Consider the following 55171-nt stretch of genomic DNA (forward strand, 5'->3'; position numbering starts at 1 on the left):
TCAAGGAGCGCGGTGCCTGCAACAAGCTCGCGCAGCTGAGCGCCGACGAACGGGCGAGCGGCGTGATCGCCATGAGCGCGGGCAACCACGCGCAAGGTGTGGCCTACCATGCCCACCGCTTGGGCATTCGCGCGGTGATCGTCATGCCGCGCTTCACGCCCGGGGTAAAGGTGGAGCGCACGCGCGGCTTCGGCGCCGAGGTGGTGCTGCACGGCGACACGCTGGACGAGTCGCGCACCCACGCCCGCGAACTGGCGCAGCAGCAAGGCTTGGTGTTCGTGCACCCCTACGACGACGAAGCCATCGTGGCCGGCCAGGGCACGGTGGCGCTGGAGATGCTGCGCGAGCAGCCGGATCTGGACACGCTGGTGGTGGCCATCGGCGGCGGCGGCCTGATCGCCGGCATGGCCACGGCGGCCAAGGCGATCCGCCCGGACATCGAGATCATCGGCGTGCAGACCGAGCGGTTCCCCGCCATGGTCAATGCAATCAAGGGCACCCACCTGCCGCAGGGCACAAGCACCATCGCCGAAGGCATTGCCGTGGGCACGCCGGGCGTGATCACCGAGGCCATCGTGCGCCAGAAGGTGGACGACCTGCTGTTGGTCGACGAGGGCGACATCGAACAGGCCATCGTAATGCTGCTGGAAATCGAAAAGACGCTGGTGGAAGGCGCGGGCGCCGCCGGCCTGGCCGCGCTGATCAAACACCCGGAGCGCTTCGCCGGCAAACGCGTGGGCCTGGTGCTGTGCGGCGGCAACATCGACCCGATGCTGCTGGCCTCCATCATCGAACGTGGCATGGTGCGCGCGGGCCGCTTGGCGCGCATCCAGGTCAACGCGCGCGACGTGCCGGGCAACCTGGCCCGCATCACCGCCACCGTGGCCGACGCGGGCGCCAACATCGACGAGGTGCACCACCAGCGCGCCTTCACGCTGCTGGCCGCGCAAAACGTCGCCATCGAACTGGTGCTGCAAACGCGCGGGCGCGAACACATCGCGCAGGTGATCGAACGCCTGCAGCAAGCGGGTTTCGAGACCGCGCTGCTCTGAGTTCAGGCGCGAAGCCTGGTTGACGCTGGCCGAGGCGCTCTGCATCATGGCCCGGTCCTGACACACCAATCCGAGGAGCGCCATGAACACCAACGCCCTGTGGGAATCGCTGCAAAGCAATCTCGGCACCCACATCCCTCAGTTGCTCGGTGCGCTGGCCATCTTCATTCTGGGCTGGCTGATCGCCGTGGTCGTGCGGGCGGCCACGCGCAAGAGCCTGGGCTTCATCGGCGTCAACCACCGCTTCGGCAAGCTCACCGGCACGGGTGTGGACATCGAGGGCGCCGTGGCACTCGCCCTGTTCTGGGTGGTGATCCTGCTCACGTTGATGGCGGTGTTCAATTCGCTGAACCTGGCCATCGTCTCCGGCCCGTTCTCGGCATTCGCCACGCAGCTGTTTGAATACGCACCGCGCCTGCTTGGCGGCCTGGTGCTGGCGCTGGTGGGCTGGCTGGTGGCCAGCGTGGTGCGCGCCCTCACGCAGAAGCTGCTCGACAAGACCACGCTGGACGACAAGCTCTCGGAACACGCCGACATGGCGCCCATGAGCGAAGGTCTGGCGGGCGCGTTGTTCTGGCTCGTGATCCTGCTGTTCGTGCCAGCCATCCTGGGCGCGCTGCAGCTCGAAGGTCTGCTGGATCCCCTGCGCAACATGGTCACAAAGACACTGGACATGCTGCCCAACGTGGTGGCGGCGTTTGTGATCGGTGGCGTGGGCTGGATCGTGGCCACCGTGCTGTGCAACCTCACCACACACCTCAGTCGCACGGCAGGCATCGACAAGCTGGGCGCCCGCGCAGGTCTGGCCGAGTCGGTACGCCTGTCCAGCGCGATCGGCATGCTGGTCTTCATCGCGGTATTTTTGCCCTCGCTCATCGCCGCGCTGGACGCCCTGAAGATCGAAGCCATCTCGCGCCCCGCGACCGACATGCTGGGCACCCTGATGCAGGCCGTTCCCCACATCATCGCTGCCGGCCTGATCCTGGTGATCACCTGGCTGGTGGCCAGCTTTGCCAGCCAGTTGCTGGCCAGCCTGCTCGCCACGCTGGGCTTTGACACGCTGCCTGCACGCGTGGGGCTGGCCCACGCGTTCGAGAAGACCAGCGCCTCCCGCGTGGTTGGCCGGGTGGTGCTGTTTTTCGCCATGCTGTTCGCCACGGTGGAGGCGGCCGCGCAACTCGGGTTCCACCAGGTCAGCGACATCGTGACCAGCTTCATACGCTTCGGCGGCGACATCCTGCTGGGCTCGGCGATCCTGGTGATCGGCTTCTGGCTGGCGAACGTGGCCCATGACGCCATCGACCGCGCCAGCGGCGCGCGCACCCAGGGGCTCGCACGCATCGGCCGCTACGCGATCCTGGCGCTGGTGATCGCGATGGGCCTGCGCGCCATGGGCCTCGCCGATGACATCGTCAACCTCGCCTTCGGTCTCACGCTGGGCGCGGTGGCGGTGGCCGTTGCACTGTCGTTCGGCCTGGGCGGGCGCGAGGCGGCTGGCAAACTGATGGATCACTGGCTCGCCCGTTTCCGCAAAGAGGACTGAATGACCCATCCGCTGCCCCCCATGTCCGTTGAATCACTGCAAGGCCTGCTGTCCGCTTGGTTTGCCCCCTGGGTCCAGGCGCTGGGCTTGCAGGTCGAGTCGTTTGCCGACGGCGAAGTGACGCTGCGTCTGCCGCAGAACGACCAGCTCTCGCGCGTGGGCGGCATGCTGTGCGGCCAGGCCATGATGTCGGCCGCGGACACCGCCATGGTGCTGGCCATCGTCACGCAGTTGGGGGATCAGCGCCCCATGACCACGGTGCAGCTCAACACCAGCTTCTTGAAGCCTCTCTCCGGCCAGGACGCCCGCATCACCGCACGCGTGATCCGCGCCGGCAAGAGCCTGGTGTTCGGCGAAATCGACATCGCTGGCGCCACCGACGGGCGCAGCGTGTGCCGCGCGAGCACCACCTACGCCTTGCTCTGAAGCGTCTGCCTTAAAATCGCCGGAGTTTTGAACCACCTTGCGGAGAGCCCATGTCCCAGCACAACCACAACACCCCCAGCGACCAGCCCCAAGACGTGGTGGAGTCCATCGTTCCCATGATGCCCATCGTGCTGCCCATCGCCGGCGGTGTGCTGATGTTCCTGCTGGCCTTCATCGCCGTTTTCATGGCCTGAGCCAGCGCGCTCCGGCTTCACGGCCGAACGCCCCCGCGGGCGTTCGGCCGTTTTGTTTGGCGTCGCGGGGCTCTTCTCCGATCACTGTTTAATGCATCACGTTATGCGGGTTTTGCATGTAACCAGTTCGTAACCTGCCGCCCACTTTCATAAAATCGAGGCAAGGACGACACACGGACCGAGCCGCGGGCACACCAACCCGCCCCTTGTCCCTCTTGCTGCCGGGCGCCAACCGCCCCACAGCCACCAGCGCCGACCGCCCCTTTCAAGCACAAGGGACCCTGACAGCCGCCCAGTTGCATATTTTCTGCAGCCCGCGGCTGTCGGCGTCTCTGGTGCCCACCGGTTATCAACTTCTGGAGCCTTTTCCATGAACTCTCCCGTGATGCAGGGCCTGACCCTCAACACCCCCTCCTATGTGAAGAATGCCCGGCTGATCGCCTGGGTGGCCGACATGGCCGCCCTGTGCAAGCCCGACACGGTGGTCTGGTGCGATGGCAGCGACGAGGAATACGCCCGCCTGTGCGAGCAACTGGTGAGCGCCGGCACGATGAAGCGGCTCAACCCGGTCAAACGTCCCAACAGCTTCCTGGCCTGCTCCGACCCGTCGGACGTGGCTCGCGTGGAAGACCGCACCTTCATCTGCAGCAACAAGCAGGAAGACGCTGGCCCGACCAACAACTGGAAGGCACCGGCCGAGATGCGCGCCACCCTGCAACCGCTGTTTGACGGCTGCATGCGCGGGCGCACCATGTATGTGGTGCCGTTCAGCATGGGCCCGCTGGGCAGCCCGATCGCCCACATCGGCATCGAGCTCTCCGACAGTGCCTACGTGGCGGTCAACATGAAGCTCATGACCCGCATGGGCAAGGCCGTGTTCGACGTGCTGGGCACCGATGGCGAATTCGTGCCGTGCGTGCACACCGTGGGCGCACCGCTCGCTGCTGGCGAGACGGACCAGACCGGCTGGCCGTGCAACCCCACCACCAAGTACATCGTCCACTACCCCGAAACGCGCGAGATCTGGAGCTACGGCTCGGGCTACGGCGGCAACGCGCTGCTGGGCAAGAAGTGCTTCGCGCTGCGCATCGCCTCCACCATGGGCAAGCAGCAGGGCTGGCTCGCCGAGCACATGCTCATCCTGGGCGTGACCAACCCCGAAGGCAAGAAATACCACGTGGCAGCCGCCTTCCCCAGCGCCTGTGGCAAGACCAACTTCGCCATGCTGATCCCACCCAAGGGCTTCGAGGGCTGGAGCGTCACCACCATCGGTGACGACATCGCCTGGATCAAGCCGCGCGCCGATGGCCGCCTGTACGCGATCAACCCCGAAGCGGGCTATTTCGGTGTGGCGCCAGGCACCAACACCATGACCAACCCGAACTGCATGGCCAGCCTGGACCGCGACGTGATCTTCACCAACGTGGCCCTGACCGACGACGGCGACGTGTGGTGGGAAGGCATGAGCGATGCACCTGGGCACGCCATCGACTGGCAGGGCAAGGACTGGACGCCCCAGATCGCCAAGGAAACCGGCGCCAAGGCCGCCCACCCCAACGCCCGCTTCACCGTGGCCGCCACCAACAACCCGGCGCTCGACCCGGCCTGGGACGATCCGGCCGGCGTGCCGATCGACGCCTTCATCTTCGGTGGCCGCCGCTCCACCACCGTGCCGCTGGTGACCGAAGCCCGCAACTGGACCGAAGGCGTCTACATGGCCGCCACCATGGGCTCGGAAACCACCGCCGCCGCCTTTGGCGCGCAGGGCGTGGTGCGCCGCGACCCGTTCGCCATGCTGCCCTTCACCGGCTACAACATGAGCGACTATTTCCAGCACTGGCTGGACATGGGCGATCAGCTCACGAACCAGGGCGCCAAGCTGCCCGGCATCTTCTGTGTGAACTGGTTCCGCAAGGACGAGGCCGGCAAGTTCGTCTGGCCCGGTTTTGGTGAAAACATGCGCGTCCTCAAGTGGATGATCGACCGCCTGGAAGGCCGTGGCCAGGGCACCGAGCACGCCTTCGGCGTGAGCCCGCGCTATGAAGACATCCATTGGGACGGCCTGAACTTCTCGGCCGAGCAGTACAAGACCGTCACCCACATCGACAGCGCCGCCTGGATGAAGGAACTCGAACTGCACAGCGAGCTGTTCACCCAACTGGCTCACCACCTGCCACGGGAACTCGAGGAGACAAAAGCGAAGATCGAGAAGCGCCTGGCCGCCTAGGGCCAGAGCTCCGACAGGGTTCGCTGCACGATCTGCGGCGCTCCTCAAGCCTCCCGGGTCAAGAAGCCCGGGCGAAAAAAAAGCCACCGGACCTGGTGGCTTTTTTGTGGGCGCGCGCCCGAGGCGCGTTGGCGCTCAGAGGTAGCGGTTGTGCAGGTGGCGTGCAGCGCGTGCTTTGCCCAGACGCTCCCAGTACGACTCGGCGGGCGCTGCGGCTTCAGCCCGCACGGGCAGACCCAGCGGCGCCAGTGCAGCGTCGAACGTTTCGACAGGTTCGTCCAGCTCGGCGCGGGTACGGGCCAGGGTCAGCTCGCTCATCAGGCGGGGGTCGAGGCGGGCCATCTCCCACAAGCGGGTTTCCGCGCGGGCCTCCGCCATGGATTGCGACCAGCTGTCGAGCACCACCATGCCGCGGCGAGCAAGGCGGCGGGCCGAATCGGCAAACAAGGCCATGCCGGCGAACACGACCACCCACAGGAACACCCAGGCGAGCAAGAGATGGCCATCGGCCCAGGTGCTGACCACACGATCCGCCAGGATGACCATGGCAGCGACCACGGCGGCCAGCAACAGGGCAGCCAGGCTGCGCGAGCTGTCGGTGTGGCGACGGGTCTGCTTGGCCGACGGTGTACGACCGAGGCCCAGTGAAACGGAAGAGGGGGTGGATGCGAGGCTGCTCATGGCGAACTCCTAAGGAGGGATAAATGTCTTTTGGACAACGCAATACTAGGGTTAACCCGCGGTTCTTGCCAATTTATCTTTGTGATGATTTACATTCACAGGGGTGATAAATAGCTTGAACTTCCGCACGCTCGATCTGAACCTGCTTCGGGTGTTCGACGAGGTGATGACCGAGCGCAACCTCACCCGCGCCGCCCACAATCTCGCCATGACGCAGCCCGCGGTGAGCAACGCGTTGCGACGGCTGCGCGAGGTGGTGGGCGACGATCTGGTGCGCCGCTCCGGCTATGGCGTGGAACCCACGCCGCTGGCGCTGAGCCTGTGGCCGTCGGTGCGCGACGCGCTGCACTTGCTGCGTGAATCCCTGGCGCCGGGCACCTTCGACCCCGTGAGTGCGCACAACGCCTTCGTGCTGGCCATGGCCGACGCCACCGCAGCCAAACTCGTGCCCGGCCTCATGGACATCTTCGAGACCGAAGCGCCCGGGGTGAACCTGCGGGTCGTGCCGTTGACCACCCGCGACCCGCGCGATCTGCTGGAAAACGGCTCGGCCGATCTGGCGATCGGGCATTTTCCGGGCGCGCTGGCCGAGCTCGGAGCCCTGCACCTCCAGGAGAACAACCCGCAGTTCCTGCACCAGCGCCTGTACGACGGCGAATACGTGGTGGTGATGCGCAAGGGCCACCCCCTGGCCGGACAGCCGTTGAGCCTGGACGCGTACTGCGACGCGCGCCACCTGCTGGTGAGTTTCTCGGGGCGCCCTTTTGGCTTTGTCGATGAGGCCCTGGCCGCGCTCTCCCGCCAGCGGCGCGTGGTGCTCACGGTCAACCAGTTCTTCACCGCCGGGCGTGTGGTGGCCACCACCGATTTGCTCACGGTGCTGCCGCGGCACTTTGTCGGCGCCACCGGCATGGAACACGAACTCGCCCTGGTTGACCTGCCCTTGCAGGTGCCGGCCGTGCATGTGGACGCGCTGTGGCACCGCCAGGCCACCCACAACAGCGCGCACCGTTGGCTGCGGCAAGCGGTTGAGCGGGCGTCTGCGGTCGGCTTTCGCAATGTCAAGGCGGCGCCGGAGCCCACGCGGGCGCGCAAGGCCAAAAAGGGAGACTGACGGTCCCTGGCCGACAATGACCACATGAACATCCAGCTGCTCAGCGACCTGCACCTCGAAGCCAACCCCGCCTTTGTGCCCGTGCCCGCGGGAGATGCCGATCTGCTCGTGCTGGCCGGTGACATCGGCTCGTACCAGGTGCGCCGCGATGGCAGCGTGATGGGCGAACCCGACTGGGGGCTGCAACGGTTTTCTCCCCTGCCCCAATACGCGGGCTGGCCCGCGCCGGTGGTGTACGTGCCCGGCAACCACGAATACGACGCGCTGGACCTGGACAAGGCGCACGCCGAACTGCGCAAGGTGTGCGACCGGCTCGGCATCCAGTGGCTGGAGCGCGAAACCCTGCAGATGCAGGGCGTGCGCCTGATCGGCACCACGCTCTGGAGCGATTACGACGCGCTGGGTGAACATGCCCCGACGCCGACACCCGCCCGGCACGGCCGGGCCGGCGCGGTACCACCCAAACGCGCACCCGATCCGCTGACCCACCGTCTCCAGCAGCGCGAAAAAGCCTTTCGCGCCGCCAACCACTACCTGGTGAAGATGGGGGGCCAGCGCCACGGCCGCCTGTTCGACGCGGAGGCGATGCGCGCGCTGGCGCTGGAATGCCAGGCCTGGTTGCGCGATGCGCTGGCCGAGCCGTTCGACGGCCCGACGGTGGTCATCACCCACTTTGCTCCCACGCTGCACAGCATGGACCCGCGCTACGGCAGAAGCCCGGGCACGGCGGGCTTCTGCAACGGTCTGGACGAACTGCTGCCGCTGGCCGACTTGTGGCTGCATGGCCACCTGCATTGCCCGACCGACGTGCAGGTGGGGCGTTGCCGCATCGTGGCCAACCCGCTGGGCTATCACGACAAGAACGAGCAGGCCGGCTTTGTGCCCGCCTGCTGCATCCGCGTGAACCCAATCGCTGCGCCGCACGGCAAGGTACACGCTGTTTGAGGCAGCGCAAATGTCAGCCTTGCGAAGACCCTACACTCGCTCATTCACACCTGACCCAACAAGGAGACCCTCATGAAGATCCTGCTCGCAGTCGACGGCAGCGCGTACACCAAGAAGATGCTGGCCTACCTGGCGACCCACGACGAGATGTTCGGCAGCAGCAACTCGGTGACCCTCATCACGGTGCAAGCCCCGTTGCCTCCACGGGCACGCGCTGCGGTCGGTGCCGAAGTGGCCAACGGCTACTACGCCGATGAAGCCGCCAAGATCACCGCACCGGTGGTGAAATTCCTCAAGCGCCACGGCATGGACGCCACCGTCATCCAGAAGGTTGGGTCGGCGGGTGAAGTGATCGCCAAGGCCGCGGACAGCGGCAAGTTCGACCTGTTGGTGATGGGCTCACACGGCCACAGCGCACTGGGCAATCTGGTGATGGGTTCGGTGGCCACCATTGTTCTGGCCCATTGTGGTGTGCCGGTGTTGCTGGTTCGCTGACCCCACCCGTACCCCAACAAAAAAGGCCGCATCTGCGGCCTTTTTTATTGGGGCGAGGGGGAGGAGGCATCAGCGCGCCTTCAGCCCGTCAAAACAAGTGCTGAGCACCATCTCGATGATGTCTTCGTTGCTGTGCAGTCCTGAGCCCTTGAGAAAGCCCAGCACCGGATCGCAGGCCCGTGCATACAGTGTGTAGAGCACGGCGATGGCGGGCAAATGGCTGTTCAGGCTGCCGTCGGCCTGGGCCTGCGTGATCCAGCCCCCCAGACGCTCGCTCACGTCCATGAGACCGTCCACATAGGCCTTGTTGTTCGTCAGGGAGGCGCGCAGGCTGGAGTTGGCACTGGGCAACGAAGGCATCTCGCCAGCGAGCTGCACCTCCATCGTCCAGCGGGCCACGGCCCGGAGTTGTTCGATCGGCGGGTTGCCGGGGCGGCCTTCCAGGCTGTCGAGGAATGCACGAGCCAGGTCCATCACCCGCACCATGGCCGCAGCCGCCAGGTCCTCCTTGCTGGGGAAGTGCTTGTAGAGGCTGGCCTTGGCAATGCCGACTTCGGCGGCCACCTCGTCCACCGTCATGGCATCAAAACCCTTTTCAGCCAGCAGGCGATTCACCGCAGAAATGATCGCGTCTTCGCGGGCCAGATGCATTTGCTGGCGAAAGCTGCGTTTTTGAGGGGCTTCGGGCGGTGATTTGTGAACTGCGCTGGTCATGGAGAACCTTGTGAGACCTCTGGAATTCTGCTTCACTTTGACGGATTCGTCGACAACACTACCGAAAAGTAGTGTTGAAGACCCACCGGTCACTGCTTCGGCAGTTTGGCGTCGACGCCCGGCCGCAGGTTGTCGGCAGCCGCGCTGCGCAGCGCGGCACTCAAGGCGTCCAGCACGTCGGAGCTCAGGTTCCAGCAATGCCAGTACAGCGCCACGCCCAGGCGGTGGCGGGGCGCGAGATTGACCAGCTCGCCCGATTCGATCAGATCGCGCACGCGCAGCGCGGGCAACACGCTCACCCCCCAACCCGCCTGCACGGCGCGCACCTGGCCCTCGCTGGAGGGCACGAAGAGCTGCTTGAGCATCACCCGCGGCAGGCCGAAGGCCTTCATCACGAAGCCGTGTTGCAGGTTGTCCTTGCGGTTGAAGGCCACGAACGGGACCTTGTGAAAGTTGTGCGCGTTCAGGCCTTTGGGCAGGTGCTGCGCCGCGAAATCGGCCCGCGCAACGGCCACGTAGTCCATGGTGCCGAGCGCCTCCATCTTGCAGCCCCGCAGCGCCTGCCCGAGCGAGGTGACGCAGCCCAGCACCTGGCCCTCGCGCAGCCACTCGTGGGTGAACTCCTGGTCATCGGTGATGATTTCGATCGGCAAGCCGTTTTGTGCCAGCGCGTCGAGCGCGGGCAGGGCCCAGGTGGCGATGCTGTCGGCGTTGATGGCCACCGAGATGCGCTCCTCTTCGCGGCCACTGCCGGTGGAACTGGGCGCGAGTTCCTTGAGGTCCTTTTCCAGATCGGCGCGCAACAGCCGCATCATCTTGGCGTGCTTGAGCATGAGCTGGCCGGCCGGTGTCGGCTTGAGTGGCCGGCTGCGCACGATCAGCACGGTGCCGACCTGCGCCTCCAGGGCCCGCAGCCGCTGCGACACGGCCGATTGCGTGATGGACAGGCGCTGCGCGGCGCGCTCGAAGCCGCCCTCCTCAATGATGGCGGCCAGGCATTCAAGGGCGTCGGGATCGAAGGTGCTCATGGGGTCTATAAGCTGATCTGATGCCCAAAATTTTAGTTTAATTCCGCTTCACTTCGAAGCACCTTCTTTCGATACTGCACACCAGTTTCATCGTTTGAAGGAGTGGGTCATGCAAGTCACCGTACTGGGCGCGGGCATCATTGGCGTGAGCACGGCGTGGCACCTGCTGCAGCGCGGGCACGAGGTCACCCTGGTCGACCGGCAAACCGACGCGGCGCTGGAGACCAGCTTCGCCAACGCGGCACAGATCTCGGTGAGCTACTGCGAGCCCTGGGCCAACAAGGACGCGCCGCTCAAGACCCTGAAGTGGATGTTCTCCGACGAGTCGCCGCTGCTGTTCCGCCCGCAGCTCGACTGGGCGCAATGGCGTTGGGGGCTGCAGTTTCTGGCGCAATGCAACGACGCGGCCTTCGAGCGCAACGTGGCACAACTCGTGGCGCTGGGCTCGTACAGCCACGCCGCGCTCAAGGCGGTGGTGGCCGACACCGGCATCGAGTACCACCGGTTGGAGCGTGGCATCGCCCACTACTACACCGATCAGAAATCCTTTGACGGCGCCGCCGAAGCGGCCGCCGTGATGCAGCGCTTTGGCGTCAAGCGCCGCGTGGTGTCGCGCAGCGAACTGCTCACCATCGAGCCTGCGCTGCAGGCCTTTGCCGATCGCATCGTGGGCGGCACCTACACCCAGAGCGACGAGTCGGGCGACGCGCGCACCTTCACGCAACAACTGGCGACCCTGTGCGGCCAGCGCGGCGCGAGGCTGATGTTCGGCCACGACATCGAACGCCTGGACAGCGATGGCCGCGAAATCCGCGAGGTGCGGGTGCGTGACCGCCAGAGCGGCCTGGCGCGGGTGCTCAAGTCGGACGCCTTCGTGGTCGCTTGCGGCTCGTACAGCACGCCGCTGCTGAAATCGGTCGGCGTGGATGTGCCGATCTACCCGGGCAAAGGCTACAGCGCAACGCTGCCCCTGCTCAAGCCCGACCAGGCACCCAGCGTGAGCATGATCGACGACCAGCTCAAGATCGCCGTCTCGCGCCTGGGCAACCAGCTGCGCGTGGCCGGCACCATCGAACTCGGCGGGTTTGACCTTTCGCTGGACACGCCGCTGGCGAAGAAGCGCTGCGAGATGCTGGTGCGCCGCATTGAGCAGGTGTTCCCCGGTGTGGCCGACACCCGCACGCCCGAGCAAGGCGGCGACCCGCAGTTCTGGTGCGGTCTGCGCCCGGCCACGCCAACCAACATTCCCCTGATTGGTCGCACGAAGCTGCGCAAGCTGTGGATCAACGCCGGCCACGGCACGCTGGGCTGGACCCACGGCGCAGGCTCCGGCAAGGCCTTGGCCGAGTTGATTCACGGCGAACGACCCGCGATGGATTTCGGCTTTTACGGCATGCCGTCTGATGCGCAGACTGCGCCGGTGTCGGCACGCTTGCGGGTCGCCCAGCCGCCCGGCCAGGCCTGAGCCGGCGTCAAGGGCGCAAGCGCTCCACCATCCAGCGCTGCAGATCCATCCACATCTGCCGCATTTCGCTTTCCAGCGGGGCCCGAAAGGCGTTGGGCAATTCGATCGTGACCACGGGCATGCCGCTGTGCACGCCGCCGTAGTTGCCCAGGCTGCCGGGGAAGATGCCCACCTGGTCCAGATACAGGCGCCCGAGCTTGGGCGGTGGCGCGCCCGGGCCGTCGAAATCGAGCACGCCGTAGGGCGCGTGGATGCTCACGATCAGGTGCGGCTGGAAGCGCGCCATCTCGTCGTGCAGAAAGCGCGACTCGGGCTCCGACAGCGGGCTCGGGCCGGGCCAGCGGCGCGGGTCCTTGCGCGTGCGCTGCTCCCAATACACCTTGGCATCGCGCTCCCAGTTGGGCGTGGGAAAGTTGCGGTTGAGGTCCACACCCCGCGCGTTCACGCGGGTGGCGGGCCGGGCCAGCAGGCCGTCGGGGTTGAGCACGGGAATGAAACGCCAATGGGTGTCCGCAGGCTCTTTCAGCGCGTGCTGGATCCAGTGCAGCGCCACCGAAGCGGACGACATCTCGTCGCCATGCACGGCGCCCACCACCAGCACGCGCAAGCGCACCTGCGGCGCCACCACGTCGCGCGCGTACAGCGTGCGGCCCTGCGTTGAACGGCCCTCGGTGGGAACAAGCCCGGCGGCATCGCACAGCGCGCGCCCCATGTGCGGCAGGCGGGCCGACAGGTGCACACAAGGTCCGGCGGTGGCGGGCACGGTGGTGCGGTGGTGGGGTGGTCCGCGCAGCGGCGAGGTGGCCTGCACGCCCGTGACCAACACCAGCCCGACGACCAGCGCGAGCACCCGCGACAACGGTGGACGAGGCTTCGCGCGAAACAATGGGCGGCGTGACATCACGGCATTCTAGGGACGGCACCGCACAAAGACAGCGATCGCCGAGAATCAGGCCTTCATCGCCGCACGCTCTGGATCCACGTTCACCATGTCTTCTGCCCGCCCTCCTGTCCTGCAGGCCCGCGCGCCCGATTTTTCGGCGCGCGAGTTCCGCGCCTCGCTGGGCATGTTCGCCACCGGCGTGACCATCGTCACCGCGCGCACCGACAGCGGTGAACTGGTGGGATTGACGGCCAATTCATTCAACTCGGTTTCGCTGAATCCCCCGCTGGTGCTCTGGAGCCTGGGCAAGGCGGCGGGCTCCATGGCCGCGTTCTCCAACGGCCGGCACTACGCCATCAACGTGCTGGCCGCCGACCAGCAGGCGCTGGCCGAACAGTTCGCCGCCAAGGACACCGACCGCTGGGCCGGCGTGGCGTTTCGCGAAGGCGGCAACGGCGCGCCCTTGCTTGAAGGCGCCGCCGCCTCGTTTGAATGTTTCAACCGCAGCCAGTACGCCGAAGGCGACCACGTGATCTTCGTGGGCGAGGTGGAGCGTTGCAGCCACCGGGCCGAGGCCTCTCCGCTGCTGTTTCACGGCGGGCGCTTCTACACCGAACACCCGCTGTGACATGAGCGCCACCACCGTTCGCAAAACCCACCTCGACTCGCTCGCCATCACCCTGCTCGTGGTGTGCTGCGCCTTCTGGGGTTTCCAGCAGATCCTGATCAAGGACACCGTGGCCGAAGTGCCGCCGCTGTGGCAGGCCTCGCTGCGCTTCTGGGGCGCGGCCGTTCTGATCTGGCTGTGGTGCGCGGCGCGGGGCGTTCGCCTCTTTGAACGCGACGGCACGCTCAAGGCCGGCCTGCTCGCGGGCTCGCTGTTCGCGGGTGAGTTCGCTTTCATCTACCTCGGCTTGCTGCACACCACCGCGTCGCGCCTCACGGTGTTTCTCTACACCAGCCCGTTTGTGGTGGCGCTGCTGCTGCCCCGGGTGGTGCCCGGTGAAAAGCTGCGGCGCATTCAGTGGATCGGTTTGACGATCGCGTTTGCTGCGGTCGCGGTGGCTTTCAGCGAAGGCTTCACGCAAGGCTCGCCGGTGGCTGGCCAGTGGCTGGGCGACGCCATGGCGCTGGCCGCGGGCACGCTCTGGGGCCTGACCACGCTGACCATCCGCGCCACGAAGCTGTCCACCGCCAGCGCGGAAAAAACGCTGTTCTATCAGGTGGCGGTGACGGCGGTCGTCGCGCCTTTCGTCTCGCTCGCGCTGGGCGAGGCGTGGTCCCTCGACTACTCGGCGCGTGCCTGGGGTTCGCTGGGCATCCAGACCGTGGTGGGCGCCTTTGCCAGCTACCTCACCTGGATGTGGATGCTGCGCGTGTACCCCGCCACCCACATGTCGACCTTCACCTTCCTCACGCCGGTGTTCGCGCTGGTGTTCGGCGTGGTGCTGCTGAGCGAGCCGCTCACGCTGCAGCTGGTGCTGGCACTCGTGGGTGTGGCGGTGGGGATCGTATTGGTGAGCAAACGATAGCCCCCACGCTCCTCCGCTTCGCGGGTCGCTGCCCCCCAGGGGGCTGATTCGCCTTGGGGCGGCCCGGCGGCGAATCGCGCTGAGCCAGATCAGTTCTTTTTCGACAGCCCGAGCCGCTCGATGGTGTTCTTCTCCGCTGCAAACGTGCGCGCCGCGTAGGCCGTGTAGTCGGCGGTGTTCATGTAGACCGTGGGCTGGTAGAACTTGTCGAAGGTGGCCTTGACCTCGGGGTCGTCGAGTGTGGTCTTGAACGCGTCGTGCAGCACCTTCACCACGGCCGGGTCCATGCCCTTGGGGCCACCAATGCCGAACGGCGACTCGGAGATGGTGTCCCAGCCGCTTTCCTTCACCGTGGGCACATCGGGAAACGCCTTGTTGCGCTCCCGGCCGAGCGTGGCCAGCAGCCGCAGCTTGCCGCTCTGCACATGCGGCGCGAACTCGGTGGTCCCACTCATCATGCGGATGTGCCCTCCCAGAATGGAGCTCATGATTTCGGCCGAGCCCTTGAACGGAATCGGGTTGAGCTGGATGCCGGCTTTCTCGCTGAACTCCTCGATGGCCAGATGCGGCGTGGTGCCGGTGCCGGTGTGGCCGTACTCCAGCTTGCCCGGGTTGGCCTTGGCGTAGGCCACCATCTCCTTGAGTGTCTTGAACGGCGCATCCGCGGTGCAGGCGATGCCGAAGGTGTAGCCGGTGAGGCAGACGATGTGGGTGATGTCGGTCACCGGATTGAAGGGCATGGTCTGCATGTGCGGCAGACGGTAGATGCCCAGTGGCAACTGCGTGAGGGTGTAACCGTCGGGCTTGGCCTGCACCATGGCGCTGGCGCCCAGCGTGCCTCCCACACCCGGCTTGTTTTCGATCACCACCGGCACGCCCAGGGCCTTGCTCGCGCTCTGCGCCAGTGCTCGCATCACGCCGTCGCTGCTGCCGCCGGCGGGCCAGGGTGCAATGAGGGTGATGGGGCGCGAGGGGAACTTGTCTTGCGCCCACGCCGCGCTGCTGAACAGGCCTGGCGCGGCCACCGCGGCGGCGCCGCTCGCGGCCAGGGTGAGCGCCTGGCGGCGGTTGACGGAAGGGTCGCTGGACTGCATGGCATGTCTCCGGTATTGATGGGTTCATGCAACTTAGCGCATGCACGCGCCGGCCGAAAGCGGGTTGGCCCCGGGGCTTTCCCGTAGTCGGGCCCCAAGGCACACCCGCGCCTGGCTGCGCGGCTCAGCCCGGGCGAGCGGCGAAGTGGTCCTGCAAGGCCTGCAACGCGTGCCGCACCTTGGCCGGCTGCTCGTCGCGCCGTGGCGTGACCGCGTACACGGCCACCGGTGCAAGCCCCCAGTCGGGCAGCACGGGCGCGAGCCGGCCTTCGGCCAGGGGCTGGCGCACGTCGTCGGCCATGCCCGCGTACAGACCCCAGCCTGCCACCGCCATCGCCTGCAGCGCGGTCACCTGCGACGCGAGCAAGCGAGCGTCCACCCGCACCACGGCCTGCTCGCCCTGAGGTCCTTCAAAGGCCAGCGAGTCGACCGCCGCGCCACGCGGTGGCAGGCCCAGCCAGTCGTGCCCGGCGAGTTCGTCGGGGTGGCGCGGCCAGCCGCGCTCGGTCAGGTAGCGCGGCGCGGCGCACAGCTGGCGGTGCAGCTGGCCGATGCGGCGTGCCACGAGCGCCGAGTCGGTGAAGCGGCCCACGCGCAGCGCGAGGTCGACCCGCTCGGCGATCAGGTCGATCGGTGTGTCGTCCAGCAGCAGATGCAGCCGCAACCGGGGGTGGCGGCGCAGCGGCTCCAGCGCGGTGGCCAGCAGTTCGCCGAAGCCGATGGGCGCGGCCAGGCGCAGCTCGCCTTCGGGCTCGTCGCGCAGGCGCTCGAGCGCGCTGTCGGCACTGCGGGCCTGGGCCACCATGGCCGCGCAGGCCGGGTAGTAGCGCGCGCCGGCCTCGGTGAGGGTGATGCGGCGGGTGGAGCGGTGCAGCAGCACCAAGCCGAGCGACTGCTCGAGCAGCCGCAACTGCTGGCTCAACGCCGAGGGCGTGCTGCCGACGCGGCGCGCGGCGGCGCTGATCGAGCCGCTGTCGACGATCTCGGCGAACAAGGCCATGCGCTTGAGCTTGTCGGTCCAGCTGGTGGCGTCAATCATTCATTAGATTTTCTACAAGAAAAAAGCCGAAATGGCCATCTACCGCGCATTTTATGAAGATGAAACACTAGCTGTCATCTGCAAACCCCTGAAAGGACCCTGTCATGAAGATCGCCCTCATCGGTGCCACCGGCTTTGTCGGCAGCGCCGTTCTCACCGAACTGCTCTCGCGCGGCCACGCCGTGACCGCCCTCGCCCGCCACCCTGACAAGCTCAACGCGCAGGCCGGCCTGCAGGTGGTCAAGGCCGACGTGAACGACGCCGCTCAGGTGGCGCACGCCGTCGCGGGGCAGGATGCTGTGGTCAGCGCCTACAACCCTGGCTGGGGAGAGGCCGAGATCAATCGACTGTTCGGCTTGGGCTACGACGGCATCCTGGCCGGTGCGAAGCAGGCGGGCGTGAAACGCGTGCTGGCCGTCGGTGGCGCGGGCAGCCTGGAGGTGGCGCCCGGTCTGCAGCTGGTGGATACGCCCGAGTTCCCGGCCGAATGGAAACAGGGCGCGCTGGCCGCCCGCGACCTGCTCACGCGCTTGCGCGGCGAGACCACGCTGGACTGGACCTTCGTTTCACCGCCCATCGCGCTCGCACCAGGCGAGCGCACCGGCCGCTACCGCGTGGGTGGCGACCAGCTGCTGCAGGGCACGGGCGAAGCGCCTGCCGGCATTTCGGTCGCGGATCTGGCGGTGGCGATCGTCGACGAGATCGAAAAACCGAAGCACAACCGCCAGCGCTTCACGGTGGCGCACTGAAGCCCCCACGCTCCGCCGCTGCGCGGGTCGCTGCCCCCCGAGGGGGTTGATCCGCCTTGGGGCGGCCCGGCGGCGGATCGCTCTCGCCCTCTGCTAGGTCTGAGCGCGAGCCGCCGCGAAATTCACGTACCAGTCCAGGCAGCCCGGGTTGGCCATCGCTTCGCGGTTGATGACCTTCTCCAGCGGCTGGCCAAGCAACAGCTTCTTGATCGGCAGCTCCTGCTTCTTGCCCGAGAGCGTGCGCGGGATCTCGGGCACCTGAAAGATCTCGTTGGGCACGAAGCGCGGCGACAGCGCGGTCTTGATGCTGTCATTGATGCGCTGGCGCGTCGCGTCGTCGAGCACCAGACCCTCGCGCAACACCACGAACAGCGGCATGTAGCTCTCGCGGCCCAGGTACTCGAGGTCGACCACCATCGAATCCATCACCTCGGGCAGCGCCTCGACCGCGCTGTAGAGCTCGCTGGTGCCCATGCGCAGACCGTGGCGGTTGATGGTGGCGTCCGAGCGGCCGTAGATCACGCAGGAGCCGTCGGGGTGGATGCGCAGCCAGTCGCCGTGGCGCCAGACGGCGCCGGCCTCGTTGTCGAGATCACCGCCACCGGGCTTGCGGCCATGGCCAGCGGGGTACATGTCGAAGTAGCTGCCGAGCAGACGCTTGTTGCCGACGTCGCCCACAAAGTACAGCGGCATCGACGGGATGGGCTGCGTGCACACGAGCTCACCCACCTCGTCGCTCACTGGGAGACCCTGTTCGTTCCAAGCTTCCACGGCGCAGCCCATCAGGCGGCACTGCATGCGACCCGGGGTCTGAGGCAAGTCGCGGTTGCCGCCGATGAAGGCGCCGGCGAAGTCGGTTCCGCCCGAGATATTGCACCACCAGATGTCTTGTTCCTGCTCCGGCCGAGCCACCCCCCGTTCGGGCTGAGCCTGTCGAAGCCCTCTCTCCCGATCATCCTGAGCTTGTCGAAGGGCAGGCTCAGGGCGAACGGTATTGGCTTGGCACTCCCGCAATCTCCGGAACTGCTCGGTCCCCCACCTCTGCGCGTCTTCCGACAACGGTGAACCGGTGGTGCCCAACGCGCGCACCGCCGACAGATCCCCGCACGCCGAGAGGTCCACACCGGCCTTGAGGCAGTTCGCAAAAAACGCCGCGCCCGCGCCGAAGAAAGTCACGCCTTGCTCGGCCGCGAAGCGCCACAGCGTGGTCCAGTCGGGCTTGTCCCTGGCGCCACCGGGGTTGCCGTCATAGATCACGCAGGTGGTGCCGCCGAGCAGCCCGCCCACCTGCGCGTTCCACATCACCCAACCGGTGGAGCTGTACCAGTGGTATCGCTCGCCCCAGCTGTTGGGCTCATAACTGCAGCCGATGTCGTTGTGCAGGATCTTGAGCGCCAGCGCCACGATGGTGGTGCCGCCGTGGCCATGCACGATGGGCTTGGGCAGGCCGGTGGTGCCGCTCGAATACACGATCCACAGTGGGTGGTCGAAGGGCAGCCAGAGCGGTTCGAACTGCGCCACGGCCGCGTCCATGCGCGATGTGGCCTCGGCAAACGCGGTGCAGGGTGCGGCGGCCTGCAGCGCGCGGTCTGCGGCAGCGGCGGCATCTTCAGCGTCAGCAGCCAGGTTGGTGTGCAACACCACATGGCGCACCGTGGGCAAGGCCGCGCGCAGTTCGGCCACCACGGCCAGGCGGTCGAAGTCGCGAGCGCCGTAGGTCACGCCATCGCACGCAATCAGCACCACCGGCTCGATCTGGCGGAAGCGGTCAAGCACGGCGTTGGTGCCCATGTCGGGTGCGCAGATGCTCCACACACCGCCGATGCTCACCGTGGCCAGGAAGGCCACCATGGCCTCCGGAATGTTCGGCAAATAGGCGGCCACGCGGTCACCGGGCTGCACGCCCTGGGCCTGCAGGTGCAGCGCCAGAGAGGCCACCTGGCGGCGCAGTTCGGGCCAGCTCATCTCCACATGGCGGCCCTTTTCGTTGCGGCTCACGATGGCCATGAAACCGGCCTCGTGGGCGGGCTGCACGTGGCGCAACACCTGCTGCGCGTAGTTCACCTGCGCACCCGGGAACCACTTGGCGCCGGGCATCACGTTGCGCTCCAGCACGGCGGTGTGCGGCGTGGGTGAGCGCATGTCGAAGTAGTCCCAGATGCTTTGCCAGAACGCATCGAGCTCCGTGGTGGACCAGCGCCAGAGTGCGTCGTAGCTGTCGAAATGCAGACCCCTCTGCTCCGCCAGCCACTGCTGGTAGAGCCGGATCTGCGGGGTGAAGGGAGGTGGGTTTGTCTCGTTCATGGCGTGGTCCTTTTTGCCATCAGGTTAACAGCGCAGTTCCGTTCCGTGGCGACTGCTGGCCTCGGGTTTGTACGGGTGTTCAACTTTTTTGTACAGCTGTTCAATATCGCCATGCCCAGCCGCCACAGCCCCCGCACCGCTTCGCCTCGAACGAGCAAGGGCGCGGCGGCGTCGCGCCAAGCGCAGCGCCCCGACCGTCAACAGGCCATCCTGTTCGCGGCCGAAAAACTGTTTGCGCAGAGCGGCTACCACGCGGTGACGATCCGCCAGATCGCCGAAGAGGCCGGCGTGCCGCTGGCGCTGGTGGGTTACTACTACGGCCCCAAACAAGACCTGTTCCACGCCATCTTTGCGCACTGGAACCAGACCATCGAGGAGCGCCTGGTCGCACTCGATGCCGCCTCGCACGATCCCGAGGACCCGCAGACGCTCACGCGCATCGTGGAGGCCTTCGTTGGCCCGGTCATCAAGCTGCGCTCCAGTCCCGAGGGCCACCACTACGCCCAGCTGGTGGGCCGCGAGCTGGCCTACAACAGCCAGGAGGCCGACCGCGTGCTGCGCGACTTCTTCGACCCCATGGCCCACCGCTTCATCGACGCCATGCACAGCGCACTGCCCCACGCCACGCGCGCGGACGTGGCCTGGGGCTATCAGTTCGCGCTCGGCGCGCTGCTGCACCACCTGGTGGACGACCGCGTCGCGCGCCTGTCGCTGGACGTGAACCACCCTGGCGACCCCGCCGCGTGCGAGCGCCTGATCCGCTTCATCGTCGGTGGCCTGCGCGCCGCCCTGCCCATTCCGCCTCCTTCACTTTCGCCCCGCCCTTCGACCCCTTCCACCACAAGGAGACAACGATGAAACGACGCACCGCCCTGGCCGCCCTGGCCGCTGTTCCGGCCGCCATCAGCCTGCCCGCCTTCGCGCAGAGCGCCACCAAGATCGTGTTCGGCTACACCGCCGTGACCGACTTCGCCTCGGTGTTCGTCGCGGCCGAGAACGGCTACTTCAAGAAGCGCCAGCTCGACGTGGAGCTCAAGTTCATCCCGATCAACTCCACCATCCCGGCCGCGGTGCAGGCCGACTCGCTGCAGATCGGTGGCCCGACACCCAGCGTGTTCCTGCAATCGGTGGACGGCGGGCTGGACCACGTGGTGGTGGCCGGTGGCGGCGTGACCTCCAAGACCATCACCGGCTTCGGCCTGGTGGCCAAGGCCGGCAGCGGCATCCGCACCGCCAAGGACTGCGTGGGCAAGAAGATCGGCGTGCCCGGCCTGGGCGCCTTCCTGCACGTGACCTTCCGTGGCTGGCTCAAGACGCAGGGCGTGGACTTCAAGACGGTGAACTTCGTCGAGGCCTCGTTCCCCCAACACGGCGACCTGCTGCGCGGCGGTTCGGTCGATGCGGTGGTCAGCGCCGATCCGTTCATGAGCCGCATCACCGACAGCGGCATCGGCTACGTGGCGTCCTACTACTCGACCTTCCTGCCCGAGAACCAGCCCACCATCATCCACACCGCGCGGCGCGACTGGGTGGCACAAAACGCCGGCGCGGCGCGCGCCTTCCGCGAGGCGGTGCAGGAAGCCGCCGCCTTCATGCAGCAGCCCAAAAACAACGACGCGGTGCGCGCGGCCATCGGCAAATACATCAAGCTGCCGCCCGAAGTGATCGCCAAGATCCAGATCTCGCCCCCGGGACCGGTGGTCACCGAGAAGCAACTCACCTACTGGGTCGACCTCATGAACGAGCAGGCCATGCTCAAGGGCAAGCCCGACGTGGCCCGCCTGATCGCGAAGTGAGCGCAACGCACCCATGCCACCCATGACCGATACCGTCCTGCACTTCGACCAGGTGGCGATCACCCTGGGTGGTCGGCAAATCCTCTCGCCCACGGAGTTGTCCCTTGGTCGGGGTGAATTCGTCTGCGTGATCGGTCCCTCGGGTTGTGGCAAGACCACGCTGCTGCGCGCGGCCGCCGGTTTCGTGGCGCCCAGCAGCGGACGTGTGCTGCGCCAGGGCCAGGCCATCACCAGCCCCAGCCGCGAGGTGGCTTTTGTGTTCCAGGACTACGGGCGAGCCCTGCTGCCCTGGCGCACGGTGCAGGCCAACGTGAGCCTGGCGCTGGAAGCCGCGCAGGTGCCCGTGGCGGACCGTCCGGCTCGCATCGCGCGCGTGCTGCAGACGGTGGGTCTGAGCGCACACGCCGACAAGTTCCCGGCCCAGCTCTCGGGCGGCATGCAGCAGCGCGTGCAGATCGCGCGCTGCCTGGCGCAGCAGCCCGACGTGATGCTGATGGACGAGCCTTTCGGCGCGCTGGATGCCATGACGCGCGAGACCCTGCAGGACGAGCTGGCCCGGCTGGTGCGCGAAGAAGGCCTCACGGTGATGTTCGTCACCCACGACCTGGAAGAAGCGCTCTACCTGGGCGACCGCGTGATCGCGCTGCGCAGCAACCCCACGCCCGACTTGCCCAGCCTCGCCGCGCTGATCGAGGTGCCACTGCCGCAGCCGCGCGACCAGCTCAGCACCAAGGAACACCCCGAGTTCCTGCGCTTGCGTCGCGAGCTGTACCACTACCTGGGGCACTAGATGAAGGCCCTGGTTTTTCCAGCCGTTCTGCTCGGTGCACTCGAACTCTGGGCGCGCACCACCGGCCAGGGCAGCGACGCCATCGCCCCGCCCAGCGCCGCAGTGCGCGCCTTCGGTGGTGCGCTCATGGACGGCTCGCTATTGGAGGCCACGGCTTTCACGCTGGGCAGCGCCGCGCTGGGTCTGCTCATCGGTGCGATCGGGGGTTTGTTGCTCGGCACGCTGCTGGGCCTGTCGCGCCGCGCCGGGCAACTCGGTTACCTCAGCGTGGAGGTGGCGCGCCCGATCCCGTCGGTGGCGCTGATCCCGCTGGCGATGCTGGTGTTCGGCTTCGGCCTGCGCATGGAAGTGAGCGTGGTGGCCTTCGCCTGCCTGTGGCCCATGCTGGTGCTCACGCAGGCCGCTGTGTTGCAGGTGGAGCCGCGTTTGCTGGAGGTGGCGCGTGCACTGCAGCTCTCGCCGCTGCAGCGCTTCGCCTGGATCGTCGGCCCGGCCATCGTGCCGCGCCTGTTTGTGGCGCTGCGCCTGGGCGTGGCCATTGCGCTGGTGGTCGCCGTCACGGTGGAGATCGCGGCCAACCCGCACGGCATGGGCTACGCCATGATGATCGCGCAGCAGAGCCTGGACCCGGCGCTCATGCTGGCCTGGCTCGCGTGGATCGGTGTGGTGGGCTACGCCATCAATGTCGCGGCGCTGGCGCTGCAGCGTTGGGTGGCGCGCCGCATGGGGGAGCAGGCGGCATGAACCGGCTGCACAAAACCCTGTCGATGCTGGGCAGCGCCACCGGCTCGGTGCTGGTGCTCGGCGCTTTCATTGCCCTGTGGTGGGCGGCGAGCACCAGTGGCTGGGTCAACCGCGCCTTCCTGCCCACGCCGCAGGCCACGCTGGCCAGCCTGGTGCAGGGCCTGGCCGGCGGCGACCTCGCGGCCTACACCTGGGCCACGCTCAGCCGCATGGTCAGCGGCTGGGTGCTGGCCAGTGCGCTCGGCATCTCGCTGGGCGCGCTCATCGGCAGTTCGGCGCGGGCCCGCGAGTGGATCGCGCCCACGCTCGAATTCATCCGCCCGCTGCCGGCCTCGGCCGTGATGCCGCTGGCCATCGCGCTGTTCGGCCTGTCGGGCAACATGGTGCTGGCGGTGGTGGCGTTTGGCGCCATGTGGCCGGTGCTGCTGGCCACGCTGCACGGGCTGGCCAACGTGCACCAGCAGCTGCGCGAGGTGTCGCGCTCGCTGGAACTCAGCCACCTCAATTTCGTGCTCAAGATCGGCCTGCCCAACGCCATGCCCGACATCCTGGCCGGCATGCGCCTGTCGCTCACGGTCTCGCTCATCGTCTCGGTGGTGGGCGAAATGATCGCCTCACAACCCGGCCTGGGCCAGGCGATTTTGCTGGCCGCGCGCTCGTTCCAGGCCAGCGAGCTGTTTGCCGGCATCGCGCTGCTCGGGGCCATGGGCTTCGTGAGCAACGTGCTGCTCGCCCTGGCTGAGCGATCCCTGCTGCGCTGGCAGCGACCTTGATTTCAACGCCCTCTGGAGATGACCATGTCCCGCCGTTTTGTCGACCTCTCGATCTACCTTGAAAACGACGTGCTGAGCGACCCGCCGGCCTTCGCACCCAAGATCCAGTACTTCACCCACGAGCACACCTTCGAGCAGATCGAGCCCTTTTTCCCCGGCTTGAAAAAGGAAGACCTGCCCGATGGCGAAGGCTGGGCGGTGGAGTTGGTGCAGCTCTCCACGCACAACGGCACGCACCTGGATGCGCCCTACCACTTCCACTCCACCATGGACAAGGCGCTGGGCGAGAAGAAGCCCGCGATCGCGATCCACGACGTGCCGCTGGAGTGGTGCTTTCAGCCCGGCGTGAAGCTGGACTTCCGCCACTTCGCCGACGGCTACGTGGTCACGGCTGCCGATGTGGAGGCCGAGTTGAATCGCATCGAGCACACGATCAAGCCGCTGGAAATCGTGGTGGTGAACACGCGCGCCGGCTCGCGCTACGGCCACGACGATTTTGTTTCGTCCGGCTGCGGCATGGGCTACGAAGCCACCATGTATTTGCTGGAGCGCGGCGTGCGCCTGACCGGCACCGACGCCTGGAGCTGGGACGCGCCCTTCGTGCACACCGCGCAGAAGTATGGTGAGACAAAAGACGCCTCGCTGATCTGGGAAGGCCACAAGGCCGGGCGCGACATCGGCTACTGCCACATCGAGAAGATGCACAACCTGGAGGCCCTGCCGGCCGACGGCTTCTTCATCAGTTGCTTCCCGCACAAGATCCGCGGCGCGTCCGCGGGCTGGACCCGCGCGGTCGCCATCTTCGACGACGCTCTGCAAGCCACCGCGGCATGAACACCATGGAACTGAACCACACCCACGACCCCGAAGCGCGCAGCTGGCTCGAATCGGCCAACGCACCGGGCACCGACTTTCCGATCCAGAACCTGCCCTTCGGCGTGTTCCGCCGCCAAGGCTCCAGCGAGGCCTTCCGCGGTGGCGTGGCCATTGGTGATCAGGTGATCGACCTGGCCGCCATCGCGCGCGAAGGCGCGGTGTCCGGGCCGGCGGCGCAGGCGGTGAACGCCTGCACCGGCGACGCGCTCAACGACTTCCTGGCGATGGGGCCGACGGCTTGGCGCGCGCTGCGCCATGCGCTGTTTGATCTGCTCAAGACGGGGGCCAGCGGCCCGGGCGTGAACGCACTGCGCGCCAGCCTGGTGCCGCTGGCCGAGGTGGAGATGCGTGTGCCCACACGCATCGGCGACTACACCGACTTCTACACCTCCATCCACCACGCGCGCAACGTGGGCCGCGTGATCCGGCCCGACGACCCGCTCTCGCCCAACTTCCAGTGGCTGCCGATCGCGTACCACGGTCGTGCCTCCAGCGTGGTGGTGAGCGGCACGCCGTTTCGCCGGCCGATGGGCCAGGCCATGCCGCCGGGCGCCAAAGCCCCCGTGTACGGCGCCTGCCGCCGACTCGATTTCGAACTCGAGATGGGCTTCTACATCGGCCCGGGCAACGCCATGGGCGAGCCCATCGCGCTCGCCGAGGCCGAGGACCACATCTTCGGCATGTGCCTGCTCAACGACTGGTCCGCGCGCGACCACCAGTTCTGGGAAATGAACCCGCTCGGTCCTTTCCTCGGCAAAAATTTCTGCACCACCGTCTCGCCCTGGATCGTGACGCTGGAGGCGCTCGCGCCCTACCGACTGCCGTTTGACCGACCCGCCACCGATCCGCAACCGCTGGCCTACCTGCAGGACCACACCAACCGCCGCCAGGGCGCCATCGACGTGCAGCTGGAGGTGCAGCTCGAATCGAGCCAGCACCGCGAGCGCGGCATCAGCCCCGACCGCATCAGCGGCACGAGCTTTCGTCACCAGTACTGGACCATCGCGCAGATGGTGGCGCAGCACAGCGTGGGCGGCTGCAACCTGCAACCGGGCGACCTGCTGGGCACGGGCACCATCTCCGGCCCCACGCTGGACGAGGCCGGTGCCATCGTGGAACTCAGCCTGGGTGGCACGCGCAGCCTGCCGCTGCCCGGCACGGGTGAGGCGCGCACCTTCCTCGAAGACGGCGACGCCATCATCCTGCGCGGCTGGTGCGAGAGGCCGGGCGCGGCGCGCATCGGTTTTGGCGAAAGCCGGGGCGAGGTGCTGCCGGCAAACGGGTGAGGCCACAGGCCAATCAGGCCGCTGCCTGAGGCCTCTGGCGCTTGTGACGTCTTGAGTCAGGGCTAAAGGTCGTCGTTGTCCTTCCCGGGCGCTTTGGCGCGAGATTTCCCCCACGCCTCTGCCGAGCGAGACAGCAGTTGCCACCATTCGGAACCATCGTCTCTGATGTAGCGCACCGCTCCGGCCCGAACGAGAATCCGCCGAAGCTCGTCATCGTCGAAGCCGCCCAGGCGCTTTCTCAGAAGATCAAAGGATCGGTCGGTGTAGCCCTTGTGACTCAAGTAGTACTGAACCGTCTTTTCCGCCATGTGTTCGGTCTTGATCGACTCCAACGCAATCTGCAAATCGGTGGATGCACGATCCTTCTGAAGCCACCAGGACAGCAGGCCGCCGACAAGGACGCCCAACAAGCCAAAAAGTCCAGCCGTCATCTCAGGGCTCATCAATGTCTCCAATGATCTCTAAACGTTGAAGTTGAGTCGCGCGAGCGAACGTTGGCCCCGTTCCGCCCCGAACGTGATGATTCGGCGATCGCCTTCAACTTCGACGGTCGCCATGAACTTGCGACATGCAGCCCGCATCGGGCGGAGTGTTCTCGCCAGTTCGGCGTCTTGTGGCAGCTTGCCGAGTTCGGCGGTGAGGAAATCGCGCATGCGGAGAACGGAGTCCACGCAGTGTTGCGGCGATTCCATCTCTGACGGAGCGTAGAGAACTCTCCGATCCTCCAGGAAGGACACGACACGACGGGCTGCCACGCACTCAGCTTCGAGAGGATTCCACTGAATGCCGAAGATCGGGACGCTAAGTCCCGTGAGCCTGGACGCAATCTCTTTGAAGCGCATGTTGGATGCCCGTGGCGGTGTTGAATGACGCCTATCTTTGATCTAAACGACAAAATGCAGGATACCCACAATCTCAATCGTTGAACAAAGTCGCGCGGCATCGGTGCGCACCGTCAGCGGTCAGCGGTGCCGGCAGCGCTAGGCATGCGCGCAACGGTTTTGCCGGCACAATGCCTGCCAGCCGGTGCGGCCGGCCTCGACAACAACCAAGGAGACCACCCAATGGGCCTGTTCAACTGGACAGAGAAGACTTCCACCACGCTCGACAACGGTGGCGTGATCGCCCCCGACGAGCGCCTGCCCTGGCCGCAGACCACCATGATGGGCGTGCAACACGTCATCGCCATGTTTGGTGCGACGGTGCTGGCGCCCTTGCTCATGGGCTTCAACCCCAACGTGGCCATCCTCATGAGCGGCATCGGCACGCTCATCTTCTTCTTCATCACCGGCGGCAAGGTGCCGAGTTACCTCGGCTCCAGCTTCGCCTTCATCGGCGTGGTGATTGCCGCCAGCGGCTACGCGGGGCCCGGCCCCAATGCCAACCTGGGTGTGGCGCTGGGCGGCATCATCATCTGCGGCCTGGTCTACACCGTCATCGGCGTCATCGTGCACGCCACCAACGTGAAGCACACCCGATCCACGCCCATGGCCGGCATGGAGGTGGACGAGGTGGACGAAGGCGCCGCCGTGCACTGGATCGAGCGCCTGATGCCGCCGGTGGTCACCGGCACCGTGGTGGCCGTCATCGGACTGAACCTCGCGGCCATCCCGATCAAGAACATGGCGCCCACCGGGTTTGACGCCTGGATGCAGGCCATCACCTTCATCAGCGTGGCGCTGGTGGCCGTGTACGCGCGCGGCATGACGCAGCGCCTGCTGATCCTGGTGGGCCTCATCGTCGCCAGCCTGATCTACGCCGTGCTCACCAACGGTCTGGGCCTGGGCAAACCCATCGACGTCTCGGGCATCGCCAACGCCACGTGGTTCGGCCTGCCGACGTTTGCCGCGCCGGTGTTCCAGGCGCAGGCCATGCTGCTGATCGCGCCGGTGGCGCTGATCCTCGTGGCCGAGAACCTGGGCCACATCAAGGCCGTGAGCGCCATGACCGGGCGCGACCTGAATCCCTACCTGGGCAAGGCCTTCATTGGCGACGGCGTGGCCACCATGGTCAGCGGCGCGGCGGGTGGCACGGGCGTGACCACCTACGCCGAAAACATCGGCGTGATGGCCGCCACCAAGATCTACTCCACCGCCATGTTCGTGGTGGCGGCCTGCATCGCCATCGTGTTGGGCTTCTCACCGAAGTTTGGCGCGCTGATCCAGGCGATTCCGCTGGCCGTGATGGGCGGTGTGTCCATCGTGGTGTTCGGCCTCATCGCGATTGCCGGCGCCAAGATCTGGGTCGACAACAAGGTCGACTTTTCCGACAACAAGAACCTGCTGGTGGCCGCCATCCCGATCATCCTGGGCACCGGCGAATACACGCTGAAGTTCGGCGAGTTCGGCCTGGGCGGCATCGGCACCGCCACCTTCGGCGCGATCTTTCTCTATTGGTTGCTCAGCCGCGGCGCAGCGCCGCAAACCCGCCCCGCAGCCTGACGGACACAGCGCCCGCGTTCATCGCCGGGGCGGCGAGTCCGGCGCGGGCTTGTCGGGTGTCTCCGGCGGCCCGCTGAACATCCCGCCGATCTTGGCGCCCAGCACCGTGCCGATGCCCGGCAACACCGCGGTGCCCACGGCAGCGCCCGCCAGGGTGCCCCAGGCCATTTCAAACTCGGGCTTGCGGGTCGGTCCACGCAGCGTGAACGGCACCTCGAGCACCCCGCCGCCCACCTCCAGCGTGCCCTGGGCATCGATCTGCCGGCGGTACACCGTGGCCCGGCCGGTGCCGGTGTAAGAGCCCGCCACGGCTTTCACGCGGGTGAACTCGGCCTTCAGGCCATGCTGGGTGTTCTGCGTTTCCAACACGCCGGAGAGGGTGTCCAGCGGGGTCTCACCCTCGCGCTCCTTGCCGACCGACTGGATCGCCTTCTCCAGATTGAAGCGCAGGATCTTTGCGCGTTCGACCTGGAGCACGCTGCGCGTGTGCAGCGAGCGGAACAGTTCGATCAAGGAGTCGCCTTCCGCACGCAGCTCCGTCTGTCCCGACGCCAGGCCGCTGACGGGCGAGCGGCGATGAAAAGCCTCCAGCAGCGCATTCACCTGCACGTCGCGCGGTGCGAGCTCGCCCGTGAGCACCATGCGACCATCGGCCGACGTGGCCAGGCGCGCCTGCCCGTTTGCCGAACCGCCGGCGCCCTGCAGGCGCACCTGGTACAGGTCGGCGCCGTTCTCGGTCTTGCCGTCGCGCGTGGCGTCCAGCGAGGCGGGCGGCTTCGCCTCGGGGCGGCGCAGCTGCACCCGCTGCGGCAAGCCGTCATCGTCAAACCGGATGTCGCCCGCATACACCACCGGAATGCCGCTGTAGGAGATGTAGGTCGTGTCCGTGAACGCCACCGAGCGCAGGACCACCGAGCCCAACCCGTCCTGCGCCTTGTCGCGGTAGGCCGCCAGGGCATTGCGCGGCACCACGGCGCCATCGATCTGCAGCCGGTTGATGACGAAGCGCTGGCGCAGCAAGGGCAGGAGTTCGGGGTAGATCGCCACGCGGCGAACGCGAATGGCTTCGGGCTGCTCGGTGTGCGCGTCCAGCACCTCGACCATCGGTAAACCCAGCACGCGCCAGTGCACGGCACCAACCACGAGTTTCTGGCCCAGGCGCGCCTCGAACTCCGCCTCCACGCGCCGCGCGAGCTCCGCGTCGCTGGGCACCAGCGCCCACAATGACAGCCATGCGGCGGCGAGCAGTCCCGCAACGGCGGCAAATGCAATGGTCCAGCGGCGTGTGTGTGTCATGGTTGGGTGTGCTCCACAGCGCATGGTGGGGGCAAGGCGCGTTCCCGTGTGTGAGCATTCGGCATGTCCGCATGACGGTATCTGGCCGTGTTCTTCGCCGGTCTCCTTACAGTGGCGCCTTCAACGACAGGAGTCTGACCTTGGCCATCTGGAAAAAACCCATCTCCATCGAAGCGCTCACCGCCATCCACAAGGACACCGCCGTGGAACACCTCGGCATGGAGTTCCTGGAGGTCGGCGACGACTTCATCCGCGCCCGCGTGCCGGTGGACACCCGCACCAAACAACCCTACGGCCTGCTGCACGGCGGCGTGAGCGTGGTGCTGGCCGAAACCCTGGGGTCGTGCGGCGCGGCCTACAGCTGCCCCGAAGGCCACCGCGCCGTGGGCCTGGACATCAACGCCAACCACCTGAAGGGCGCCACCAGCGGCTGGGTCACCGGCATCACCCGCCCGGTGCACATCGGCCGCACCACGCAGGTGTGGCAGATCGACATGACGAACGACGCGGGCGAGATGACCTGTGTGTCGCGGATCACGATGGCGGTGTTGGCGCCGCGGTGAAGGGATCAAGCCCGGGTCACACGCGAAGCAGCGCGCGAAAGCCCCGTGCGGCGTAATACGACTGTGCCCCGTTGTGGTACGTGAACACCCGGCCGTAGCGTCGATCGCTGAAGAGTGCACCACCGAGTGAACGGATCTCATCAGGCGTCGTGATCCAGCTGGACGTCTTGGTGTCGAACTCACCCAGCTGCTGCAGCATCCGATACTGTTCTTCCGACAGCAGTTCGACGCCCATGTCGGCGGCCATCTGGACTGCGCTGCCGGGGGGCTTGTTCTCTTTTCGCGCGTTCAACGCCTCGCCGTCGTAACAAAGACTGCGGCGCCCCAGAGGGCTCTCGGCGGCGCAATCACAGAAGAGGATCTGCCCCGTGGCCTTGTCGTGACCGATCACATCGGGTTCACCGCCCGAGGCCTCCATCCGGGCCAGCGCCTTCAACGCCGCGGAAGAGGCGTCGATCCTGGCGAGCACGTTCGCCCAGGTGACCCCCTTGTGGCGATCCGCGTTCTGCTCGAAGCGACCCTTGAGCAGTGCCATCAGGTGGTCTCGTTCCTGTGCTTTCATCTTGCGCCTTCCTTGAGTTTCACGGACCCCGCTCACACCGCCCCTGCGCCGTGGCCTGCCCCCGGAAATCGCTGCTCCAGGTCTGCGCGGCCGTGTCGATCTGGATGCGTTCGTTGTCCACCGCCGTGAGGATCACAGTGTCCTGGATCGCGAAGGTGTAGACCGGCACGCCGTCGATCTTCACCGAGCGCACGCGCTTCTTGTCGTAGCCGATGCTCACCGTGCGGGTCCAGGTGGTGCGCGCGGGCATGTAGACCGCTTCGCAGACCAGCGTCACTTCGTTGGCCGTGGGCGCGGGTTTGCTCGGCGGTCTGGTTTGTGCCGAGGCGGTGGGGGCCAGCGCGGCGGCCATGCAGGCCACCGACATCAACGCTGCTTTCATTCGGCCGCGCCCTGGGCCATGCGCTCGCTTTTCCAATACACGTCGTCGCCGCCGTTCATGCGGTTGAGCACGCGCGCGAGCACGAACATGAGGTCGCTCAGGCGGTTGAGGTACTGGCGCGGTGTCTCCTTCAAGGCTTCTTCGTTGCCCAGCGCCACCACCGCGCGCTCGGCGCGGCGTGCCACGGTGCGGCACACGTGGGCCTGGCTGGCCGCGCGGGTGCCGGCGGGCAGGATGAACTCCTGCAGACGCGGCAGGGTTTCGTTGTAGGTGGCCAGGGCTTCGTCGAGTGCGAGCACGGCCTCGGGCTTGAGCAGCTCGTAGCCGGGGATGGACAGCTCGCCGCCGAGGTTGAAGAGCTGGTGCTGGATTTCAACCAGCAGGGTGCGCACGTCGGGTGCCATCTCTTCGCAGAGCAGCACGCCGATGTGGGAGTTGAGTTCGTCCACGTCGCCCATGGCGTGCACGCGCAGGTTGTCCTTGGAGACGCGGGTGTTGTCGCCCAGTCCGGTGGTGCCGGCGTCGCCGGTGCGGGTGGCGATCTGGGTGAGGCGGTTGCCCATGGCGGTCCTTGAATTGAAAGGTGGTTGCTGGATTGTGCAACTTTGACCTGGCGTAACGACGTGAAGGGAAATGTGTCTGAGGCAAGCAAGTTGTCCGTCGAGCAACAGAGCGAAAAACCGCTGGTCCTGGATGCGGGTGCGGGCGGTAATGTGCGCCTGTTCCACCTCTCAGGAGATACCGATGACGCAACGCCGACAACGACTCGCCGACTTCGAAGCCCGCAGCGTGCAATTGATCGCCGCCTGCACCTTGGGGCTGGCCGGCATGGCGAGCGTGCCGCCGGCCCACGCGGCCCGCATCACAGGACAGGCCCACAGCTTCACTGGCGCCTCCGGCAACAACACCTCCAATGGCCCCACGCGGGGCAATCGCACCGCGCCGCCCCTGCTGCAGGCCGGGAAAGCCCGCAGCTGAGCACGCCCGCGCAAGACACCACGCCCGGGGCTGCGGGCTTAAACTGACCGGCTGCACAAAACAGCCTGGAGACCGCCCATGAACGCCCCCACCGCCCACAGCCACCTGGCCCCGCAAGTCCACCAGCGTGTGGTGCCGCCCGAGTTGCTCGCGGCGCTGCAGGCCCGCTTCGGCGCGCAGTGTTCCACCGCCCTGGTGGTGCGCGAGCAGCATGGCCGCGACGAGTCGGTGTACGAGGTGCCACCGCCGGCGGCAGTGGTGTTTGCCCAGAGCACGCAAGACGTGGCCGACGCGGTGAAGCTGGCCGCGACGCACCGCGTGCCCGTGATTCCGTTCGGCGTGGGTTCGTCGCTCGAAGGCCACCTGCTCGCGGTGCAGGGCGGCATCAGCATCGACGTGAGCCGCATGAACGAGGTGCTCGCGATCAACGCCGAAGACCTCACGGTGACGGTGCAACCCGGCGTGACGCGCAAGGCGGTGAACGAAGCGGTGAAGAGTGAAGGCCTGTTCTTCCCGATCGATCCGGGTGCTGATGCGTCCATTGGCGGCATGGCCGCCACGCGTGCCAGCGGCACGAACGCGGTGCGCTACGGCACCATGCGCGAGAACGTGCTGGCGCTTGAGGTGGTCACGGCCAGCGGCGAGGTCATCCGCACCGGCACGCGCGCCAAAAAATCATCGGCCGGCTACGACCTCACGCGCCTGATGGTGGGCAGCGAAGGCACGCTGGGTGTGATCACGGAAGTGACGCTCAAGCTCTACCCGCTGCCCGAAGCCATCTCGGCCGCGACCTGCTCGTTCCCGAGCATCGAGGCCGCGGTGCGCACGGTGATCCAGGTGATTCAGCTCGGCGTGCCGATCGCGCGCTGCGAGCTGATCGACCACAACACGGTGCGCATGGTCAATGCGCACAGCAAGCTCGGCCTGCGTGAAGAAAACATGCTGCTCATGGAGTTCCACGGCTCGCCCGCGAGCGTGAAGGAGCAAGCCGAAACGGTGCAGGAGATCGCGGGCGATTTCGGCGGCCAGGCCTTCGAATGGGCCGACACACCCGAGGAGCGCACCCGCCTGTGGACCGCGCGGCACAACGCCTACTTCGCCGCGATCCAGAGCAAGCCGGGTTGCCGCGCGATCTCCACCGACACCTGCGTGCCGATCAGCCGCCTGGCTGATTGCCTGCTGGACTCCGTCACCGAGGCTGACGCGGCCGGTCTGCCCTACTTCCTGGTCGGCCACGTGGGCGACGGCAACTTCCACTTCGGCTATTTGATCGACCCGACCAAGCCTGAAGAACACACGCTGGCCGAAGTGCTCAACCACAAGCTGGTGGCGCGCGCGCTGAGCCTGGAAGGCACCTGCACCGGCGAACACGGCGTGGGCCTGCACAAGATGGCGTTCCTGCTCACCGAAGCCGGCAGCGGCGCGGTGGACATGATGCGCACCATCAAGCGCGCCCTCGACCCGGACAACATCATGAATCCGGGGAAGATTTTCTCGATGTGAACGGGCACCGCCTGCGGTGCCGCGCCTGCGGCATCAAAGGCCGCACAACCGCCCCGGCCTGCGTACGATGGACCTCTCTTTTCACCACCGTACGGAGGTCACATGGCGGGTTGGTACGAACTCAAAAAGAACGACAAGGGTCAGTTGTCGTTTGTTCTGAAGGCGGCGAATGGCGAGGTCATCCTGCGCAGCGAGGTCTACGAGTCGCGCGCCGCCGCGGACAACGGGATCGCTTCGGTTCAGAAGAACAGCCCCGTTGATTCCGCCTACACACACAGCGACGCGTCGGATGGCCGCTTCTATTTCAACCTCAAGGCCGCCAACCACCAGATCATCGGCACCAGCCAGATGTACAAGACGGCGGCCGCGCGGCGCGCCGGCATGGAGTCGGTCCGCACGAACGGGCCCACCACCGTGGTCAAGAACGGGGCTTGAGAAGGACCGATCGGGCGGAGGCCCGCCCGATCAATGCCCGCCGCGCAGTTTGTCGATCAGCCCGTTGAGGGCGTCGAGCGAGCCGAACTGGATGGCGATCTCGCCCATCTCTTCGATGCGGCCGTGGCGCTTGACGCGCTTCTTCACACGCACCTCGACCTCGGCCATCAGCAGGTCGGCCAGTTCTTCTTCCACGCGGCGGATGTCGCGCGACTTGTCTTTCTTGAGCTTCTGCGGCGACAGCGCGAACTCGGCGCCCAGCTTCTTCACCAGGCTCTCGGCCTCGCGCACCGACATCTTCCTGGCCGCAATCTGGTTGCCGGCGGTGATCTGGCTGGCCTTGTCCAGCGCCAGCAAGGCGCGCGCGTGGCCCATGTCCAGGTCGCCGGCCATCAGCATGGTCTGCACCGGTTCGGCGAGTTGCAGCAGGCGCAGCAGGTTGCTGGCGGCGCTGCGCGAGCGGCCCACGGCCTGGGCGGCTTGTTCGTGAGTGAGCCCAAACTCCTTCACCAGGCGTTGCAGGCCGTGGGCTTCCTCCAGCGGGTTCAGGTCTTCTCGCTGGATGTTCTCGATCAGCGCCATGGCGGCGGCCGACTCGTCGGGCACATCGCGCACCAGCACCGGCACGCTGTCCAGCCCGGCCAGCCTGGACGCGCGGAAGCGCCGCTCGCCCGCGATGATTTCGTATTTGCCGGCGTTCGGGCCGTCGGCCAGCTGGCGCACCAGGATCGGCTGCATCACACCCTGGACCTTGATGCTCTCGGCCAGTTCGTACAGCGCGCCCTCGTCCATGCGGGTGCGGGGCTGGTATTGGCCCGCCACCAGCTCGGTGAGGAGCAGGCTTGACGGCAGGCTGGCATCGGCGGGCACCGTGTCCAGCACTTTGGGACCCAGCAGGGCTTCGAGTCCGCGGCCGAGGCCCTTGGGTTTTTTGGTGACCATGGGTCGTCTTTCGGAAGTCAGAGATTCATGAGTTCGGCGAGCACTGCGTGGCCTGCCGGCCAGTCGCCCAGGCCGGACTCGGCGTTGATGTGGCCGGCCTCGCCCAGGTCGACAAAGCGTGAACCCCAGGCCAAGGCCAAGGCCTGCACGCGCTCGAAGCTGCAATATGGGTCGTTGCGGCTGCCCACCAGCACGCTGGGGAATGGCAGACGCTGCATGGGAATGGGCGACCAGCTGGGCAGCACCGGGCGCATCTCTTCTCGCTCGGCGTCTCCGGGCGCGACCAGCAGCGCGGCTTTCACACGCGCGGTGTTCTGCGAGTGCGCCGCCCACGCCGCGGCATGCAGGCAACCCAGGCTGTGCGCCACGAGCACGGCGGGTTCGTCGCAGGTGAACAGCACGTCTTCGAGCCGGGCGATCCAGTCACCTCGGCGCGGTTGCATCCAGTCGTGCTGGTCCACCCGGCGGTAGCCGTGGGCCGCTTCCCAGAGGCTTTGCCAATGGTCGGGGCCGCTGTTCTGCCAACCCGGAAGGGTGAGGACGTTCTGAGGTTTCACGTGAAACAACCTGAAGGAATGAGACGTTCAGAGCTTGCCGATGCGCGCCACCATCTCGGACGCGAAGGCCACAAAGGCCTGGCTGCCCCGGGCGGACGGGTCAAAAATGACGCCGGGCAGGCCATAGCTCGGCGCTTCGGCCAGGCGCACATTACGCGGGATCACGGTGTCGAACACCTTGTCGCCGAAGTGGGCCTTGAGCTGGTCGCTCACCTGCTGCTGCAGGGTGATGCGTGGGTCGAACATGACGCGCAGCAGACCGATGATGGCCAGATCCTTGTTGAGGTTGGCGTGCACCTGCTTGATGGTGTTGACGAGATCGGTCAGGCCTTCGAGCGCAAAGTACTCGCACTGCATGGGCACGATCACCCCGTGCGCGGCGCACAGGCCGTTGAGGGTGAGCATGCTCAAGGAAGGCGGGCAGTCGATCAGCACGAAGTCGTAGTTGTCCAGCACCTCGGCCAGCGCGGTTTTCAGGCGCTTCTCACGCCGCTCCACCTCCACCAGCTCCACCTCGGCACCGGCCAGCTCGCGGTTGGCGCCGAGCACGTGGTAGCCGCACTTCTCCGAGAACACCGCCGCCTCGGCCACCGAGGCGGATTCCAGCAGCACGTCGTAGACCGAGAGGGCCATTTGCCGCTTGTCCACACCCGATCCCATGGTCGCGTTGCCCTGCGGGTCGAGGTCGACCATCAGCACACGCTGGCCCACCTTGGCCAGGCCGGCGGCCAGATTCACCGTGGTGGTGGTTTTGCCGACGCCGCCCTTCTGATTCGCCACACAGAAAATTTTCGCCATGTGTTCTTCTTATTTGGAGATGGCCAGCTTGATGCCGAAACCGATGAGGAAGACGCCGGCGACCTTCTCCAGGACACGGCCGATGACCGGGTTGGCGCGCATGCGCTCGGCCAGAAAATGGGTGAGCAGGGTCACGGCCAGGCCGTAGGCGAAGGTGAGCACCGCGATGGTGGCGGCCATGGCGCCAAAGGTGACCAGACCCTGGTGGCGGGCCGGGTCCACGAACAGGGGGAAGAAGGCCATGTAGAACACGATGGCCTTGGGGTTGAGCAGGGTGATGACGATGGCCTGCTGGAAATACTGGCGCGGGCGGATGTTGAGGATGGGTGCGCCGCCGGGCTTGGCAATGAGCATCCTGAAACCCAACCAGGCCAGGTAGGCGGCGCCCAGCCACTGCACGGCACTGAAGGCCGCCGGATAGGCCGCCAGCAAGGCCGCCACACCGGCCACCGCCAGCCACATCAACACCTGGTCACCGGCGATCAGGCCCATGGTGGCGGCCAGCCCGCCTCGCATGCCCCCCTTGCCGGTGGAGGTGACCAGCGCCAGATTGCCCGGGCCGGGGATGAGCAGGAACACGACGATGGCGGCGACAAAAGCGCCGTAGTCTGCAATGCCGAACATGGAGAACCCCCGGGAAGTGGAGGGTCGAGTTTACGTGAAGGGTTTTGCAGTCACGGCGGCGATCCGCGCACCGTGTTGCTCAGGCCACAGCCGCGGGCCCTGGGCGCATCCAGACAATGCAGCGCTCGGCATCCAGCCCGGGCACCTGGAGCTGTTCCACGTGAAACACATCCACCGCGCCGGCCTCGGATTCCAGCGTGGCCAGCTCGTCGCCGGGGTGTTTGCCCTTCATGGCCATCCAGACGCCACCGGCGTTCAAGGCACCCTGCGACCAGTTGGTGAAGTCCACCAGCGATGCGAAGGCCCGCGAGCACACGACGTCAAAGCCCTGCCCTGACAAGGCGTTGAGGCTTTCCACCCGCGCGTGCAAGCCGCGCAGGTTGGGCAGCTTGAGGGTGGCCGCCGCCTGCTGGATGAACGCCGCCTTCTTGGCCACGGTGTCCACGCAGGTCACGTCCATCTGCGGGCAGGCGATGGCGATCACCACGCCGGGCAAGCCACCGCCGGAGCCGACGTCGAGCAACTTGACCGATCGATCGCCCACCTGATGCAGCAAAGGCTTGATGGCCGCCAGGCTGTCGAGCAGGTGGTGGGTCATCATCTCTTCGGGCAAGCGCACGGCCGTGAGGTTGTAGACCTTGTTCCACTTCTGAAGCAGGCCCAGGTAGTCGAGCAACAGGTCGATCTGGCGCGCGTCGAGCGCGAGCTGGAGCGACTGCAGGCCGGCCTGCAGGGTGGTCCTCAAGGCGCTCATGCTTCCAGATCCGCCGCAACTGGCAGCGTGGCAAAACCCTTGAAGCCACCCTTCTTCAGGTGGATCAGCAGCAGCGAGATGCTCGCGGGCGTGATGCCCGATATGCGCGAGGCCTGCCCCAGCGTCTCGGGTCGGTGCTGGGACAGCTTCTGCCGCGCCTCGAACGACAAGGCAGCCACCTGCAGGTAGTCCAGATCGGTCGGCAGCTTCAGGCCCTCGTAGTGCGAAGCGCGTTCCACTTCGTTCTTCTGGCGGTCGATGTAGCCCGAGTACTTGGCCGCGATCTCCACCTGCTCCACCACGGGTTCCAGCAGATCGCCCAGTGTTTCACGTGAAACGTCGGGGCCGACATACTTGCCCGCGTCGAGCCCGACCAGCTCCGCATAGGCCACACCGGGGCGGCGCAGCAGGTCGAACAAGTTGTGTTCGTGTTCGATCGCCTTGCCCAGCACCCGCTCCGATTCGGCCGCGGGCAAAGTGCGCGGGTTCACCCAGGTGGCTTTGAGTCGCTCTGTTTCACGTGAAACAGCGTCGCGCTTGCGGCAGAAAGCATCCCACTGCGCGTCGCCCACCAGGCCCATGCGGCGGCCGGCTTCGGTCAGGCGCATGTCGGCGTTGTCCTCGCGCAGCTGCAGGCGGAACTCTGCCCGGCTGGTGAACATGCGGTAGGGCTCGGTCACGCCCTGGGTGATGAGGTCGTCGACCAGCACACCGAGGTAGGCTTCGTCGCGGCGCGGCAGCCAGGCGTCTTCACCCCGGCATTGCAGCGCGGCGTTGATGCCGGCGAACATGCCCTGGGCCGCCGCCTCTTCGTAGCCGGTGGTGCCATTGATCTGACCGGCAAAAAACAGGCCCTGGATCTGTTTCGTCTCGAAGCTGCTCTTGAGCGAGCGCGGGTCGAAGTAGTCGTATTCGATGGCGTAGCCGGGGCGCAGGATGTGCGCGTTCTCCAACCCCTTCATGCTGCGCACCAGCTGGTACTGAATGTCGAACGGCAGGCTGGTGGAGATGCCGTTGGGGTAGACCTCGTGCGTGGTCAGGCCCTCGGGCTCCAGGAAGATCTGGTGGCTGTCCTTGTCGGCAAAGCGGTTGATCTTGTCTTCCACGCTCGGGCAATAGCGCGGGCCCACGCCCTCGATCTTGCCGGTGAACATGGGGCTGCGGTCGAAGCCGCTGCGGATGATGTCGTGCGTGCGCTCGTTGGTGTGCGTGATCCAGCACGGCACCTGCTGCGGGTGCATGGCCGTGTTGCCCATGAAGCTGAACACCGGCACGGGTTTGTCGGCGTTCATGCCGCCGGGCACGCCGTCGCCGGGCTGCTCGGTGCACTGGCTGTAGTCGATGCTGCGGCCGTCCAGGCGCGGTGGCGTGCCGGTTTTCAAACGGCCTTGCGGCAGCTTCAGCTCTTTCAGACGCGCCGAGAGCGACACGGCGGGTGGGTCGCCCGCGCGGCCAGCGGCGTAGTTGTTCAGGCCCACATGGATCTTGCCGTCAAGGAAGGTGCCGGCGGTCAGCACCACGGTTCGACTGCGGAAGCGGATGCCCACTTGCGTCACAGCGCCCACCACACGGTCACCTTCGACCATCAGGTCGTCCACCGCCTGCTGGAACAACCACAGGTTGGGCTGGTTCTCCAGCATCCGGCGGATCGCGGCCTTGTAGAGCACGCGGTCGGCCTGGGCGCGGGTGGCACGCACGGCCGGGCCCTTGGAGCTGTTGAGGATGCGGAACTGGATGCCACCCTCGTCGGTGGCCAGTGCCATCGCGCCGCCCATGGCGTCCACCTCTTTGACCAGGTGGCCCTTGCCGATGCCGCCGATGCTGGGGTTGCAGCTCATCTGGCCCAGCGTCTCGATGTTGTGGGTCAGCAGCAGCGTCTTGCTGCCCATCCGAGCGGCAGCGAGCGCGGCTTCGGTGCCGGCGTGGCCGCCGCCAACGACGATGACGTCAAATTCCTGTGGGTACAACATGGTGGTGATCGCTTCCGGGGTGCTGCCAGCCCGGCGCCCCGGGCAACCCGGGATTGTCCCACCGTTGGGCCTTTTCTGCCCCGCCCCGCCATCGGGTCCACCGCCGAAGCCCGCACCACCCAGTGCGCGGACCGGATGGCGATGATTCGTGTGGATTCCTAACCTGAGCGTCAGCCCATCCCCGGGCAGACCACAGTAAGGATTCCCATGAAAACACACTGGCTGGTGGCCTCCGCTGCGCTCGCCTGCTCCCACGCCCACGCTGGCGCCGGCTTCATGTTCGGCATCAGCCACAACTTCGGCGGCGACACCGGCGTCACTTTCAAGATCCTGTCGTCCGACCGCCGCAACCAGCCGGTGCTGGCCGCGGGCGTGAGCTTCTTCCCCGGCGACGGTCGCCAGATCGGGCTGGACGTGGGTGTGGGCTACAGCTTCCGGCGCACCACCGTCACCTTCAGCCGCGACCTGGTCATGGAGCGCTTCCAGGTCGCCTGGGGACTGTCGAGCACGCGCTGCCCGCCAGCGCCAGCGCCGGCGTCCTCCCCGGCACCGGCCCCAGCAGCACCTTTGTCCCCACTTTCGCTTCCGCCGCCACCGCCACCACCTTCGCCCCCTGCACCGCCACCCGAGCCAGAGCCCGAGGATGACGACGACGACTACTACAACAGCGTCTTCTGAGCGAAGGCCGCGACAATGGCGGGATGAGCACACCCCTACCCCTCCTCGTTTTCGCCGGCAGCACGCGCGCCCAATCCTTCAACCGAAAACTGGCCACGGTCGCCGCCGAGCGTGCCCAGGCCGAAGGCGCCCAGGTCACCCACATCGAGCTGGCCGACTTCGATCTGCCGATCTACAACGCCGACCTCGAAGCGCGCGGCACGCCCGCGGCCGCGGTCAAGCTCAAGGAGTTGTTCCACGCCCATCCGGCCTGGATCATTGTTTCGCCCGAGTACAACGGCAGCTACACCGCGCTGCTGAAAAACACCATCGACTGGGTCTCCAGCCCCATCAAGGGCGACCCGCTCTGGTCCAGCGGCACCAAGCCGTTTGCCGGCAAGGTGGTGGGTTTGCTGAGTGCTTCGCCGGGAGCCTTGGGTGGCTTGCGAAGCTTGTCGCACCTCACTCCACTGCTCCTGAATTTGCAGTGCTGGGTGGCGCCGAAGCAGTTCGCGCTGTCCAGGGCGGGTGACGCTTTCGACGCCGACGGCCAACTGGTGGCCGAGCCTGCGCGCAACGCGGTGCATGGCGTGATCGACCAGGTGCTGTGGGCCGGCCAACGCCTGCTGCCCTGAGGCAGCACACTCAAGGCGCCTTGGTGCGCTGCAGGATCTGCTCGGTCAGCTTCTGGTAGACGCCGTCGAAGTGGTGGCCCCCGGCCATGGGCACCGGGGTCACGAACTCGGTGGGGACCTGCGGGCACAGGGTATCGCGGTCGTCGGTGCCGTAAATGCACCAGGTCCTGGCCGCCGACATCTTCTTCAGCTCAGGCATCAGTGGCAGGCCGGCGGTGTTCTTGCTGACCCAGTTGGTCAGACGGAATTCGAACGAGGCTTTTTCGCCCGGCCCGATGAGCACCGTGTGGGCCAGCAGCCCGCTGGAGGTCGCGGGCAGCCGGTTGACGGCGAACGGCAACACGTCGGCACCTTGTGAATAGCCGATCAAGATCACGCGGGTCTTCTTCCATTGCGCGGCAAAGGTGCGCATCACGCGGTCGAGATCCTGCGCCAGGCCTTCGGGCGTGCGGGCCGACCAGAAGTAGCGCAGCGAATCCAGCCCCACCACCGGCACACCGGCGACCGCCAGCTTGGCCGCCAGCTGTTTGTCGATCCCGGCCCAGCCGCCGTCACCCGAGAGCAGCACGGCCAGGGTGTCCGACGGCGCGGTGCTGGGCACCAGCACCAGCGGCAGATCGGCCACGCCGCTGCCGGGCGCCACCGGGGCCACCACCAGGTCTTTGGTGAGCTTCTGGTGCGCGGCCAGCAGCGGGGCCAGCGCACCTTGGCCGGTGGCCCCCGGGTGGTCCACGCCAGGCACCAGCACCAGTTCGGCACCGCCCACCTGGGCCACGAACTTCTGCGCGGCCCCGGGCGTGCACACCTTGTCATCACGGCCCTGCAGCGCCACCCAGGGCGCGCGCAGTGTCGGGGTGGGCAGCAGCGCCAGGCCCGCACCGCCGGCGCGCTGGGTGAAGTGCACGCCCTCGCCCTTGCAGAGCGGCTTGTTCAGGGCCAGCTCCGGGCAGAAGCCCATGGAAATGGCGCCGGCAAAGGTGTCTTCGGGCGCTTGCGCGAGCATGGCGTAGGCCAGGGTGCCGCCCAGGCCCGGGCCCACCAGCAGCGGCGGGAAATACGCCGGCAGGCGCGCATAGCCCTGCAGGAAATGCGAGAGATTTTCCAGGTCGCCGTCGGGCAGCAGGCAGTCGCCGCTTTCCTTGGCAATGCGCGCCAGCATGCGCGGCGTGTGGATGCCCGCCACCGCAGCGCCCTGCTCGGCCAGGGCCTGCGCCTGGGCGCCCAAGGCGGGCGTCCAGCCGGCATCGCCCGAGAGGAACAGCACGAACGACTTCGCTTCCCCCTTGGGCCGGTACAGCGAGACATCGGTGAAGCGGCCGTGCGAGATCTTCTCCTGCGCCTGGGCCGTCGCCGGGCCGCTGAGCGCCAGTGCTGCGGCCATCAGGGTGGTGGCAATGAGGTTCATTTGGTGATCACGCGGCGCAGGCCGCCAGCGATGAGCGCGGCCACGTCGGCGAGGATGAAAAAGGGAGCGAAGCCGCCCGGGCAGGCGAGGTAACGGGGCTCCCAGGTGGGGTCGAATTTCTCCTTGAAACCCCGCAGACCCTGGAAGTTGTAGAAGTTCTCGCCGTGGTTGAACAGCAGGCGGCCCAGCCGGTGCCAGTTGGGTGCCAGCGGGTGCTGGGCCATGCCGGAGAGCGGCACCATGCCCAGGTTGAAGCGTTGGTAGCCTTCGGCCTTGAAGTGCAGCAGCGTCTGCGCAAACAAAAAATCCATCGAACTGCGCGGCGCGTTCGGCAGCTGGCGCATCAGGTCCACGCTGGCCTCCTGCTTCAGGTCGGTGCACAGGAGTGTGGCAAAGGCCACCGGCCGACCGGCCTGGCGCACCACGGCAATGGGCTGGCGCAGCACGTAGTCGCGGCGAAAGGCGCCCAACGAAAACGACTTTTCAGCCGTGTTGTGGTCGCTCAGCCAGGCGTCCGAGATGGCTTGCAACTCGTCGAACACGCCCTCGGCCTGGCCCGGGGCCAACACCTCGAAGTGCAGTTCTTCGCGCTGCGCACGCGCCACGCCGTGGCGCAGGTTGGCGCGGCGTTTGCCCTCCAGGCTGAAGCCGGGCAGATCCACCATCGCACACTCGCCCAGCTTGTAGACGCGCAGGCCGGCGTCCAGGACCACCGGCAGCGCTTCGGGGCGCACCTGGTAGAAGGCCGCGCGCCCACCGGCTTCGCGCGCCTGCTCCACGAAGCGCCACACCAGCTCGGTCCACTCGGCCACCGGGCCCACCGGGTCGTACAGCGCCACCCACGAACGGCCGCGCCGCCCGAACATGATGAATGCCCGCTGCGACTCCGACACCATCAGGCTCTTGTCGCCCATCATCACCAGCCCGGCGCCGGCCGAGCCCTGGCCACGCACGATGCGCGCGGCCTGGTCGAGCGCGCCGGCGTCGGGCTTGATGAGCGCCGTGCGCGGGCGGCGCAGCAACTGGCTCAGCGCCAGCATCAGCGTGATCACGGCCACCGCCACCATGGCCCGCAGCGAGCGCGGCGCGTAGCCGTCGAACTCGAACTGCCACCACACCTGGTTCACGTATTCAACATCGCGGTACACAAAGAACAGCAGCGCCGTGAGCGCCGCCACCACCGCCGCCACCGCCGCCAGCCAGCCCCAGGTGAAGGCCTGCGAGAACAGCGCGGCCTTGCGGTTGAAATGGCGGCGCGAGAGCGCCAGCGACGTGCCCAGCACGATCAGCAGCACCGCCTCGGACACCGCAATGCCCTTGGGCAGGCACAACACCAGGCTCAGCAGCACCAGCACCAGGCCGGCCCACCACGAAGCGTCCAGCCGCAGGAACATGCCGCGCGCCACGAACAGCAGGGCCAGGCCGACGATGCTGCCCAGGAAGTGCGCCGCCTCCACCACCGGCAGTGGCATGTACTGGGCGAGCAGGTCCGTGGCGTCCTGCGTGGCCGGCGTCACGCCCGAGACCAGCAGGGCCACACCCACCACCCAGGTAAAGGCCGACAACAACAGCGGCGACAGGCTGGTGGCTGCTTTCATCACCGGCGTGGCCGCGCCCCGGCGCCACTCGGTGGCCGCCAGCCAGGCCACGGCCAAGGCCAGCGGCAGCAGGTGGTAGACCACGCGGAAGAGCACCAGCGCGCCCGCCAGCTGCTCGGCCGGCACCCGCTGGCCCAGGGCCAGCAGCATCACCGCTTCAAACACCCCCAGACCGCCCGGCACATGGCTGATCACGCCCAGCGCGATGGCCAGCGCGAAGAACCCCACAAAGGCGGGGAAGGCCACCGCGTCCGACGGCAACAGCACCCACAGCGCGGCAGCCGCCGCCACCACGTCCACCGCCGACACCAGCAGCTGCTGCGCGGCAACGGACGCGCTGGGCAGCCGCAGCACCAGACCTGGAAACACCTGTTGCTCCCCGCCCCGCCAGCAGAAACCGAGAAACACACCCGCGGCCACCATCACCGAAACACCCGCGAAATTCAGCAACGCGGAGGGCACACCCAGCATGACCTGGACCGTGGCCGAGCCCCACACCAGCGCTGCCGCGCCCACCACCGCAATGCCCAGCGTGAAGCCCACGGCATTGAAGATGATCGCGCGCGAGATCAGGCCCGCTTCCAGCCCCGCCGCCCCGTAAAGCCGCATGCGCACCGCGCCGCCCGTGAGCACACCCAGCCCGATGGTGTTGGACAAGGCATAGGCAATGAACGCGGTCTTGCCGACCACGGGATAGGGCAGGCGTGCGCCGGCGTAGCTCAGCGCGGAGTGGTCGTAAAAAGTGAGGGCGACATAGCTCAGCACCGTGGCCAGCACCGACAGCAGCAACACCTTCAGCGGCGTGTCCCGCACCGCACCCACGATCTGGTCATAGCTGAGCTCGGCCATGACCTTGTGCGCCCCCTGCACCACCAGTGCACCCAACAGCAGCGCCAGCGCGCCATAGACCCACAAGCGCCAGTGGCTGAGCCGTGAGATCAGGGTTTCGGGAGCGGGAACATTCACAAGCGACATGGCGTGTGCGGCAGTGTAGCGCTGGCCACCTGTGCAGGCCCGACAATCAATCACATGCCGCCGGTCTTCAGCCACGCCCCTTCCACCTCACCAGCCACCTGCCGCCCGGGCTGTGCGGCCTGCTGCACCGCCCCGTCGATCAGCAGCCCCCTGCCCGGGCTGCCGCTGGGCAAACCCGCCGGCATGGCCTGCCCGCAGCTGGATGCCGAACTGCGTTGCCGCCTGTTTGGTCTGCCCGAGCGCCCGGCGGTGTGCAGCTCACTCGCGCCCGGGCCCGAGATGTGCGGCAACAACCGCGAACACGCCATGGCCTGGCTGAGCAAGCTGGAATGTGACACCCAGCCTCACGCCACCTGAAGGCCGCAGCCGGAGGGAGCAGGCCGTCGGGCGCCAGTGTCCTTGCAGGGACACGACAGACGCGCCCAAGCGGCATAAAGTGCAGTGCTCGCGTCCGCTCGAGGCGCATCAGGAGACACCCCATGCACATCCCGTCCCTCAGAGAAGTCGTCAGCGCCGAAGAATGGGCGCTGCGATGTGACCTCGCCGCCTGCTACCGGCTCGTCGCGGCCTACGGCTGGAGCGATCTGGTCTTCACCCACATCAGCGCCAAGCTGCCCGACTCCGTCACCGGTGGTGAGCACCACTTCCTCATCAACCCCTACGGCCTCATGTTTGACGAGATCACGGCCAGCAGCCTGGTCAAGGTCGACATGGCCTGCAACAAGCTGCTCGACTCGCCCTTTCCGGTGAACCCCGCCGGCTTCGTGATCCACAGCGCCGTGCACGAAGCGCGGCCCGAAGCCGGCTGCGTGATGCACACCCACTCGCGCGCCGGCGTGGCCGTGAGCGCACAGAAGGCAGGCATCCTGCCCATCAGCCAGCAAAGCACCTTCGTGCTCGCCTCGCTGGCGTATCACACGTACGAAGGCGTGGCCCTGCGAGCGGAAGAAAAGGTGCGCCTGCAGGCCGACCTGGGCAAGGCCAACCACCTGGTGCTGCGCAACCACGGCCTGCTCACCGTGGGCAAGACCATCCCCGACGCCTTCCTGGCCATGTACACGCTGGAGAACACCTGCCGCATCCAGATCGACGCCCTGGCCGGCGGTACCGAACTCACCCAGGTCGACCCCGCCATCCTGGCCGGCATGGCCGATGTGATGCGCGTGGCTACCGCAGGGCTGGGTTCACAGCTGGCTTGGCCGGCGTTGTTGCGCAAGGTGGAGAAGCTGGATCCGGGTTACAGGACTTGAGGGTCTCTGAACGGCCAGAAGGAGCCATCGAGGAGGCGCACGAAGAATGAAACCAAAGCGGACCGTCGTCCAGTTTGAGAGGGAGCTAGAGGGCCATTCCGGTTGCATTTCGCTGTACCGGGAAGGCATTGACGAATTTTTTCTGTCTCATGGTTACCCGCGCATGTACGAGCGGCTGGAGCAAGTGCGAGAAGACCTCGATGCACTCGGAATGTACGAGCAGTGCCGAAACGCCTTGCATCAATCGGAAGCACTTGTCAGGCATGGGCCCGAGAACGATGAGGCTGCCTATCATGTGCTTCTCACCGCGATTCGAGCCTTGATGAAAGCGTCGGGGTCCTATGACGCTATGAGCCGACGCTGGAATGCGGCGAACGATTCAAAGTAACTTCAGTGTCTGAACGACAGCAAACTCCTGCGCCTAGCTTCCGCTTCGGGCCCAACACAGACTTCCGTTGCCACCCGTCCTATCGGCGGCCGCCGTCGTAAAGACGTTTCAAGCAGCCCGCGCCACGAACGCGGTCATGCCTTCAAGCACTGTCCGCAACCGCATGAGTTCACGCGAACCATCCAGCCGGGGTGACCAAGCCGCCAGCTTGGACACCCAGCCCAAACGAGGCAGCAGATGCGCGATGAAGTCGCGCAGTGCAGGGCCGCCCGTGCCCGCGTCGGCATACGCCTGCAGCACCGCGCGCACCGCGTCCGGCCCCAGCGGTTGCAGGTAGCGCGCCAGCGACAGCAGCAGCTGCAGCGCGTCGTACACCTGCACCGTGGCCAGCGCCATGCCGGGTTGCAGGCGCTCTTCGAAGTCGAGCCGCGCGAAGTGTTCGCCGTTCCAGGTGAGGTTGCGCGTCTGGGCGCCGCCGTGCCAGTGGCCGCGTGTGTGGAAGCCGGCCAGGTCGGCGCTGGCGGCGCACATCAGCGTCAGGCGTTCGCCCTCGGGCAGGCGGTGCAGCACATGGTCCAGCGTGTCGCCGATGTCGCTGGTGGTGAGGGAAAAACCGTCGAAGGCCAACACCGCGGGCACACGCTCGCCGGCGGCGGCCAGGGCCAGCAGGCGCTGGTGCTCGTAGGCCAGCAGCTCGGCGCCATCGGTCTGGCGCACCGCGTGCCACGGCACCGGCACACCCACGAAATGCGCGAACACCCAGATGCCGGCGGACTTGCGCCAGCTGCGCAACGGCCGGTCGGCGGTTTTGGTCCAGGTCTTGGCGGACGCGGTGGGGGCGGCAGTGGCGGCGGGGGTGTTCAAGCAGCCGGATTATCCCGAAAACCCCCCGGGGCAACCGGACACCACCGCGCGAGTCAGGAAGCGTTGGCGTAGCGCTCGAGTTCCCAATCGCTCACCTGCTGGCTGTAGGCGGCCCATTCGGCATGCTTGAGCGTCAGAAATTCGGCGCAGAACGCGTCGCCCACGGCGGCTCGCAAAGGCGCGTCTTGCTCCAGCGCCTGCAGCGCGGAGAACAGGTCGCGTGGAAGCCTGTCGGGTAAGGCCTCACCACGCGCATGCACCTCGTACAAGTCGTCGGCGCAGGGCGTGGCGGCGGGCAAGGCCTGCTCGATGCCCGAGAGGCCAGCGGCCAGCGTGCCGGCGATGGCGGCGTACACGTTGCACGACGGATCGGGCAGACGCCACTCGATGCGCCCGGCCACGGTGCGCACGAGGCAGGTGCGGTTGTTGTCGCCCATGGCCTTCCACACCGGTGACCAGGTGGTGCCCGATGCGCTGCGGCTGGCCGCCAGGCGCTTGTAGCTGTTGACGGTGGGTGCGCACAGAGCAGCCAATGCGTCGGCGTGGTGCAGCAGGCCAGCGGCGAACTGGTGGCCGGTCGTGCTCAGGCCCAGCGCGCCGGCCGGGTCGGCCATCACCGCGTTTCCCTTGCTGTCGGTCAGGCTCAGGTGGAAATGCAGCCCGCTGCCCGGCGCGTGCGCCAGCGGCTTGGGCATGGTGGAGAACACCGCGCCGTGTTGCGCCGCCACCGCCTGCGCGGCGAACTTGAAGAGCTGGTAGCGGTCGGCGGCGGCCAGCGCGTCGTCGTGCTGGTAGTTGATCTCGTACTGGCCACAGGCGTCTTCATGGTCGATCTGCTGCAGCCCGAAGCCCAGCGCGGTGAGCGTCTGTCGCATCGCGTCGAGAAACGCGTGGTTGCGGCCGATGGCTTGCAGGTCGTATGAGGGTTTGGCCAGTTGGTCCTGCGCGTCGGCCACTTGCCAGCGGCCCTGCGCGTCGCGCTTGAGCAGGAAGAACTCGGGCTCGATGCCGACCCACAGCGTCCAGCCGCGCGCCTTCAATCGTTCGACCTGGCGCTTGAGCACCTGGCGCGAGCAGGTGTCCAAGGGCTCGCCACCGGCAAAACCGTCACACACCGCGTGCGCCACGCCGGGCATGAAGGGCAGGGGCCGCAAGCTCTCGGGCACGACGCGGCCCATGTACTCGCTGCGCGCGCCCATGCGCGGCAGGCCAGTGCCGCTGATGCTCGGGCCGGAGAAGCCGGCGCCGCTGCTCACCGCACCGGGCAGACCTTCAAGGGGCACCAGCTTGCCCTTGGGACCGCCGGGCAGGTCGGTGAAGGTGGTGAGCACCGAGTGGATGCCCTGCGCGCGCAGGGCGTTGATGCGTTCGTCTAACGAATCAACAGAACCTTCGTGCTTCGCACTGCGGTGCGAGCTTGCTTGGGAGCGGCCCTGCGCTGCGCTCAAGCGAGCACCTCGGCCAGGGCAGCATCGAACGCCGCCAGGCCTTCGGCGAACACGCTGTCTTCGATGGTCAATGGAAAGAGGAAACGGATCACGTTGCCGTAGACGCCGCAGGTCAGCAGCAGCAAGCGACGTTGGAGCGCGGCGGCTTGCACCTTCTTCGTGGTGTCGGCATCGGGCGCGCCGGTGGCCGGGTCGACGAACTCGCAAGCCACCATGGCGCCCAGGCCGCGCACGTCGCCCATGCGCTTGGGGTACACGGCGCGCTGCGCGATCAGGTGGCCGATGAGCTGGTCGCCCAGCTTCTGCGCACGCTCGGGCAGCTTTTCCTCGGCCATCACGTCCAGCACGGCGTGCGACGCGGCGATGGCCAGCGGGTTGCCGGCGTAGGTGCCGCCCAGGCCGCCCGGGGCGGGGCCGTCCATGATGGCGGCCTTGCCCGAGACGGCCGAGAGCGTGGTGCCACCGGCCATGCTCTTGGCCATGGTCATGAGGTCGGGGCTCACACCGTAGTGCTCCATGGCAAACATCTTGCCGGTGCGCGCAAAGCCGGTCTGCACCTCGTCGGCCACCAGCAGGATGCCGTGCTGGTCACACAGCTCGCGCAGCCACTTCACGGCCGCCGGTTGAATGGGGTTGAAGCCGCCCTCGCCCTGCACCGGCTCGAACACGATGGCCGCCACGCGGCTGGGCTCGATGTCGCACTTGAACAGCTGCTCCATCGCGCGCTTGGTGTCGTCGAGCGACGAGCAATGGCACGGAAACGGCACGTGGTAGATCTCGGGCGGGAACGGGCCGAAGCCGGCCTTGTAGGGCTGCACCTTGCCGGTGAGCGCCACCGAGAACATGCTGCGGCCATGGAACGCGCCACCGAAGGCGATCACGCCGGTGCGCCCGGTACTGTAGCGCGCGATCTTCATCGCGTTCTCGATCGCCTCCGCGCCGGTGGAGAAAAACGCGGTCTTCACCGGCCCGTCGATCGGCACGATGGCGTTGATGCGCTCGGCCAGCGCCACGTACTCGGTGTAGGGCACGACCTGGTAGCAGCTGTGCGTGAAGCGCTCCAGCTGCGCCGCAATGGCGGCCTGCACCTTGGGGTGCACGTGGCCGGTGTTGAGCACCGCGATGCCGCCGGCGAAGTCGATGAAGCGACGACCCTCGATGTCCCAGAACTCGGCGTTCTTCGCGCGTTCGATAAAAAAGTCGCCGTACACACCCACACCGCGCGGCGTGGCAGCCTGTCGGCGCGCGTGCCAGGCGGCGTTGGTGCTGTCGGTCTTGATGTCGTTCATGGCGTTCATGGGTGTCTCCTTAAACGGGGCTGTCGATGCGAATCCACGTTGTCTTGGTTTCCGTGTACTTGTCAAAAGCATGCAGTGACTTGTCACGCCCCACGCCGCTCTGCTTGAAGCCACCAAAGGGCACGGTGATGTCGTCCTCGTCGTACGAATTCACGTGAACCGTGCCCGCGCGCAACGCGCGCGCCACACCGTGCGCCTTGTTGATGTCGCGGGTCCACACGGCGGCCTGCAGGCCGTACACGCTGTTGTTGGCCTCGCGCACCACCTCGGCCGCGTCGGTGAAGCTGAGCACCGAAAGCACCGGGCCAAATATCTCTTCGCGCGCGATCGTCATCTGCGGCGTGACGCCGTCGAAGATGGTGGGCAGCACATAGTTGCCGCCGGCCACCGGCATGGCCGCCTCGCCGCCGGCCAGCAGCGTCGCGCCTTCGGACTTGCCCGACTCGATGTAACGCAGCACCGTGTCCATCTGCACCTTGTCGACGATGGCACCCATGGTGGTGGCCTTGTCCAGCGGGTTGCCGGGCTGGTAGTCGGGCACCAGCTTCAAGGCCTTCTCCAGGAAGGCGTCCTTGATCGACGCCTCGATGAACAGGCGCGACGGTGCGTTGCAGCTCTCCCCCTGGTTGAAGAAGATGCTGCTCACCGCCGCGTCCACCGCCTTGTCCAGGTTCGGGCAATCGGCGAACACGATGTTGGGCGACTTCCCGCCCAGCTCGGTCCAAGCGCGCTTGAGGTTGCTCTGCCCCGCCATCACATGGATCTGTTTGCCCACGCGGGTGCTGCCGGTGAAGGCGATGCAGTCCACGTCCATGTGCAGCGCCAGCGGGCTGCCAGCCTCGGGGCCGTAGCCCGGCACCACGTTGAACACGCCGGGCGGGATGCCGGCGGCCAGCGCCAGTTCGGCCAGTCGCAGCGCGGTCAGCGGGCTCTTTTCGCTGGGCTTCAAGACCACCGAGTTGCCGGCGGCCAGCGCGGGCGCGATCTTCCACGCCGCCATGATCAGGGGGTAGTTCCAGGGCACGATCACGCCCACCACACCGACCGGCTCGCGCGTGATCAGCGCCAGCGCATTGCGGCCCGTGGGTGCGATCTCGTCGTACACCTTGTCCACCGCCTCGCCGTACCAGCGGATGCAGTTGGCCGCGCTGTTCACGTCCACGCTCCTGGCGTACTTGATGGGTTTGCCCATGTCCAGCGTTTCGGTCAGCGCCAGTTCGTCGGCGTGCGCGGCGAGCTGCTCGGCAAACTTGATCATCACGCGCTTGCGCTGCGCCGGCGCCAGGCCGCTCCAGCGGCGGTCCTCAAAGGCGGCGCGGCCTGCCGCCACGGCAGCGTCGATGTCGGCCTCGCCGCAGCGCGCCACGGCGGTCAGGAGACGGCCGTCCACCGGCGAGATGCAGTCAAAGGTCTGGCCGTCGCGCGCGGCGACGCGTTCGCCGTTGATGAATGCGCGGCCGTCGAAAGAAAGGGATGAAGCCTGGGACGATAGGGTGGTCATGGGGGCGGTTGAAGAATCCCGTTCGCCTTGAGCTTGTCGAAGGGTTCACCACCATGCGGGCAAGGGCTTCGACAAGCTCAGCCCGAACGGAAGGGGTGGGCAAGTGGCCTCATGCTACGCCCGAAACCCGGGCCGCAGAGCATCCACTTGCCCTCGCCCCCAACGATCCAGTGACCCCGCTCGCGCCCCTCAGCCCGGGTTGAGCGCCACCAGCTCGGCCCGCGTCGCCGCGGCAATCTCACGCTCGCGCCGGCGCGTGGCGCGCGCCACCCACACCGCGTAGCCCACGATGCCGATGGTCACCGTCGCGATCAGCAGCGTGGCCGCCGCATAGATGGTCGGGTTGATGCCGCGGCGCGCGTAACCGAAGATCACCTGCGGCAGCGTGTTCACGCCCGGGCCGGAGAGAAATTCGGAGATCACCACGTCGTCGAACGAGAGCGTGAACGACAGCAGGAAGGCCGCCAGGATGCCCTGGAAGATGTTGGGCAGCGTGATCAGGAAAAACACCTGCAGCGGCCGCGCCCCGAGGTCCATGGCGGCCTCCTCGATCGAGCGGTTCATCTCCATCAGGCGCGACTGGATCACCACCATGCCGTAGGCCATGCCCAGCAGCGTGTGGCCGAAGATGATGGTGAGCATGCCGCGCTCGGGCCAGCCGAAGGCGTTCTGCGCGCCCACCATCAGCAGCAGCAGCGACAGGCCGATCACCACCTCGGGCATCACCAGCGGCGCGTTGACCATGCCCGAGAACACGGTGCGGCCGACGAAGCGCCGGTAGCGCACCAGCACAAAGGCCGCGAAGGTGCCGAGCACGGCCGAGAGCACGCCAGTGACCGCCGCGATCTTGAGCGAGAGCCAGAAGCCCTCGACGATCTTGGTGTCGCGCGTGAGCGCTTCGTACCAGCGCAGCGAGAAGCCGGTGAAGTTGGCGTCCTGCCGTGTGCTGTTGAAGCTGAACACGATCATGAAGAACAGCGGCAGGTACAGGAACAGGTAGACCGCGGCGAGCCACAATTTGCCGAAGTGTTTTTCGAGGATCTGTTTCATGTCACTTCGCCTCGTCGCTGGTGTAGTGGTAATAGATCGCCAGCGGCACGACGATCAACGCGATCATCACCACCGCGAGCGCCGTGGCGCGCGGCCAGTTGTTGCTGGTGAACATCTCGTCCCACACGACGCGCCCGATCATGATGTTCTCCGGCCCGCCGAGCAGCGAAGGGATCACGAACTCACCGACCGAAGGAATGAACACCAGCATGAAGCCGGCCACGATGCCGGCCTTGGACAGCGGCACGGTGATCAGCCAGAAGGCCTTGAACGGCGAGGTGCCCAGGTCGTAGGCGGCTTCCAGCAGGCGGAAGTCCATCTTCACCAGCGTGGCGTACAGCGGCAGCACCATGAACGGCAGGTACACGTAGGTCATGCCCACCAGCATGGACACGTTGGTGTAGAGCATCAGGATGGGCTCGCTGGTGATGCCCAGTGCCATCAGCAGCTGGTTGAGCACGCCCTGGTCGGCCAGGATGCCCTTCCATGCATAGACGCGCAGCAGGAACGAGGTCCAGAACGGCAGCATCACCATCATCAGCAGCGCCGGGCGCACGCTGGCCGGCGAGCGCGCGATGAAATAGGCGAACGGATAGCCGATCACCAGGCACAGCACGGCGGTCCAGAGCGCATACCAGATCGAGCGCAGGTAGGCCTCGATGTAGATGGTCTTGAAGAGCTCGCCGCCTTCGTCACGGAAGATGGTCCAGTAGTTCTCGTACTTCAGACTGAGCAGGCCGGTCTGGGCGTCCCAGATCGGCTTGAATGGATGGATGCTCTCGCCCATGTCCACGAAGCTGATGTAGAGCAGGATCAGGAAGGGCAGGAAGAAGAAGACAAACAGCCAGACGTAGGGCACGCCGATGACGAAGCGTTTGCCGGGCATGAAGGGTGAGGTGCTCATGGTGACCTCCCGCTCAATCCCGCAGCACCACACCGGCGCCGTCGCCCCACCAGAAAAACACCTCGTCTTCCCAGGTGATGTCCGAAAGGTCCTGGCGCGACGTGTTGGCCTCGGTGATCTTGACCTTGGAGCCGTCGGTGGCCAGCACGATGTACGTGTTGTAGGAGCCGAAGTAAGCGATCTCCTTCACCTTGCCGCTGAACAGGTTGACGGCCACGCCCTCGGGACGCTGTTTGCCGATCTCGATCTTCTCGGGCCGCACGGCCAGCGCCACCGCCATGTTGAGGTGACCCGGCACGCCATGGCCCACCTGGATCTCGCCAATGCCGGTGCGCACGGCGCAGCGGTTGGGCTCGTCCACGCTGAGCTTGCCTTCGAACAGGTTGACGTTGCCGATGAAGTCCGCCACGAAGCGGTTGGCCGGGTGTTCGTAAATCTCTTCGGGCGTGCCCACCTGCAGCACCCGCCCCTTGCTCATGATGGCGATGCGGCTGGCCATGGTCATGGCCTCTTCCTGGTCGTGCGTGACCATCACCACCGTCACGCCCACTTTTTCGATGATGTTGACCAGTTCGAACTGGGTCTGCTCGCGCAGCTTCTTGTCGAGCGCGCCCAGGGGCTCGTCCAGCAGCAGCAGCTTGGGCCGCTTGGCCAGGCTGCGCGCCAGCGCCACACGCTGCTGCTGGCCGCCCGAGAGCTGGTGCGGCTTGCGCTGGGCATAGGGCGTGAGCTGCACCAGGCCCAGCATCTCGTCGGTGCGCTGCTGCACCTCGGCCTTGGGCAGGCCTTCGCGCTTGAGGCCAAAGGCCACGTTCTCCCAGATGTTGAGGTGGGGAAACAGGGCGTAGGACTGGAACATCATGTTGACCGGTCGCTCGTAGGGCGGCATGGCCGCGACGTCCTGACCGCCGAGCAGGATGCGCCCCGAGGTCGGCTTCTCGAAGCCGGCGAGCATGCGCAACAGCGTGGACTTGCCACAGCCCGAGCTGCCCAGCAGGGCAAAGATCTCGCCCTTGCCGATGGAAAGCGACACCTCGTCCACGGCCACCGCCTCGTCGAAGCGCTTGACCAGTTTCTCGGTGACCAGATAACCCGTCTGGGTGCCCGTCTCAGCCATGTTCAGTCCTTGTTGTTGTGATGTACAGATAAGAAAAAGGGCTGTTCATACGGTGTGTACGAACAGCCCTGGATCAGGTCTGGTGAAAACCGGAACGCTTACTTGCCCTTCTTGAAGCTGTTGTAGGCGTTGGCCATGGCTTCACGCGCTTCGTTGGTGAAGCTGCTCGGCGGGATCATCTTGGCGAAGTAGTCGGACTCCACAAAGATGGTCTTGTTGCCGGCGATCTCGGGGTTGATCTTGTCCATGGCGGCCTTGTTGCCGGTCGGGTAGCTCATCTCGTTGGCCATGGCCGCGGCGTTCTCCGGGCGCAGGTAGAAGTCGATGAAGGCCATCGCGTTGTTCGGGTGCTTGGCGTCCTTGGTCACGGCCATGGTGTCAAAGAAGATCAGCGCGCCGGTGCTCGGCAGCAGGGCTTCGATCACGTCCTTGGAGCCGTTTTCCTTGGCGCGGCCGGCGGCGATGTTCACGTCGCCCGACCAGCCGATCGCCACGCAGGCCTTGCCGCCCGCGATGTCGTCGATCA

At 66.7% G+C, this 55171-nt stretch carries 57 protein-coding genes (1 of these 57 cut by a window edge); 28 read left to right on the plus strand and 29 right to left on the minus strand.

Features of this window, described 5'->3' with window-relative positions:
- From IV113_RS08175 to IV113_RS08195, 5 genes are all read left to right on the plus strand, one after another.
- On the plus strand, positions 1-1052 hold a 1052-nt coding region (locus IV113_RS08175; RefSeq protein ID WP_291082873.1), incomplete at its 5' end, for a threonine ammonia-lyase.
- Between the two features lie 82 nt (positions 1053-1134).
- A complete protein-coding gene (locus IV113_RS08180; RefSeq protein ID WP_291082876.1) occupies positions 1135-2595 on the plus strand; it encodes a mechanosensitive ion channel in 1461 nt (486 codons plus the stop codon).
- Positions 2596-2616: 21 nt separating this feature from the next.
- Entirely contained in the window at positions 2617-3021 is a 405-nt protein-coding gene (locus tag IV113_RS08185) for a PaaI family thioesterase (RefSeq protein ID WP_291082879.1), read from the plus strand.
- 50 nt (positions 3022-3071) lie between these two features.
- Positions 3072-3215, plus strand: coding sequence for a hypothetical protein (locus IV113_RS08190; RefSeq protein WP_291082882.1), 144 nt, complete (start codon positions 3072-3074; stop codon positions 3213-3215).
- 370 nt (positions 3216-3585) lie between these two features.
- Positions 3586-5442, plus strand: coding sequence for a phosphoenolpyruvate carboxykinase (GTP) (locus IV113_RS08195; RefSeq protein ID WP_291082887.1), 1857 nt, complete (start codon positions 3586-3588; stop codon positions 5440-5442).
- 135 nt (positions 5443-5577) lie between these two features.
- On the opposite strand, the gene IV113_RS08200 is transcribed toward IV113_RS08195, so the two are convergent.
- Positions 5578-6123 (minus strand): hypothetical protein, encoded by a 546-nt coding sequence (locus IV113_RS08200; protein WP_291082892.1) that lies wholly within the window; start codon positions 6121-6123, stop codon positions 5578-5580.
- Positions 6124-6229: 106 nt separating this feature from the next.
- On the opposite strand from IV113_RS08200, the gene IV113_RS08205 reads away from it, so the two are divergent.
- The 3 genes from IV113_RS08205 (at position 6230) to IV113_RS08215 (ending at position 8677) form a co-directional block, all read left to right on the plus strand.
- The gene (locus tag IV113_RS08205) at positions 6230-7237 is read left to right on the plus strand and encodes a LysR family transcriptional regulator (RefSeq protein ID WP_291083218.1); all 1008 of its coding nucleotides are present in this window, start codon (positions 6230-6232) and stop codon (positions 7235-7237) included.
- 24 nt (positions 7238-7261) lie between these two features.
- Positions 7262-8182 carry a metallophosphoesterase gene (locus tag IV113_RS08210; protein WP_291082895.1) on the plus strand — a complete coding sequence of 307 codons (921 nt, stop codon included), beginning with the start codon at positions 7262-7264 and terminating at the stop codon, positions 8180-8182.
- A gap of 72 nt (positions 8183-8254) precedes the next feature.
- Complete coding sequence (locus IV113_RS08215; protein ID WP_291082898.1) at positions 8255-8677, plus strand: universal stress protein; 423 nt, start codon at positions 8255-8257, stop codon at positions 8675-8677.
- A gap of 69 nt (positions 8678-8746) precedes the next feature.
- Here IV113_RS08215 and IV113_RS08220 read toward each other — a convergent pair whose 3' ends face one another.
- Both IV113_RS08220 and IV113_RS08225 read right to left on the minus strand, forming a co-directional pair.
- Complete coding sequence (locus tag IV113_RS08220) at positions 8747-9391, minus strand: TetR/AcrR family transcriptional regulator (protein WP_291082901.1); 645 nt, start codon at positions 9389-9391, stop codon at positions 8747-8749.
- Positions 9392-9480: 89 nt separating this feature from the next.
- On the minus strand, positions 9481-10419 hold the full coding sequence (locus tag IV113_RS08225) for a LysR family transcriptional regulator ArgP (RefSeq protein ID WP_291082903.1): 939 nt from the start codon (positions 10417-10419) through the stop codon (positions 9481-9483).
- 109 nt (positions 10420-10528) lie between these two features.
- Between IV113_RS08225 and IV113_RS08230 the strand changes: the two genes are divergently transcribed.
- A complete protein-coding gene (locus tag IV113_RS08230; protein WP_291082906.1) occupies positions 10529-11884 on the plus strand; it encodes a D-amino acid dehydrogenase in 1356 nt (451 codons plus the stop codon).
- Between the two features lie 7 nt (positions 11885-11891).
- Here IV113_RS08230 and IV113_RS08235 read toward each other — a convergent pair whose 3' ends face one another.
- Complete coding sequence (locus IV113_RS08235; RefSeq protein ID WP_291082909.1) at positions 11892-12785, minus strand: M14 family murein peptide amidase A; 894 nt, start codon at positions 12783-12785, stop codon at positions 11892-11894.
- Between the two features lie 88 nt (positions 12786-12873).
- Here IV113_RS08235 and IV113_RS08240 point away from each other — a divergent pair, with 88 nt between their 5' ends.
- Together IV113_RS08240 and IV113_RS08245 are read left to right on the plus strand one after the other, a co-directional pair.
- Complete coding sequence (locus IV113_RS08240) at positions 12874-13395, plus strand: flavin reductase family protein (protein WP_291082912.1); 522 nt, start codon at positions 12874-12876, stop codon at positions 13393-13395.
- Between the two features lies 1 nt (position 13396).
- The gene (locus tag IV113_RS08245) at positions 13397-14299 is read left to right on the plus strand and encodes a DMT family transporter (RefSeq protein WP_291082915.1); all 903 of its coding nucleotides are present in this window, start codon (positions 13397-13399) and stop codon (positions 14297-14299) included.
- An 89-nt stretch (positions 14300-14388) separates the two neighbouring features.
- Here IV113_RS08245 and IV113_RS08250 read toward each other — a convergent pair whose 3' ends face one another.
- Together IV113_RS08250 and IV113_RS08255 are read right to left on the minus strand one after the other, a co-directional pair.
- Entirely contained in the window at positions 14389-15393 is a 1005-nt protein-coding gene (locus IV113_RS08250) for a tripartite tricarboxylate transporter substrate binding protein (protein ID WP_291082918.1), read from the minus strand.
- Between the two features lie 124 nt (positions 15394-15517).
- A complete protein-coding gene (locus tag IV113_RS08255; RefSeq protein WP_291082921.1) occupies positions 15518-16432 on the minus strand; it encodes a LysR substrate-binding domain-containing protein in 915 nt (304 codons plus the stop codon).
- A 104-nt stretch (positions 16433-16536) separates the two neighbouring features.
- On the opposite strand from IV113_RS08255, the gene IV113_RS08260 reads away from it, so the two are divergent.
- Positions 16537-17181 carry an NAD(P)-dependent oxidoreductase gene (locus tag IV113_RS08260; RefSeq protein WP_291082924.1) on the plus strand — a complete coding sequence of 215 codons (645 nt, stop codon included), beginning with the start codon at positions 16537-16539 and terminating at the stop codon, positions 17179-17181.
- A 93-nt stretch (positions 17182-17274) separates the two neighbouring features.
- Here the strand turns inward: IV113_RS08260 and IV113_RS08265 are convergent, their stop codons facing one another.
- Complete coding sequence (locus IV113_RS08265; protein WP_291082927.1) at positions 17275-19485, minus strand: acetoacetate--CoA ligase; 2211 nt, start codon at positions 19483-19485, stop codon at positions 17275-17277.
- Between the two features lie 111 nt (positions 19486-19596).
- Between IV113_RS08265 and IV113_RS08270 the strand changes: the two genes are divergently transcribed.
- The 7 genes from IV113_RS08270 to fahA are packed head-to-tail and all read left to right on the plus strand — an operon-like array spanning position 19597 to position 25750.
- Entirely contained in the window at positions 19597-20343 is a 747-nt protein-coding gene (locus IV113_RS08270) for a TetR/AcrR family transcriptional regulator (RefSeq protein WP_291082930.1), read from the plus strand.
- Complete coding sequence (locus IV113_RS08275) at positions 20340-21281, plus strand: ABC transporter substrate-binding protein (protein WP_291082933.1); 942 nt, start codon at positions 20340-20342, stop codon at positions 21279-21281. Before IV113_RS08270 ends, IV113_RS08275 begins: the two co-directional genes overlap by 4 nt.
- Before the next feature lie 22 nt (positions 21282-21303).
- Positions 21304-22071, plus strand: coding sequence for an ABC transporter ATP-binding protein (locus IV113_RS08280; RefSeq protein ID WP_291082936.1), 768 nt, complete (start codon positions 21304-21306; stop codon positions 22069-22071).
- Entirely contained in the window at positions 22072-22815 is a 744-nt protein-coding gene (locus tag IV113_RS08285; protein WP_291082939.1) for an ABC transporter permease subunit, read from the plus strand.
- Positions 22812-23588 carry an ABC transporter permease gene (locus IV113_RS08290; RefSeq protein ID WP_291082942.1) on the plus strand — a complete coding sequence of 259 codons (777 nt, stop codon included), beginning with the start codon at positions 22812-22814 and terminating at the stop codon, positions 23586-23588. The genes IV113_RS08285 and IV113_RS08290 overlap by 4 nt, the downstream gene beginning before the upstream one ends.
- A 24-nt stretch (positions 23589-23612) precedes the next feature.
- Positions 23613-24422, plus strand: coding sequence for a cyclase family protein (locus IV113_RS08295; protein WP_291082945.1), 810 nt, complete (start codon positions 23613-23615; stop codon positions 24420-24422).
- A gap of 5 nt (positions 24423-24427) precedes the next feature.
- Positions 24428-25750 carry a fumarylacetoacetase gene (gene fahA / locus IV113_RS08300; RefSeq protein ID WP_291082948.1) on the plus strand — a complete coding sequence of 441 codons (1323 nt, stop codon included), beginning with the start codon at positions 24428-24430 and terminating at the stop codon, positions 25748-25750.
- 62 nt (positions 25751-25812) lie between these two features.
- On the opposite strand, the gene IV113_RS08305 is transcribed toward fahA, so the two are convergent.
- Together IV113_RS08305 and IV113_RS26220 are read right to left on the minus strand one after the other, a co-directional pair.
- Positions 25813-26193: a hypothetical protein gene (locus IV113_RS08305; protein WP_291082951.1), complete on the minus strand. Its 381-nt coding sequence runs from the start codon at positions 26191-26193 to the stop codon at positions 25813-25815.
- Between the two features lie 18 nt (positions 26194-26211).
- Positions 26212-26592: a DUF6650 family protein gene (locus tag IV113_RS26220; protein ID WP_363318590.1), complete on the minus strand. Its 381-nt coding sequence runs from the start codon at positions 26590-26592 to the stop codon at positions 26212-26214.
- A gap of 222 nt (positions 26593-26814) precedes the next feature.
- Here IV113_RS26220 and IV113_RS08315 point away from each other — a divergent pair, with 222 nt between their 5' ends.
- Positions 26815-28191: a solute carrier family 23 protein gene (locus IV113_RS08315; RefSeq protein ID WP_291082957.1), complete on the plus strand. Its 1377-nt coding sequence runs from the start codon at positions 26815-26817 to the stop codon at positions 28189-28191.
- An 18-nt stretch (positions 28192-28209) separates the two neighbouring features.
- Here IV113_RS08315 and IV113_RS08320 read toward each other — a convergent pair whose 3' ends face one another.
- Entirely contained in the window at positions 28210-29487 is a 1278-nt protein-coding gene (locus IV113_RS08320; RefSeq protein WP_291082960.1) for an AsmA-like C-terminal region-containing protein, read from the minus strand.
- 140 nt (positions 29488-29627) lie between these two features.
- Here IV113_RS08320 and IV113_RS08325 point away from each other — a divergent pair, with 140 nt between their 5' ends.
- The gene (locus tag IV113_RS08325) at positions 29628-30050 is read left to right on the plus strand and encodes a hotdog fold thioesterase (protein ID WP_291082963.1); all 423 of its coding nucleotides are present in this window, start codon (positions 29628-29630) and stop codon (positions 30048-30050) included.
- A gap of 16 nt (positions 30051-30066) precedes the next feature.
- On the opposite strand, the gene IV113_RS08330 is transcribed toward IV113_RS08325, so the two are convergent.
- From IV113_RS08330 to IV113_RS08340, 3 genes are read right to left on the minus strand one after another with little or no spacing between them, the layout of a single operon-like run.
- The gene (locus IV113_RS08330; RefSeq protein WP_291082966.1) at positions 30067-30585 is read right to left on the minus strand and encodes a DUF4256 domain-containing protein; all 519 of its coding nucleotides are present in this window, start codon (positions 30583-30585) and stop codon (positions 30067-30069) included.
- Positions 30586-30631: 46 nt separating this feature from the next.
- The gene (locus IV113_RS08335; protein ID WP_291082969.1) at positions 30632-30994 is read right to left on the minus strand and encodes a hypothetical protein; all 363 of its coding nucleotides are present in this window, start codon (positions 30992-30994) and stop codon (positions 30632-30634) included.
- Complete coding sequence (locus IV113_RS08340) at positions 30991-31557, minus strand: cob(I)yrinic acid a,c-diamide adenosyltransferase (protein ID WP_291082972.1); 567 nt, start codon at positions 31555-31557, stop codon at positions 30991-30993. The genes IV113_RS08335 and IV113_RS08340 overlap by 4 nt, the downstream gene beginning before the upstream one ends.
- Positions 31558-31738: 181 nt before the next feature.
- Between IV113_RS08340 and IV113_RS08345 the strand changes: the two genes are divergently transcribed.
- The 3 genes from IV113_RS08345 (at position 31739) to IV113_RS08355 (ending at position 33910) form a co-directional block, all read left to right on the plus strand.
- Complete coding sequence (locus IV113_RS08345) at positions 31739-31972, plus strand: hypothetical protein (protein ID WP_291082974.1); 234 nt, start codon at positions 31739-31741, stop codon at positions 31970-31972.
- A gap of 78 nt (positions 31973-32050) precedes the next feature.
- Positions 32051-33475 (plus strand): FAD-linked oxidase C-terminal domain-containing protein, encoded by a 1425-nt coding sequence (locus IV113_RS08350; RefSeq protein ID WP_291082977.1) that lies wholly within the window; start codon positions 32051-32053, stop codon positions 33473-33475.
- A 102-nt stretch (positions 33476-33577) separates the two neighbouring features.
- A complete protein-coding gene (locus IV113_RS08355) occupies positions 33578-33910 on the plus strand; it encodes a YegP family protein (protein WP_291082980.1) in 333 nt (110 codons plus the stop codon).
- Between the two features lie 30 nt (positions 33911-33940).
- Here IV113_RS08355 and IV113_RS08360 read toward each other — a convergent pair whose 3' ends face one another.
- The 6 genes from IV113_RS08360 to mnmG all read right to left on the minus strand — a co-directional run bounded on the left by IV113_RS08360 (position 33941) and on the right by mnmG (position 39555).
- A complete protein-coding gene (locus IV113_RS08360; protein ID WP_291082983.1) occupies positions 33941-34852 on the minus strand; it encodes a ParB/RepB/Spo0J family partition protein in 912 nt (303 codons plus the stop codon).
- Positions 34853-34869: 17 nt separating this feature from the next.
- Entirely contained in the window at positions 34870-35409 is a 540-nt protein-coding gene (locus tag IV113_RS08365) for an alpha/beta hydrolase (protein WP_291082986.1), read from the minus strand.
- Positions 35410-35436: 27 nt separating this feature from the next.
- Positions 35437-36207, minus strand: coding sequence for an AAA family ATPase (locus tag IV113_RS08370; protein WP_291082989.1), 771 nt, complete (start codon positions 36205-36207; stop codon positions 35437-35439).
- A gap of 9 nt (positions 36208-36216) precedes the next feature.
- Positions 36217-36831: a LysE family transporter gene (locus tag IV113_RS08375; protein WP_291082992.1), complete on the minus strand. Its 615-nt coding sequence runs from the start codon at positions 36829-36831 to the stop codon at positions 36217-36219.
- Between the two features lie 79 nt (positions 36832-36910).
- Positions 36911-37585 carry a 16S rRNA (guanine(527)-N(7))-methyltransferase RsmG gene (gene rsmG, locus IV113_RS08380; RefSeq protein ID WP_291082995.1) on the minus strand — a complete coding sequence of 225 codons (675 nt, stop codon included), beginning with the start codon at positions 37583-37585 and terminating at the stop codon, positions 36911-36913.
- Positions 37582-39555, minus strand: a complete 1974-nt coding sequence (mnmG, locus tag IV113_RS08385; RefSeq protein WP_291082998.1) for a tRNA uridine-5-carboxymethylaminomethyl(34) synthesis enzyme MnmG — start codon at positions 39553-39555, stop codon at positions 37582-37584. The genes rsmG and mnmG overlap by 4 nt, the downstream gene beginning before the upstream one ends.
- A gap of 207 nt (positions 39556-39762) precedes the next feature.
- Between mnmG and IV113_RS08390 the strand changes: the two genes are divergently transcribed.
- Together IV113_RS08390 and IV113_RS08395 are read left to right on the plus strand one after the other, a co-directional pair.
- Positions 39763-40233, plus strand: coding sequence for a hypothetical protein (locus IV113_RS08390; protein WP_291083001.1), 471 nt, complete (start codon positions 39763-39765; stop codon positions 40231-40233).
- Positions 40234-40256: 23 nt separating this feature from the next.
- Complete coding sequence (locus IV113_RS08395; protein WP_291083004.1) at positions 40257-40847, plus strand: NAD(P)H-dependent oxidoreductase; 591 nt, start codon at positions 40257-40259, stop codon at positions 40845-40847.
- Between the two features lie 10 nt (positions 40848-40857).
- Here the strand turns inward: IV113_RS08395 and IV113_RS08400 are convergent, their stop codons facing one another.
- Both IV113_RS08400 and mprF read right to left on the minus strand, forming a co-directional pair.
- On the minus strand, positions 40858-42252 hold the full coding sequence (locus IV113_RS08400) for an AcvB/VirJ family lysyl-phosphatidylglycerol hydrolase (RefSeq protein WP_291083007.1): 1395 nt from the start codon (positions 42250-42252) through the stop codon (positions 40858-40860).
- Positions 42249-44825, minus strand: a complete 2577-nt coding sequence (gene mprF / locus IV113_RS08405; protein WP_291083010.1) for a bifunctional lysylphosphatidylglycerol flippase/synthetase MprF — start codon at positions 44823-44825, stop codon at positions 42249-42251. Before mprF ends, IV113_RS08400 begins: the two co-directional genes overlap by 4 nt.
- A gap of 54 nt (positions 44826-44879) precedes the next feature.
- On the opposite strand from mprF, the gene IV113_RS08410 reads away from it, so the two are divergent.
- A complete protein-coding gene (locus IV113_RS08410; protein ID WP_291083013.1) occupies positions 44880-45182 on the plus strand; it encodes a YkgJ family cysteine cluster protein in 303 nt (100 codons plus the stop codon).
- 122 nt (positions 45183-45304) lie between these two features.
- Positions 45305-46075, plus strand: a complete 771-nt coding sequence (locus tag IV113_RS08415) for a class II aldolase/adducin family protein (protein WP_056265039.1) — start codon at positions 45305-45307, stop codon at positions 46073-46075.
- A gap of 496 nt (positions 46076-46571) precedes the next feature.
- On the opposite strand, the gene IV113_RS08420 is transcribed toward IV113_RS08415, so the two are convergent.
- The 8 genes from IV113_RS08420 to IV113_RS08455 form a co-directional block, all read right to left on the minus strand.
- Positions 46572-47327 carry a hypothetical protein gene (locus tag IV113_RS08420; protein ID WP_291083018.1) on the minus strand — a complete coding sequence of 252 codons (756 nt, stop codon included), beginning with the start codon at positions 47325-47327 and terminating at the stop codon, positions 46572-46574.
- 53 nt (positions 47328-47380) lie between these two features.
- Positions 47381-48775, minus strand: coding sequence for a type III glutamate--ammonia ligase (locus IV113_RS08425; protein ID WP_291083021.1), 1395 nt, complete (start codon positions 48773-48775; stop codon positions 47381-47383).
- Entirely contained in the window at positions 48772-50064 is a 1293-nt protein-coding gene (gene gabT, locus IV113_RS08430) for a 4-aminobutyrate--2-oxoglutarate transaminase (protein WP_291083220.1), read from the minus strand. Before gabT ends, IV113_RS08425 begins: the two co-directional genes overlap by 4 nt.
- Positions 50065-50083: 19 nt before the next feature.
- Positions 50084-51574 (minus strand): aldehyde dehydrogenase, encoded by a 1491-nt coding sequence (locus tag IV113_RS08435; protein WP_291083024.1) that lies wholly within the window; start codon positions 51572-51574, stop codon positions 50084-50086.
- Positions 51575-51763: 189 nt separating this feature from the next.
- Positions 51764-52624, minus strand: a complete 861-nt coding sequence (locus IV113_RS08440; RefSeq protein ID WP_291083026.1) for an ABC transporter permease subunit — start codon at positions 52622-52624, stop codon at positions 51764-51766.
- 1 nt (position 52625) lies between these two features.
- A complete protein-coding gene (locus tag IV113_RS08445; RefSeq protein WP_291083029.1) occupies positions 52626-53528 on the minus strand; it encodes an ABC transporter permease subunit in 903 nt (300 codons plus the stop codon).
- 13 nt (positions 53529-53541) lie between these two features.
- The gene (locus tag IV113_RS08450) at positions 53542-54645 is read right to left on the minus strand and encodes an ABC transporter ATP-binding protein (RefSeq protein WP_291083032.1); all 1104 of its coding nucleotides are present in this window, start codon (positions 54643-54645) and stop codon (positions 53542-53544) included.
- A 98-nt stretch (positions 54646-54743) separates the two neighbouring features.
- On the minus strand, positions 54744-55171 hold the end of the coding sequence (locus IV113_RS08455; RefSeq protein ID WP_291083035.1) for an extracellular solute-binding protein. The gene runs 751 nt beyond the window's last position; the window shows 428 of its 1179 coding nt (coding positions 752-1179); the start codon falls outside the window, past its right edge; its stop codon occupies positions 54744-54746.

Origin of the sequence: Hydrogenophaga sp. (genome assembly GCF_018780385.1) — a bacterium.
GTDB lineage: Bacteria > Pseudomonadota > Gammaproteobacteria > Burkholderiales > Burkholderiaceae_C > Hydrogenophaga.

Bases quoted from the DNA above. Each gene is read 5' to 3' on its own strand.
- IV113_RS08250 (WP_291082918.1), bottom strand. From the start codon at position 15,393: ATGCAGTCCAGCGACCCTTCCGTCAACCGCCGCCAGGCGCTCACCCTG.
- IV113_RS08185 (WP_291082879.1), top strand. From the start codon at position 2,617: ATGTCCGTTGAATCACTGCAAGGCCTGCTGTCCGCTTGGTTTGCCCCC.
- IV113_RS08235 (WP_291082909.1), bottom strand. From the start codon at position 12,785: ATGTCACGCCGCCCATTGTTTCGCGCGAAGCCTCGTCCACCGTTGTCG.
- IV113_RS08280 (WP_291082936.1), top strand. From the start codon at position 21,304: ATGACCGATACCGTCCTGCACTTCGACCAGGTGGCGATCACCCTGGGT.
- IV113_RS08320 (WP_291082960.1), bottom strand. From the start codon at position 29,487: ATGACACACACACGCCGCTGGACCATTGCATTTGCCGCCGTTGCGGGA.
- IV113_RS08340 (WP_291082972.1), bottom strand. From the start codon at position 31,557: ATGGGCAACCGCCTCACCCAGATCGCCACCCGCACCGGCGACGCCGGC.
- IV113_RS08200 (WP_291082892.1), bottom strand. From the start codon at position 6,123: ATGAGCAGCCTCGCATCCACCCCCTCTTCCGTTTCACTGGGCCTCGGT.
- mnmG (WP_291082998.1), bottom strand. From the start codon at position 39,555: ATGTTGTACCCACAGGAATTTGACGTCATCGTCGTTGGCGGCGGCCAC.
- IV113_RS08315 (WP_291082957.1), top strand. From the start codon at position 26,815: ATGGGCCTGTTCAACTGGACAGAGAAGACTTCCACCACGCTCGACAAC.
- IV113_RS08265 (WP_291082927.1), bottom strand. From the start codon at position 19,485: ATGAACGAGACAAACCCACCTCCCTTCACCCCGCAGATCCGGCTCTAC.
- IV113_RS08230 (WP_291082906.1), top strand. From the start codon at position 10,529: ATGCAAGTCACCGTACTGGGCGCGGGCATCATTGGCGTGAGCACGGCG.
- IV113_RS08345 (WP_291082974.1), top strand. From the start codon at position 31,739: ATGACGCAACGCCGACAACGACTCGCCGACTTCGAAGCCCGCAGCGTG.
- IV113_RS08330 (WP_291082966.1), bottom strand. From the start codon at position 30,585: ATGGCACTGCTCAAGGGTCGCTTCGAGCAGAACGCGGATCGCCACAAG.
- IV113_RS08370 (WP_291082989.1), bottom strand. From the start codon at position 36,207: ATGGCGAAAATTTTCTGTGTGGCGAATCAGAAGGGCGGCGTCGGCAAA.
- IV113_RS08210 (WP_291082895.1), top strand. From the start codon at position 7,262: ATGAACATCCAGCTGCTCAGCGACCTGCACCTCGAAGCCAACCCCGCC.
- IV113_RS08375 (WP_291082992.1), bottom strand. From the start codon at position 36,831: ATGTTCGGCATTGCAGACTACGGCGCTTTTGTCGCCGCCATCGTCGTG.
- IV113_RS08290 (WP_291082942.1), top strand. From the start codon at position 22,812: ATGAACCGGCTGCACAAAACCCTGTCGATGCTGGGCAGCGCCACCGGC.
- IV113_RS08245 (WP_291082915.1), top strand. From the start codon at position 13,397: ATGAGCGCCACCACCGTTCGCAAAACCCACCTCGACTCGCTCGCCATC.
- IV113_RS08270 (WP_291082930.1), top strand. From the start codon at position 19,597: ATGCCCAGCCGCCACAGCCCCCGCACCGCTTCGCCTCGAACGAGCAAG.
- IV113_RS08220 (WP_291082901.1), bottom strand. From the start codon at position 9,391: ATGACCAGCGCAGTTCACAAATCACCGCCCGAAGCCCCTCAAAAACGC.
- IV113_RS08450 (WP_291083032.1), bottom strand. From the start codon at position 54,645: ATGGCTGAGACGGGCACCCAGACGGGTTATCTGGTCACCGAGAAACTG.
- fahA (WP_291082948.1), top strand. From the start codon at position 24,428: ATGGAACTGAACCACACCCACGACCCCGAAGCGCGCAGCTGGCTCGAA.
- gabT (WP_291083220.1), bottom strand. From the start codon at position 50,064: ATGAACGACATCAAGACCGACAGCACCAACGCCGCCTGGCACGCGCGC.
- IV113_RS08435 (WP_291083024.1), bottom strand. From the start codon at position 51,574: ATGACCACCCTATCGTCCCAGGCTTCATCCCTTTCTTTCGACGGCCGC.
- IV113_RS08180 (WP_291082876.1), top strand. From the start codon at position 1,135: ATGAACACCAACGCCCTGTGGGAATCGCTGCAAAGCAATCTCGGCACC.
- IV113_RS08225 (WP_291082903.1), bottom strand. From the start codon at position 10,419: ATGAGCACCTTCGATCCCGACGCCCTTGAATGCCTGGCCGCCATCATT.
- rsmG (WP_291082995.1), bottom strand. From the start codon at position 37,585: ATGAGCGCCTTGAGGACCACCCTGCAGGCCGGCCTGCAGTCGCTCCAG.
- IV113_RS08275 (WP_291082933.1), top strand. From the start codon at position 20,340: ATGAAACGACGCACCGCCCTGGCCGCCCTGGCCGCTGTTCCGGCCGCC.
- IV113_RS08240 (WP_291082912.1), top strand. From the start codon at position 12,874: ATGTCTTCTGCCCGCCCTCCTGTCCTGCAGGCCCGCGCGCCCGATTTT.
- IV113_RS08395 (WP_291083004.1), top strand. From the start codon at position 40,257: ATGAGCACACCCCTACCCCTCCTCGTTTTCGCCGGCAGCACGCGCGCC.
- mprF (WP_291083010.1), bottom strand. From the start codon at position 44,825: ATGTCGCTTGTGAATGTTCCCGCTCCCGAAACCCTGATCTCACGGCTC.
- IV113_RS08400 (WP_291083007.1), bottom strand. From the start codon at position 42,252: ATGAACCTCATTGCCACCACCCTGATGGCCGCAGCACTGGCGCTCAGC.
- IV113_RS08390 (WP_291083001.1), top strand. From the start codon at position 39,763: ATGAAAACACACTGGCTGGTGGCCTCCGCTGCGCTCGCCTGCTCCCAC.
- IV113_RS08260 (WP_291082924.1), top strand. From the start codon at position 16,537: ATGAAGATCGCCCTCATCGGTGCCACCGGCTTTGTCGGCAGCGCCGTT.
- IV113_RS08415 (WP_056265039.1), top strand. From the start codon at position 45,305: ATGCACATCCCGTCCCTCAGAGAAGTCGTCAGCGCCGAAGAATGGGCG.
- IV113_RS08255 (WP_291082921.1), bottom strand. From the start codon at position 16,432: ATGATTGACGCCACCAGCTGGACCGACAAGCTCAAGCGCATGGCCTTG.
- IV113_RS08285 (WP_291082939.1), top strand. From the start codon at position 22,072: ATGAAGGCCCTGGTTTTTCCAGCCGTTCTGCTCGGTGCACTCGAACTC.
- IV113_RS08305 (WP_291082951.1), bottom strand. From the start codon at position 26,193: ATGAGCCCTGAGATGACGGCTGGACTTTTTGGCTTGTTGGGCGTCCTT.
- IV113_RS08215 (WP_291082898.1), top strand. From the start codon at position 8,255: ATGAAGATCCTGCTCGCAGTCGACGGCAGCGCGTACACCAAGAAGATG.
- IV113_RS08410 (WP_291083013.1), top strand. From the start codon at position 44,880: ATGCCGCCGGTCTTCAGCCACGCCCCTTCCACCTCACCAGCCACCTGC.
- IV113_RS08445 (WP_291083029.1), bottom strand. From the start codon at position 53,528: ATGAGCACCTCACCCTTCATGCCCGGCAAACGCTTCGTCATCGGCGTG.
- IV113_RS08360 (WP_291082983.1), bottom strand. From the start codon at position 34,852: ATGGTCACCAAAAAACCCAAGGGCCTCGGCCGCGGACTCGAAGCCCTG.
- IV113_RS08335 (WP_291082969.1), bottom strand. From the start codon at position 30,994: ATGAAAGCAGCGTTGATGTCGGTGGCCTGCATGGCCGCCGCGCTGGCC.
- IV113_RS08295 (WP_291082945.1), top strand. From the start codon at position 23,613: ATGTCCCGCCGTTTTGTCGACCTCTCGATCTACCTTGAAAACGACGTG.
- IV113_RS08195 (WP_291082887.1), top strand. From the start codon at position 3,586: ATGAACTCTCCCGTGATGCAGGGCCTGACCCTCAACACCCCCTCCTAT.
- IV113_RS26220 (WP_363318590.1), bottom strand. From the start codon at position 26,592: ATGCGCTTCAAAGAGATTGCGTCCAGGCTCACGGGACTTAGCGTCCCG.
- IV113_RS08190 (WP_291082882.1), top strand. From the start codon at position 3,072: ATGTCCCAGCACAACCACAACACCCCCAGCGACCAGCCCCAAGACGTG.
- IV113_RS08350 (WP_291082977.1), top strand. From the start codon at position 32,051: ATGAACGCCCCCACCGCCCACAGCCACCTGGCCCCGCAAGTCCACCAG.
- IV113_RS08440 (WP_291083026.1), bottom strand. From the start codon at position 52,624: ATGAAACAGATCCTCGAAAAACACTTCGGCAAATTGTGGCTCGCCGCG.
- IV113_RS08355 (WP_291082980.1), top strand. From the start codon at position 33,578: ATGGCGGGTTGGTACGAACTCAAAAAGAACGACAAGGGTCAGTTGTCG.